This window comes from Methanoplanus limicola DSM 2279 (assembly GCF_000243255.1).
Taxonomy (GTDB): Archaea; Halobacteriota; Methanomicrobia; order Methanomicrobiales; family Methanomicrobiaceae; genus Methanoplanus; species Methanoplanus limicola.
The window spans coordinates 869,450-925,570 of the sequence record NZ_CM001436.1 but is presented as its reverse complement, the minus strand read 5'-3'; the positions used below and the strand labels follow the sequence as shown (position 1 = coordinate 925,570).

63 protein-coding genes and 1 tRNA gene (2 of these 64 only partly in view) are annotated in these 56,121 nt (G+C 42.9%); 30 read left to right on the top strand and 34 right to left on the bottom strand.

Features of this window, described 5'->3' with window-relative positions; genetic code table 11:
* The 4 genes from METLIM_RS04510 to METLIM_RS04495 all read right to left on the bottom strand — a co-directional run.
* A protein-coding gene (locus METLIM_RS04510; RefSeq protein ID WP_004076749.1) for an MBL fold metallo-hydrolase crosses the window boundary here: on the bottom strand, positions 1–69 show its beginning. The gene continues 651 nt to the left of window position 1, outside the view; 69 of the gene's 720 nt are visible here — the first part of the coding sequence; its start codon is at positions 67–69; its stop codon lies off the left edge, out of view.
* Positions 66–1,349: an ATP-binding protein gene (locus tag METLIM_RS04505; protein WP_004076748.1), complete on the bottom strand. Its 1,284-nt coding sequence runs from the start codon at positions 1,347–1,349 to the stop codon at positions 66–68. Before METLIM_RS04505 ends, METLIM_RS04510 begins: the two co-directional genes overlap by 4 nt.
* 280 nt (positions 1,350–1,629) lie before the next feature.
* Positions 1,630–2,523: a type II methionyl aminopeptidase gene (gene map, locus METLIM_RS04500; protein WP_004076747.1), complete on the bottom strand. Its 894-nt coding sequence runs from the start codon at positions 2,521–2,523 to the stop codon at positions 1,630–1,632.
* Positions 2,520–3,656, bottom strand: coding sequence for a M24 family metallopeptidase (locus METLIM_RS04495; RefSeq protein ID WP_004076746.1), 1,137 nt, complete (start codon positions 3,654–3,656; stop codon positions 2,520–2,522). Before METLIM_RS04495 ends, map begins: the two co-directional genes overlap by 4 nt.
* Positions 3,657–3,747: 91 nt before the next feature.
* On the opposite strand from METLIM_RS04495, the gene METLIM_RS04490 reads away from it, so the two are divergent.
* From METLIM_RS04490 to METLIM_RS04475, 4 genes are all read left to right on the top strand, one after another.
* Positions 3,748–3,945 carry a hypothetical protein gene (locus METLIM_RS04490; RefSeq protein WP_245543583.1) on the top strand — a complete coding sequence of 66 codons (198 nt, stop codon included), beginning with the start codon at positions 3,748–3,750 and terminating at the stop codon, positions 3,943–3,945.
* Between the two features lie 227 nt (positions 3,946–4,172).
* Positions 4,173–4,475 carry a hypothetical protein gene (locus METLIM_RS04485; RefSeq protein WP_004076744.1) on the top strand — a complete coding sequence of 101 codons (303 nt, stop codon included), beginning with the start codon at positions 4,173–4,175 and terminating at the stop codon, positions 4,473–4,475.
* A gap of 43 nt (positions 4,476–4,518) precedes the next feature.
* A tRNA-Asn gene (locus tag METLIM_RS04480) sits at positions 4,519–4,591 on the top strand.
* Positions 4,592–5,085: 494 nt separating this feature from the next.
* Positions 5,086–5,823, top strand: a complete 738-nt coding sequence (locus tag METLIM_RS04475) for a hypothetical protein (protein WP_004076743.1) — start codon at positions 5,086–5,088, stop codon at positions 5,821–5,823.
* A 386-nt stretch (positions 5,824–6,209) separates the two neighbouring features.
* On the opposite strand, the gene METLIM_RS04470 is transcribed toward METLIM_RS04475, so the two are convergent.
* The 4 genes from METLIM_RS04470 to METLIM_RS04455 are packed head-to-tail and all read right to left on the bottom strand — an operon-like array spanning position 6,210 to position 8,966.
* Positions 6,210–6,455, bottom strand: coding sequence for a 4Fe-4S binding protein (locus tag METLIM_RS04470; RefSeq protein WP_004076742.1), 246 nt, complete (start codon positions 6,453–6,455; stop codon positions 6,210–6,212).
* Positions 6,452–6,979 (bottom strand): 2-oxoacid:acceptor oxidoreductase family protein, encoded by a 528-nt coding sequence (locus tag METLIM_RS04465; RefSeq protein WP_004076741.1) that lies wholly within the window; start codon positions 6,977–6,979, stop codon positions 6,452–6,454. Before METLIM_RS04465 ends, METLIM_RS04470 begins: the two co-directional genes overlap by 4 nt.
* A complete protein-coding gene (gene porA / locus METLIM_RS04460) occupies positions 6,979–8,091 on the bottom strand; it encodes a 2-ketoisovalerate ferredoxin oxidoreductase subunit alpha (RefSeq protein ID WP_004076739.1) in 1,113 nt (370 codons plus the stop codon). Before porA ends, METLIM_RS04465 begins: the two co-directional genes overlap by 1 nt.
* Positions 8,085–8,966 carry a thiamine pyrophosphate-dependent enzyme gene (locus METLIM_RS04455; RefSeq protein ID WP_004076737.1) on the bottom strand — a complete coding sequence of 294 codons (882 nt, stop codon included), beginning with the start codon at positions 8,964–8,966 and terminating at the stop codon, positions 8,085–8,087. The genes porA and METLIM_RS04455 overlap by 7 nt, the downstream gene beginning before the upstream one ends.
* A gap of 169 nt (positions 8,967–9,135) precedes the next feature.
* On the opposite strand from METLIM_RS04455, the gene METLIM_RS04450 reads away from it, so the two are divergent.
* Positions 9,136–9,771, top strand: coding sequence for a J domain-containing protein (locus tag METLIM_RS04450; RefSeq protein WP_004076735.1), 636 nt, complete (start codon positions 9,136–9,138; stop codon positions 9,769–9,771).
* Between the two features lie 102 nt (positions 9,772–9,873).
* Positions 9,874–10,785 (top strand): hypothetical protein, encoded by a 912-nt coding sequence (locus METLIM_RS04445; RefSeq protein ID WP_004076732.1) that lies wholly within the window; start codon positions 9,874–9,876, stop codon positions 10,783–10,785.
* A gap of 106 nt (positions 10,786–10,891) precedes the next feature.
* On the opposite strand, the gene truA is transcribed toward METLIM_RS04445, so the two are convergent.
* Both truA and METLIM_RS04435 read right to left on the bottom strand, forming a co-directional pair.
* On the bottom strand, positions 10,892–11,674 hold the full coding sequence (truA, locus tag METLIM_RS04440) for a tRNA pseudouridine(38-40) synthase TruA (protein ID WP_004076730.1): 783 nt from the start codon (positions 11,672–11,674) through the stop codon (positions 10,892–10,894).
* Positions 11,671–12,405: a PHP domain-containing protein gene (locus tag METLIM_RS04435; protein ID WP_342633007.1), complete on the bottom strand. Its 735-nt coding sequence runs from the start codon at positions 12,403–12,405 to the stop codon at positions 11,671–11,673. Before METLIM_RS04435 ends, truA begins: the two co-directional genes overlap by 4 nt.
* Here METLIM_RS04435 and METLIM_RS04430 point away from each other — a divergent pair.
* Positions 12,398–13,834 carry a dihydropteroate synthase-like protein gene (locus tag METLIM_RS04430; RefSeq protein ID WP_004076726.1) on the top strand — a complete coding sequence of 479 codons (1,437 nt, stop codon included), beginning with the start codon at positions 12,398–12,400 and terminating at the stop codon, positions 13,832–13,834. The genes METLIM_RS04435 and METLIM_RS04430 overlap by 8 nt on opposite strands.
* Before the next feature lie 89 nt (positions 13,835–13,923).
* On the opposite strand, the gene METLIM_RS04425 is transcribed toward METLIM_RS04430, so the two are convergent.
* Positions 13,924–14,373: a universal stress protein gene (locus METLIM_RS04425; protein WP_004076724.1), complete on the bottom strand. Its 450-nt coding sequence runs from the start codon at positions 14,371–14,373 to the stop codon at positions 13,924–13,926.
* A gap of 203 nt (positions 14,374–14,576) precedes the next feature.
* Here METLIM_RS04425 and METLIM_RS04420 point away from each other — a divergent pair, with 203 nt between their 5' ends.
* Both METLIM_RS04420 and METLIM_RS04415 read left to right on the top strand, forming a co-directional pair.
* A complete protein-coding gene (locus METLIM_RS04420; RefSeq protein ID WP_004076723.1) occupies positions 14,577–14,948 on the top strand; it encodes a metalloprotein in 372 nt (123 codons plus the stop codon).
* Positions 14,945–15,376: an adenylyltransferase/cytidyltransferase family protein gene (locus METLIM_RS04415; protein WP_048145593.1), complete on the top strand. Its 432-nt coding sequence runs from the start codon at positions 14,945–14,947 to the stop codon at positions 15,374–15,376. The genes METLIM_RS04420 and METLIM_RS04415 overlap by 4 nt, the downstream gene beginning before the upstream one ends.
* A gap of 137 nt (positions 15,377–15,513) precedes the next feature.
* On the opposite strand, the gene METLIM_RS04410 is transcribed toward METLIM_RS04415, so the two are convergent.
* From METLIM_RS04410 to METLIM_RS04390, 5 genes are all read right to left on the bottom strand, one after another.
* Positions 15,514–16,665 carry a PAS domain-containing protein gene (locus tag METLIM_RS04410; protein ID WP_004076719.1) on the bottom strand — a complete coding sequence of 384 codons (1,152 nt, stop codon included), beginning with the start codon at positions 16,663–16,665 and terminating at the stop codon, positions 15,514–15,516.
* A gap of 332 nt (positions 16,666–16,997) precedes the next feature.
* Entirely contained in the window at positions 16,998–18,170 is a 1,173-nt protein-coding gene (locus METLIM_RS04405) for an iron-containing alcohol dehydrogenase (RefSeq protein WP_004076717.1), read from the bottom strand.
* Between the two features lie 189 nt (positions 18,171–18,359).
* The gene (locus METLIM_RS04400; RefSeq protein ID WP_004076711.1) at positions 18,360–19,529 is read right to left on the bottom strand and encodes a PAS domain-containing protein; all 1,170 of its coding nucleotides are present in this window, start codon (positions 19,527–19,529) and stop codon (positions 18,360–18,362) included.
* A 510-nt stretch (positions 19,530–20,039) separates the two neighbouring features.
* Complete coding sequence (ribB, locus tag METLIM_RS04395) at positions 20,040–20,714, bottom strand: 3,4-dihydroxy-2-butanone-4-phosphate synthase (protein WP_004076710.1); 675 nt, start codon at positions 20,712–20,714, stop codon at positions 20,040–20,042.
* Positions 20,704–21,378: a DUF120 domain-containing protein gene (locus METLIM_RS04390; RefSeq protein ID WP_004076709.1), complete on the bottom strand. Its 675-nt coding sequence runs from the start codon at positions 21,376–21,378 to the stop codon at positions 20,704–20,706. Before METLIM_RS04390 ends, ribB begins: the two co-directional genes overlap by 11 nt.
* A gap of 113 nt (positions 21,379–21,491) precedes the next feature.
* Here METLIM_RS04390 and METLIM_RS04385 point away from each other — a divergent pair, with 113 nt between their 5' ends.
* The 5 genes from METLIM_RS04385 to METLIM_RS04365 all read left to right on the top strand — a co-directional run bounded on the left by METLIM_RS04385 (position 21,492) and on the right by METLIM_RS04365 (position 25,509).
* Complete coding sequence (locus METLIM_RS04385; RefSeq protein ID WP_004076708.1) at positions 21,492–22,193, top strand: hypothetical protein; 702 nt, start codon at positions 21,492–21,494, stop codon at positions 22,191–22,193.
* 2 nt (positions 22,194–22,195) lie between these two features.
* Positions 22,196–23,245, top strand: coding sequence for a hydroxymethylglutaryl-CoA synthase (locus tag METLIM_RS04380; protein ID WP_004076707.1), 1,050 nt, complete (start codon positions 22,196–22,198; stop codon positions 23,243–23,245).
* Positions 23,242–24,411 (top strand): thiolase domain-containing protein, encoded by a 1,170-nt coding sequence (locus tag METLIM_RS04375; RefSeq protein ID WP_004076706.1) that lies wholly within the window; start codon positions 23,242–23,244, stop codon positions 24,409–24,411. Before METLIM_RS04380 ends, METLIM_RS04375 begins: the two co-directional genes overlap by 4 nt.
* A 3-nt stretch (positions 24,412–24,414) precedes the next feature.
* Positions 24,415–24,807: a Zn-ribbon domain-containing OB-fold protein gene (locus METLIM_RS04370; RefSeq protein ID WP_004076705.1), complete on the top strand. Its 393-nt coding sequence runs from the start codon at positions 24,415–24,417 to the stop codon at positions 24,805–24,807.
* Between the two features lie 189 nt (positions 24,808–24,996).
* Complete coding sequence (locus tag METLIM_RS04365; RefSeq protein ID WP_004076704.1) at positions 24,997–25,509, top strand: TspO/MBR family protein; 513 nt, start codon at positions 24,997–24,999, stop codon at positions 25,507–25,509.
* Between the two features lie 84 nt (positions 25,510–25,593).
* Here the strand turns inward: METLIM_RS04365 and METLIM_RS04360 are convergent, their stop codons facing one another.
* The 4 genes from METLIM_RS04360 to METLIM_RS04345 all read right to left on the bottom strand — a co-directional run bounded on the left by METLIM_RS04360 (position 25,594) and on the right by METLIM_RS04345 (position 29,312).
* Positions 25,594–26,247: a DUF47 domain-containing protein gene (locus tag METLIM_RS04360; protein ID WP_004076703.1), complete on the bottom strand. Its 654-nt coding sequence runs from the start codon at positions 26,245–26,247 to the stop codon at positions 25,594–25,596.
* Positions 26,247–27,281 carry an inorganic phosphate transporter gene (locus METLIM_RS04355; RefSeq protein WP_004076702.1) on the bottom strand — a complete coding sequence of 345 codons (1,035 nt, stop codon included), beginning with the start codon at positions 27,279–27,281 and terminating at the stop codon, positions 26,247–26,249. Before METLIM_RS04355 ends, METLIM_RS04360 begins: the two co-directional genes overlap by 1 nt.
* A gap of 62 nt (positions 27,282–27,343) precedes the next feature.
* A complete protein-coding gene (locus METLIM_RS04350) occupies positions 27,344–28,186 on the bottom strand; it encodes a mechanosensitive ion channel family protein (RefSeq protein WP_004076701.1) in 843 nt (280 codons plus the stop codon).
* 184 nt (positions 28,187–28,370) lie between these two features.
* Positions 28,371–29,312, bottom strand: coding sequence for a class I SAM-dependent methyltransferase (locus tag METLIM_RS04345; protein WP_245543582.1), 942 nt, complete (start codon positions 29,310–29,312; stop codon positions 28,371–28,373).
* Positions 29,313–29,330: 18 nt separating this feature from the next.
* Between METLIM_RS04345 and hmgA the strand changes: the two genes are divergently transcribed.
* Entirely contained in the window at positions 29,331–30,548 is a 1,218-nt protein-coding gene (gene hmgA / locus METLIM_RS04340) for a hydroxymethylglutaryl-CoA reductase (NADPH) (protein WP_004076699.1), read from the top strand.
* 48 nt (positions 30,549–30,596) lie between these two features.
* Here hmgA and METLIM_RS04335 read toward each other — a convergent pair whose 3' ends face one another.
* The 6 genes from METLIM_RS04335 to rimI all read right to left on the bottom strand — a co-directional run bounded on the left by METLIM_RS04335 (position 30,597) and on the right by rimI (position 34,895).
* A complete protein-coding gene (locus METLIM_RS04335) occupies positions 30,597–31,379 on the bottom strand; it encodes a 4Fe-4S binding protein (RefSeq protein ID WP_004076698.1) in 783 nt (260 codons plus the stop codon).
* A gap of 109 nt (positions 31,380–31,488) precedes the next feature.
* Complete coding sequence (locus tag METLIM_RS04330; protein WP_004076697.1) at positions 31,489–31,815, bottom strand: type II toxin-antitoxin system PemK/MazF family toxin; 327 nt, start codon at positions 31,813–31,815, stop codon at positions 31,489–31,491.
* A 63-nt stretch (positions 31,816–31,878) separates the two neighbouring features.
* Complete coding sequence (locus METLIM_RS04325; protein ID WP_004076696.1) at positions 31,879–32,154, bottom strand: hypothetical protein; 276 nt, start codon at positions 32,152–32,154, stop codon at positions 31,879–31,881.
* Positions 32,155–32,168: 14 nt separating this feature from the next.
* The gene (locus tag METLIM_RS04320; protein ID WP_004076695.1) at positions 32,169–32,561 is read right to left on the bottom strand and encodes a cupin domain-containing protein; all 393 of its coding nucleotides are present in this window, start codon (positions 32,559–32,561) and stop codon (positions 32,169–32,171) included.
* A gap of 223 nt (positions 32,562–32,784) precedes the next feature.
* Entirely contained in the window at positions 32,785–34,215 is a 1,431-nt protein-coding gene (locus tag METLIM_RS04315; RefSeq protein ID WP_004076694.1) for a cryptochrome/photolyase family protein, read from the bottom strand.
* A 218-nt stretch (positions 34,216–34,433) separates the two neighbouring features.
* Positions 34,434–34,895 carry a ribosomal protein S18-alanine N-acetyltransferase gene (gene rimI, locus METLIM_RS04310; protein WP_004076693.1) on the bottom strand — a complete coding sequence of 154 codons (462 nt, stop codon included), beginning with the start codon at positions 34,893–34,895 and terminating at the stop codon, positions 34,434–34,436.
* 197 nt (positions 34,896–35,092) lie between these two features.
* On the opposite strand from rimI, the gene METLIM_RS04305 reads away from it, so the two are divergent.
* The 7 genes from METLIM_RS04305 (at position 35,093) to METLIM_RS04275 (ending at position 40,544) form a co-directional block, all read left to right on the top strand.
* Positions 35,093–36,352, top strand: coding sequence for a DUF1015 domain-containing protein (locus METLIM_RS04305; RefSeq protein ID WP_004076692.1), 1,260 nt, complete (start codon positions 35,093–35,095; stop codon positions 36,350–36,352).
* 202 nt (positions 36,353–36,554) lie between these two features.
* Positions 36,555–37,190 carry a hypothetical protein gene (locus METLIM_RS04300; RefSeq protein ID WP_048145590.1) on the top strand — a complete coding sequence of 212 codons (636 nt, stop codon included), beginning with the start codon at positions 36,555–36,557 and terminating at the stop codon, positions 37,188–37,190.
* Positions 37,180–38,265: a DUF7287 family protein gene (locus METLIM_RS04295; protein WP_004076690.1), complete on the top strand. Its 1,086-nt coding sequence runs from the start codon at positions 37,180–37,182 to the stop codon at positions 38,263–38,265. Before METLIM_RS04300 ends, METLIM_RS04295 begins: the two co-directional genes overlap by 11 nt.
* Complete coding sequence (locus tag METLIM_RS04290) at positions 38,259–38,774, top strand: DUF7288 family protein (protein WP_004076689.1); 516 nt, start codon at positions 38,259–38,261, stop codon at positions 38,772–38,774. The genes METLIM_RS04295 and METLIM_RS04290 overlap by 7 nt, the downstream gene beginning before the upstream one ends.
* Positions 38,762–39,148, top strand: a complete 387-nt coding sequence (locus METLIM_RS04285) for a hypothetical protein (protein WP_004076688.1) — start codon at positions 38,762–38,764, stop codon at positions 39,146–39,148. Before METLIM_RS04290 ends, METLIM_RS04285 begins: the two co-directional genes overlap by 13 nt.
* A gap of 35 nt (positions 39,149–39,183) precedes the next feature.
* Entirely contained in the window at positions 39,184–39,717 is a 534-nt protein-coding gene (locus tag METLIM_RS04280; protein ID WP_004076687.1) for a hypothetical protein, read from the top strand.
* A complete protein-coding gene (locus METLIM_RS04275) occupies positions 39,714–40,544 on the top strand; it encodes a DUF7289 family protein (RefSeq protein ID WP_004076686.1) in 831 nt (276 codons plus the stop codon). Before METLIM_RS04280 ends, METLIM_RS04275 begins: the two co-directional genes overlap by 4 nt.
* Before the next feature lie 8 nt (positions 40,545–40,552).
* Here METLIM_RS04275 and eif1A read toward each other — a convergent pair whose 3' ends face one another.
* The gene (eif1A, locus tag METLIM_RS04270) at positions 40,553–40,870 is read right to left on the bottom strand and encodes a translation initiation factor eIF-1A (RefSeq protein ID WP_004076685.1); all 318 of its coding nucleotides are present in this window, start codon (positions 40,868–40,870) and stop codon (positions 40,553–40,555) included.
* A gap of 353 nt (positions 40,871–41,223) precedes the next feature.
* Between eif1A and METLIM_RS04265 the strand changes: the two genes are divergently transcribed.
* Positions 41,224–42,168, top strand: coding sequence for a magnesium transporter CorA family protein (locus METLIM_RS04265; RefSeq protein WP_004076684.1), 945 nt, complete (start codon positions 41,224–41,226; stop codon positions 42,166–42,168).
* 103 nt (positions 42,169–42,271) lie between these two features.
* Positions 42,272–42,916, top strand: coding sequence for a trimeric intracellular cation channel family protein (locus METLIM_RS04260; RefSeq protein WP_004076683.1), 645 nt, complete (start codon positions 42,272–42,274; stop codon positions 42,914–42,916).
* 96 nt (positions 42,917–43,012) lie between these two features.
* Here METLIM_RS04260 and METLIM_RS04255 read toward each other — a convergent pair whose 3' ends face one another.
* Entirely contained in the window at positions 43,013–44,152 is a 1,140-nt protein-coding gene (locus tag METLIM_RS04255; RefSeq protein ID WP_004076682.1) for an aminotransferase class I/II-fold pyridoxal phosphate-dependent enzyme, read from the bottom strand.
* 125 nt (positions 44,153–44,277) lie between these two features.
* Here METLIM_RS04255 and METLIM_RS04250 point away from each other — a divergent pair, with 125 nt between their 5' ends.
* The 4 genes from METLIM_RS04250 (at position 44,278) to METLIM_RS04235 (ending at position 50,184) form a co-directional block, all read left to right on the top strand.
* A complete protein-coding gene (locus METLIM_RS04250; protein ID WP_004076681.1) occupies positions 44,278–45,459 on the top strand; it encodes an aminotransferase-like domain-containing protein in 1,182 nt (393 codons plus the stop codon).
* A 214-nt stretch (positions 45,460–45,673) separates the two neighbouring features.
* Complete coding sequence (locus tag METLIM_RS04245) at positions 45,674–46,672, top strand: AI-2E family transporter (protein ID WP_245543622.1); 999 nt, start codon at positions 45,674–45,676, stop codon at positions 46,670–46,672.
* 172 nt (positions 46,673–46,844) lie between these two features.
* Positions 46,845–47,024, top strand: a complete 180-nt coding sequence (locus tag METLIM_RS04240; protein WP_004076679.1) for a hypothetical protein — start codon at positions 46,845–46,847, stop codon at positions 47,022–47,024.
* 205 nt (positions 47,025–47,229) lie between these two features.
* A complete protein-coding gene (locus METLIM_RS04235; RefSeq protein ID WP_004076678.1) occupies positions 47,230–50,184 on the top strand; it encodes a PAS domain S-box protein in 2,955 nt (984 codons plus the stop codon).
* Between the two features lie 180 nt (positions 50,185–50,364).
* Here METLIM_RS04235 and METLIM_RS04230 read toward each other — a convergent pair whose 3' ends face one another.
* Genes METLIM_RS04230 through METLIM_RS04210 form a run of 5 tightly spaced genes read right to left on the bottom strand, consistent with a single transcriptional unit; the run spans position 50,365 to position 53,168 of the window.
* On the bottom strand, positions 50,365–50,706 hold the full coding sequence (locus METLIM_RS04230; RefSeq protein WP_004076677.1) for a NifB/NifX family molybdenum-iron cluster-binding protein: 342 nt from the start codon (positions 50,704–50,706) through the stop codon (positions 50,365–50,367).
* Positions 50,706–51,116 carry a DUF134 domain-containing protein gene (locus METLIM_RS04225; protein ID WP_004076676.1) on the bottom strand — a complete coding sequence of 137 codons (411 nt, stop codon included), beginning with the start codon at positions 51,114–51,116 and terminating at the stop codon, positions 50,706–50,708. The genes METLIM_RS04230 and METLIM_RS04225 overlap by 1 nt, the downstream gene beginning before the upstream one ends.
* Positions 51,116–51,982, bottom strand: a complete 867-nt coding sequence (locus METLIM_RS04220; RefSeq protein WP_004076675.1) for an ATP-binding protein — start codon at positions 51,980–51,982, stop codon at positions 51,116–51,118. The genes METLIM_RS04225 and METLIM_RS04220 overlap by 1 nt, the downstream gene beginning before the upstream one ends.
* Complete coding sequence (locus METLIM_RS04215; protein ID WP_004076674.1) at positions 51,979–52,839, bottom strand: P-loop NTPase; 861 nt, start codon at positions 52,837–52,839, stop codon at positions 51,979–51,981. Before METLIM_RS04215 ends, METLIM_RS04220 begins: the two co-directional genes overlap by 4 nt.
* Positions 52,840–52,853: 14 nt before the next feature.
* A complete protein-coding gene (locus METLIM_RS04210; protein ID WP_004076673.1) occupies positions 52,854–53,168 on the bottom strand; it encodes a NifB/NifX family molybdenum-iron cluster-binding protein in 315 nt (104 codons plus the stop codon).
* A gap of 236 nt (positions 53,169–53,404) precedes the next feature.
* On the opposite strand from METLIM_RS04210, the gene METLIM_RS04205 reads away from it, so the two are divergent.
* Together METLIM_RS04205 and METLIM_RS15405 are read left to right on the top strand one after the other, a co-directional pair.
* Positions 53,405–53,965 (top strand): archaellin/type IV pilin N-terminal domain-containing protein, encoded by a 561-nt coding sequence (locus METLIM_RS04205; RefSeq protein ID WP_004076672.1) that lies wholly within the window; start codon positions 53,405–53,407, stop codon positions 53,963–53,965.
* Positions 53,966–54,014: 49 nt separating this feature from the next.
* On the top strand, positions 54,015–54,614 hold the full coding sequence (locus METLIM_RS15405) for an archaellin/type IV pilin N-terminal domain-containing protein (RefSeq protein ID WP_004076671.1): 600 nt from the start codon (positions 54,015–54,017) through the stop codon (positions 54,612–54,614).
* Between the two features lie 106 nt (positions 54,615–54,720).
* Here METLIM_RS15405 and METLIM_RS04195 read toward each other — a convergent pair whose 3' ends face one another.
* A protein-coding gene (locus tag METLIM_RS04195) for an elongation factor EF-2 (protein ID WP_004076670.1) crosses the window boundary here: on the bottom strand, positions 54,721–56,121 show its 3' portion. The gene runs 795 nt beyond the window's last position; 1,401 of the gene's 2,196 nt are visible here — the last part of the coding sequence; the start codon falls outside the window, past its right edge; its stop codon occupies positions 54,721–54,723.

Here is a 56,121-nt window from a genome sequence, read left to right as displayed (position 1 = left end):
GTTTTCACAGTCGCATCCCACTCTGGGTGTACCTACGGTATCACCGGTTCCAAGGATTTCTATCCTCATGTTGAGGCGCCCTGCCTTATTATGTCCCTGCCTTTTATGATCTCCATTCCCTGCTCAATGTCGTTCTCATTCATCTCGTAACTGTCACGCATAAGAGCGGCAATCAGGGACTCCTTTATCATGATTCTCAGGTCCGAACCGGAGAATCCTTCGGTCTCAGATGCGAGTTCATCATAATCACAGAGACAGGTGAGGTTCTGTGTTATCTTTTTGAGGATCTCCTTTCTTCTCTCGTAGTCAGGGAGGGGGAACTCAACGACATCGTCAAAACGTCTCCATGCCGCTTCGTCAAGAATTCCCGGATGGTTCGTTGCGCCTATTAACAGAACTCCGTTTCTGACAAAGCTTAGAGTGTCAATATTTTTAAGGAGCATATTGACTGCCCGTTTCATTGCGCCGTTATCATCTGTAACTCTGCTCTTTGCGACAAAGTCAAATTCATCTATGAAAAGTATGCAGGGTGAGAGCCTTCTTGCAAGGTCAAAGATGCGGTCGATATTCTTGGATGTCTCACCGAGATACTGTGAGGTCACCATTGCAAGCCTGACTTCCAGAAGCGGCATATCCAGTTTTTTTGCCATTGCAAGTGCAAGGGAGGTTTTTCCTGTGCCTGGAGGGCCGACAAAGAGAAGTTTTCCTATCTCGTAAATCTTTCTCTCTCTTAAAAATTCCCTGTTTTTTAAGGCTGTATTGATCTTTTTTATCGCCTCTGTCTGCCTCCAGGTGCAGACGAGATCATCAACTGTATTTTCAATCTCTTCAGGAGAACTGATTATTATCAGATTTCTTGCGGTTTTTAACTCTTCATCATCACCGATTAAATCTTCAATCTTCTTCTCAAGGTACTCCCTTGAGTTCAGGTAATCGGGTGATGCTGACTTTGATTCACTGTACGATATACCTTCAATTCCTTCTTTTTCCATCAGGTAGGATAATGCGGGGTTTAAGAGGGCGCGGTCATCTCCGGTAGTTTTGTAAAACCATTTTACTGCCGGAGATAATGAGGTTATATTCATCCTTTTTCCAAATTCATCACATTTTACGAAAGGATTTTTCTCTATAATCTCATATGAACCTTCAATATCAAGAATATTTTTTATCAGTGTTTCGCTTATTATCAGCGGTCTTTCAATATCCAGTGATAAACCGTTTTTATCTGCCATTTTCCAGTATTTTTTTGGCAGGTCTGTTTTATTCAGTTCTTCAAAGTTATTTACCGACTCCGCTGTCAGGAGAAGTTCTAGTATTTCTATTATTCTGGAATTTTTTTCTTCGGACATGCGTGTAACATATAATGTTATAGCCTTAATGCGATAATAGTATCTTTAATGGTTGATTGGCCGGAAATACGGTCTTTATTGGTTTTAATCGCTCTTTATTTCTTAAAATATGGGTTTTTTTCCGATGCCGGTCTATATCGTGATGTTCTGTGTGGCATTTTGTTTTCTCCGGATCTCTATTTCGGGGGCGGTTTTTCCGGAAGTATGCCTGAAAAAACAGATTTCTGTTATCTGTCTTTAACTATTGCAGGATCGTATGCAGTTACTCTCTTTATAACTGTTATATTCTGTTGTTCTCTGCTGTGGTTACCAGGCATCCGTCTCCTGTTACAATGAGGGTATGTTCAGCCTGTGAGACCAGTGATCCGCTGATGTCATGAAGAACGGGATACCCGCGTAGTACTCCGTTTCTGATCAGTTGTGCAAGTGCCATGTCGGATTTCTCACTGTAATAATGCCTGCGCGCAAAGGGCAGACTGTTCTTCTTCATTATCTCCTTGTAAAGCCTTTTAGCGGCGGGCATCCTGACGGGCCGTTTTGCGATCTGTGAAAAAATTTCAACCCTTGGTGACTCTGATACGTGACCTGTTCCTGTTGTTGCAAAAGGTTCTATTGCGAAGGTCATACCTTCCTCAAGTGTTGTACCGCCGTTTATTGCAACATTTGGGATCATCGGTATCCCGTGGAGCATATAGTGGTCAAGACCATGCCCTGTCAGGTTTGAAACCGGTTTAAAACCTCTCTTCTCTATCTCATTCTGGACCGCCGCACCGATCTCACCCGTTACAATTCCGGGTTTTATCATTCTTATTGCTGTGTTAAGCGCCTCTCTTGAGGCTTCTACGAGCAGTGCGTTGTCGCCGAGATCAACTGTTCTGGCAGTATCTGCAACATATCCGTCGATATGGACTCCGAGGTCCACCTTTACGAGATCTCCTTCTTCAAAGACCCTTTCATCTCCCGGTGATGGTGTGTCATGCGCTGCATCGGCATTTATTGATATATTCAGCGGGAATGCAATCTCACCGCCCATTTCAATGATCTGGTCTTCGCTTGCTTCAACCATCTCTGCGATTGAGACGCCCGGTTTTACTCTTGCTGCTGCATCTGTGAGGCATTTGTACGCTATTTTTCCGGCCAGCAGATATTTTTCCTTAATTTCTTCTTCTATCATAATATTAACTCCGCAGGATAGTCTGTAAAGCAGTCAAAAGAATTCTCACAGACCATCCCTATGTCTTCTATTCTGACTCCTCCGATGTCGTTGTAATATAATCCCGGCTCAATTGTTACCACATTTCCGGTTTTAAGAACTGCATCTGTTGGTGATACCGGGGGCATCTCATGGACTGCAAGCCCTACTCCGTGCCCCAGGCTGTGTGTAAATCCTTCATTTCCGGATTCATAGCCCTGGCTTTTAAAGTAAGTGACTATGGCATTGTGAATTTCACTTCCGGAAATTCCGGATCTGACTTTTTTCTTTCCAAGAATCCATGCCTCTTTTACGGCATTGTACATCCGGACGAGTTCTCTGTCAGGTTCGCCCCTGACAAATGTCCGTGACATATCGGCGTAATATCCGGTCTTTGTATCACGCGGGAAGAGATCAATTAATATTGGTTCGTTCTCAACCAATATGCTGCTTCCTGTATTGTGCGGCATTGAGGTCTCCTTTCCGCAGGCGACTATGGTCTCGCGTGCTTCAAATCCCCTTCTCATGAGATAGCAGTGAATCTCACCTCTCAGGTAATCTGAAGTGAGGGGATTGTCATTGTAATATAATTCTCCGTTGTCAGAGACTGCATTTCTGATTATGCCAGCTGCGTAATCTATTGCCTCTTCGGTTGTTTTCTGTGTGTGCCTGATATTTTTTATCTCGTCTTCTCTTTTTACTGCTCTCATCTCTGCCACTGCGGGCCTTCCCAGACTGACTTTGCAGTAATCTTCTAGTTTTCTGGCAAGTGAGAGGGGGAATTCGTCAGGAACGATGATTTCTCCGCCGGCAATTTCCGCAATCATTGCGGCATTTGCATCCTTTGGATCTTTTTTCTCTTCAAAGTGCCTGAAAAATCCAGCATCTCCTCTGCATATTACGGGGCATTTTGCCTCTTTTTTTCCTCTTTCAACTTCCATCTGCGGGAGTATTAACAGTCCTTCTTTTCCGGCTTTTCTGATATATAATACAGGATCAGTGACTGAAAATCCGGTCAGGTATCTCATATCCGGAGATTCGGATGAGGCGTAGATAACATATGCTGATGCGCCTGATTCAGCCAGAAGATTATCTAAAAGGTCTGGAGAGTTCACAGTTTAAGTTTTTGATCCAAAGCCGTAAGTACTTTTAGAATGGGCGGCATATTATTCTGAAATGGATGACTCTGCAAAACAGATTTTTAAGATGAAATTTGCCAAGCTGACAATTATGCTCAATGTGATTATTCTTCTTGCTGCTCTTTCGGTTATTGCACTTTTTGGTGTGATCCCTTTTTACAGCATGACCATTGCAGCAGTCTGCGCGATATCTGCCATTCTGCTCTCTCTGGTTTTTAAGAGGCATTATGAGAGGGATAAGAACTGGCTGATGAGCCAGGACTGAATAATCAGATCCTGACTCATTATTTCTCATTTATGTTATATTTTATGCCGGTTACCGGTTCTTTAAGGTCGGTTCCGGTGCGCAGGCATATGAATATAATTATCTTCTGAATATGACATATTATCAAAAAGTTACCGGACAATTATCAGAATGTCTGAATTGTTCCGGCAGTATCATTCCGGGTTTTTAAGCGTCCGGATGCGAATATTTCAGTTTAAGGTTGGATTATGCTTCAGAAACTTCAGTCAGAGATTGAGCTTATCGGCAGGCACCTTGAGGTGATACTTGTTGTTGAAAAGAATCAGCCGATAGGTATTATGAAACTATCCGATATTCTTGGGATTCCGATGCACAGGGTCAGATATTCGTTAAAAGTCCTTGAACAGCTTGGTTATATCAGGGCTTCGCCTTCAGGAGCTGTTGCAACCGAAAAGGCATCTGAGCTTGTGGAAAACCTTGATTCAGAGATTGATGCCCTGATATTCCGGCTTGAGGATCTCAAGGTCAGGCTTTCCGGGAACATTTCGTAATGTTTATATCTGTATAAGGTAACATTGTATGGCAACACTGAGTGCCTCCATAACTCAGTTGGTAGAGTGTCTGGCTGTTAACCAGAATGTCACAGGTTCGAGTCCTGTTGGGGGCGTACTGCCTTAAGTTCAAGGCCCTTTTTTGTTTATCCTATTGTTTGTTTTTATTCTGTTTCTTTTACTGCATTTTTAAAGAACGCTTCTTCTGCGGTAATTTATGTAGCGCTATGTGTTTTTTACAATGTAGATATTTATCTGAATTCAATGAGATACTGCATAATTGTGGTTGATTTTTTTATTCAATATCCATATTTACCTTTTTTTTAAATTATCCCTTATTCTGGTTCACTTCCCTGGCTGTGGTTATAACTAAAAATCCCTGATTTCCGAAGTGGGCATGTTTAAGTGGAGTATTTTTTATTTTTCTCCCTTCTTTCTTTCCTCTCTTCTGTAATCATTCATCTGAGGTTACAGGATAGCAGTTAGTTTCACCCGGATGACTCTCTTATTCAGATCGTTTAACTCTGAGCATCAGTAACAATTATATTACATATTGTAAAACATATTTTACGTGGGCTGTATGAGGCAGTCCCGCTTTAGGAGGTAATAAATGAAGAAAAAAGGAATTATTGCGGCAGGACTGACTTTTCTGTTTCTGTCGGCAGTTATTGTATTCCCTGTATCTGCGGATGAAGGATTTGCAGATAAGAGCATCAACAGGGGAGAGATGATAACAAAAGCACTTGAAAATATTGAAGAGCAGGGCTATGATGTCAGTGACATTCGTGCAGCTCTTGAGTCCGGTGACAATGAAACCGCCCGTGAACTTATGAAAGCGTTCATGGACGGACATAAGGGAGAACTGACACCGCCTGAAGGTGCCGGTGAGAGAGAAGGCAGATATTCAGCATCCGGTGAAGCCGGGGACCGCATGAACACACACCTTGACAGTCTTGAGGAGCAGGGCTGTGATGTCAGTGACATTCGTGCAGCTCTTGAGTCCGGTGACAATGAAACCGCCCGTGAACTTATGAAAGCGTTCATGGACGGACATAAGGGAGAACTGACACCGCCTGAAGGTGCCGGTGAGAGAGAAGGCAGATATTCAGCATCCGGTGAAGCCGGGGACCGCATGAACACACACCTTGACAGTCTTGAGGAACAGGGCTGTGATGTCAGTGACATTCGTGCAGCTCTTGAGTCCGGTGACAACGAAACCGCCCGTGAACTTATGAAAGCGTTCATGGACGGACATAAGGGAGAACTGACACCGCCTGAAGGTGCCGGTGAGAGAGGAAATGGCAGATTCCCTCATAGAGGTTCCTGTGAGGGCACAGTTTCAGAATAGGCAGACTAAAGAGCCGCCTGGGCTGACATAATGAAGATAAACCATAATAACAATAATACAAAGCCTTTCCGCAGATAAGTGTCTATAATATTGACAAAATGTCCAGTATCTCCGTATTATAAACTGAAAATAACTTAAAAATCCTGATCTCAGCTCTCTCAAAAATAATCCCGCCCCCAAAACCCGGAAATGAGAGCGTCTGGTGTATGATGCCGGAATTTTAAATATACTGGAGCAGTTCCGCTCCTTTATATTTTAGTTAATTCCCTTAAATTTCATCCGGCATTTACAGGATTTATTGCCCGGAAGGATTTTGAGGCATCATTGCGCCCTGCCTGAAATGTATCCGGAAGGTTATGCTGAAAACTGCTTAAAAATTATTTTTTTTATTTCGATTCCCTGACCATTTTAATGGCCTTTTTAGGGCAGACATCTGCACAGATCCCGCATCCCTTGCAGAAGTCAAGATCAATATTATATTCCCTGTCAATGACTCCGTCCGGGCAGAATTTCTCGCAGTTTCCGCATTTATTACAGAGTTCCTGGTCAATTTCCGGTCTGAAAGTCCTCCATGACCCTGTCTTTCCGACAGCACCGGTCTTTGGCCTCGAAATAGCAAGTTTTGCACTCATATCTTCATCTCCTCATATGCCTTCATAGCCGCCTCTGCATTTCTCTCATCCTTAAACGCCTCTTTTATTGCAGTTCTTGCAGATTCCCTTGATACAAGTCCTAATTTTGCAAGAGCGCCCAGAAGAGGGGTGTTGAGAATCGGGCTTCCGGATATGACCAGGTCAAGGGATAGTGCGATATTTGTGAGGTCCACGTTGTAGGTCTTATAACCTTCAAACTCAGCAGGATTCGGGCTGTTGATGAGAACTGATCCGCCTTCCTTCAGACCGTCAAGAACATTTACTGTATCCATGACTCCCATATCAAGAACAATCACCAGATCGGGTTTTCTTATCTGTGAATAGATCTTAATCGGTCTGTCGTCAATTCTGATGAATGAGACAACAGGGGCGCCGCGCCTCTCAGCACCATAGAACGGTGCTGCGGTTGCGTTTTTTCCGTCAAGGAATGCGGCATGTGCGAGGAGCTTTGCTGCTGTAACTCCGCCCTGTCCGCCCCTTGAATGAAGCCTTATCTCGTACATTATTCATTCACCCCGAACCAGAATTCTGAATCTGTCTTTCTGTCCCTGACAAATCCGGCGATGTCGTCATATGTCACTTCCTGTCCTCCGAGTCCGGCAATGACCGAGTAAGGCTTAACATTGCACTTTGCCCTTATCTCATTTGCAACGATTCCACCGTACCCGAATGAATAGTCACGGTCTATTACAACAATATCCCGGCCCTCAAGCCTGCTCTTCAGGTCAGGAAACGGCCTGTACCAGCGTATTCTTACTGAACCTGCTTTAATGCCTTCTTCCCTGAGGATGTCAACCGCAACTTCCATCTCTTTGCCAAGAGTGCCCATTGCAACAATGATAACCTCGGCATCTTCGGCGCGGTAGTCCTCGGTCATGCCGTACTTTCTGCCAAAGCGCTTCTCAAATTCGATTTCTGTCTCTTCTATGACCCTGACCGAGTCGCGTTGTGCCCGTTCAATATCCCATCTGAATTTAAAGTGCTCGTTTGGCGGGGTGAGCGTGCCGTATCCGCCCGGATTGTTGACGTCAATCCTGTGTGGCAGGTCATTTTCCGGGATGAAATCCCCTGCTTCGACGGTCTCAAAGCCCTGCATGATATGGGTCAGCAGGAATCCGTCGAGGTTTATCATAACAGGCAGCAGGACATCATTGTCCTCTGCTATCCGGAATGCCATAAGCGTTGCATCATATGCCTCCTGCACGGTCGATACATATACCTGAAGCCATCCTGAATCGCGCATTGAGAGTGAATCCGACTGCTCGGCCCAGACATTCCACCCGGGACCAAGTGCACGGTTTGCATTTGCCATAACTATGGGCAGTCTTGCTGCGGCGACCATATGCAGCATCTCGCACATATATACAAGTCCGTGTGATGATGTTGCGGTGAATGTTCTTACACCTGCAATTGACGATCCCATGCAGGCCGCCATTGAGGAATGCTCGGACTCAACAGGAATATATCTTGATTCAAGCTCTTTTGAAGAGACAAAATCCGCAATATTCTCTACAATCTCTGTCTGTGGTGTAATCGGGTATGCAGCGACAACCTTTGGCTTTGCATCCCTTACAGCAGTGGCAACTGCCTTATTTCCGGTTGCGATAGTCAGCATATTCCTTCAGCCTCCTTCTTCAGTTTTTCAATCCCAAGGTCAACACTCTTCTGCAATGCCTGAATGTCCTCTTCTGTGGCTGTTTTAAACCTGCCCTGGACTTTAATGTAGTCGAGGACCGGAATTCTCTTCACCATTGCGGCCTTTGATGCACCTGTGATGCTCAGTTTTCCGTTCTCTCTCTCGTATAAGAGCCACATTCCGGACTTAACGGCAAGTTTTCCCATATCAATCGTCTTGTCTGACGGATATCTCCAGCCGGGGGGGCATGGTGCAAGCACATGCATAAACTTGGGGCCGGGAATTGAGAGCGCTTTTTTTATCTTTTTATAGAGATCCTCAGGATAGGCGCTGCATGCGGTTGCCATATATACAGGATTGTGTGCGGCAATTATTGCGTCCAGGTCTTTCTTGAATTCGGTTTTTCCGACCGGAGTTGTGGTCGTTCTTGCACCGAGTGGTGTTGCCCCCGAACGCTGCATGCCTGTATTTGAATATGCTTCGTTGTCATAGCAGATGTAGAGGAAATCTGTGCCCCTCTCAAGCGCACCCGAGAGCGCCTGTATGCCTATATCCACTGTTCCTCCGTCACCGGCAAAACAGATCACATTTGTCTCTTTTCCCTCGGCACGGAATGCCTCGCTCATACCTGAAGCGACTGCTGCCGCTGAAGCGAATGCGACATTGTACACCGGGATGTTCATTGCGGTATCAGGGTAAATCCCCTGGATAACACTTGTACAGCACGCAGGGACTACAAGGACTGTATCAGGCCCTGCGGCTTTTGTGACATACCGGAGTATCAGAGATGCACTGCATCCGGCACATGCCGACGTTGTTTTAAGAATATATTCCTCTTCCGGAATTTCTGCCAATATTAAAACCTCTCTTTAAGATTTGTCATAATTTATAATGATATTTTGGCTTGGCTCTCTGATTAATTTTAGCAAAGTCATTTTTTACCTTCAAAAGCCTCTTTTGGATTCTGAATCGGTTATTTACTTATAATTTCTGTTTAATATGAAATAAGCGGAGTAATATCCTATGCCGCAGAACTATTATGATATTCTTGGTCTCACTCTGGATTCGTCTTCCGAAGAGATTGTAAGTGCATACCGGAGCCTTGCAAAGGCCTTTCATCCGGATATATCGACCCATCCCAATGCAGAATCTCTCTTTATGAAGATTACTACGGCCTATGAGGTTCTTTCAGATCCAAAGATGCGCCGTGAATATGATTATTCACTGGGCCGGAACGGGGGTGATGCAGATGCAGATGGCGCCTTCGGTGGTGGTGCCGGAGGTGGCAGCAGATTTAAGGAGGGGCATTCTGACAGTGGTGCTTCATATGATAAGAACGGTTCAGAAGACGGCAGGGATGAATACTCACTTATGGCTGATTATGAATATTACTCTGAAAAACCTGAAAAATTCCTGATTGACGGTGAGGAGGTTGAAATCCAGTCTGCCCGGCATATTATCACAGGTGAACATGATTATATTGTCTACAATGACCGTCTGATAGATTCCGGAGGAATTTTGAGGTTTAAGCATGACGGTCAGGAGCGTTTCATGATAGATGGTGCTGAAACTGTCGTTAAAGACGCAGAGCACTACATACAGGGCGGATGTGAGTATGTTGTCATAGATGGTGAGAGCTATCTCATCAGGAAGATGTGATATTTCAGGCAGCTCTGCTGCTGAACCGGAAAGATATATCCGGTATAAGACAATAAGCTTAAATAATCTTAAAGAAATCTGAATTTTCAGAGGTGAGGTATAGTGAAATTACCTGATAAAAAATCAATTGAAGGATTGACTAAAAAAGTTGGTGAGGCTGTAAAACTGCCTTCTGATGAGGATAAAGGCGTTGTACCTGTTCCTGAGAACAAAGAGAATATGACGGAGGAGGAGCTTGAAAAATTCCGTGAGGATGAGAGGAAACGCATTGAAAAAGAGAAGAATGATAATGATATAGCTGAAAAGGCCAGAAAATATGAAGCTATAGAAGCCGAGAAAAAGGCTGAGGAGGAGCGCCTGCTGGCTGAGAAGAAGAAGGAGCAGGAACTTGCAAGGCTTGAGGCTGAAAGGCAGGCTGAGGAAGCAAAAAAAGAGAAAGAGCGTGAAGAGTGGGCGCGTGAAGAGGAGAAGAAGAAAGCTGAGGAAGAGAAGAAGCGTAAAGAGATTGAGTCGGAGATCTTGAAGAAACAGAAAGAGGAAGGCAGAACGGTGAGTCATACCGGGAGAAATATTCTCATTGTGGTTGTGCTCATCGTTGCAGTTCTCGCTGCCGGATATATATCTCTGGTCACCGGAAATGATCACCTTGAAGCATACGGCTATCCTCTCTCGTACAGTGCGCAGTATGATGTCAGGCTTCCGGATAACACAAACCTGGACTTTGCAGGCGTTCCTGTAACAGCTATAAGCAGCGGCGATTCTGCAATTCTTATGATTGATAATGTCAGAAGAACAATGGCGCTTGGAGAGAGTGCAACGTATCCTGCGAAGCATATAACGATAGGTATGTTTGGAATGGCGCTCTTTGACAGCGATTATCAGATTACCGCAACATACCGTGGAGTCGTTACGAACAAGGATGATTTCCTGGTAATTGCAAAGACTTCAGCACCTGTGCCGTCATGGATGGTCGGGATATTTAAGCCAGGGTCTGTGGATATAACCCCGGTCTGATAATAATAGTTCCGGCTGACAGGGGCACAGTTCCCCTTCCGGTTCTCTTTTTTATATTTAATCCGGGCTGTAATCGTTGTTAAATAGTTATTCTCTTAATTTTGCTTTAGTTTATTACTTCAAGAATTTTTCTGCCCTGCGCCAGTTTTCTCTCCTCTTCCTTTTTGAATTCCAGTGATTTTTCACCCGGAATCATCGGCTTAAATTCAGCTTCTGTTTTAAGGTCCCACAGAAGGAGTCCTTCAGGTGGCATAGCCGGATATCTTGGCATTCCAGGGTTTTCAAGTGCAGATCTGATCTCCTCAGGACTTAACAGTCCCTTTCCGCAGAGATTAAGTGCATATGCGAGGCACCGTACCATATTCCACAGAAAACTGTGCCCCTCTATCTCAAAGACAGTATATTCGCCGTCAGTGAACACCTCAGACTCCAGAATTTTCCTCTCCGGATCTTTGCCTTTAATCTTTGCAAAGGATGTGAAATCATGCACACCTTTTATGTATTGTGAGGCTTTCTGCATACTCTCATGGTCGAGGCCTTCTTCATAGAAGTAATACCTGTATTTCCGGCTGAAAACATCGTACCTTGGGTTGTAGCTGTCATCCACCTCTGCATATGCAAAGCACCAGATGTCACCCGGAAGTTTCTCATTGATTGCAAAGACTGCCCTTTCGGGATGGTCAGTAAAAAAAGAGCAGATCTGGCATCTTGCATGCACTCCCCTGTCTGTTCTTCCGGATATCGAAAATCCTGAACTCTTCCGGTCTCTGATAAGCCCGAGATCTATGCAGGCTGTTATAAATTCCCCTTCTACTGTCCTTCTGTTGGACTGCTGCTGTGACCCGTGGAAATTATCCCCAAAATACCCCAGTTTAAAGGCTATTTTCATCTTCTGTAAACTCTTCTTGCAATTTTTTTCTTCGTATTTCTGAAAGACTGCCTTGTATAGCTCCTGATAGGCGTCATCTTCCCCATTATCTCCACATTTCCCTCTTTTATTGCGGAAAAAACTGATTCCTGATCTTTCTCTGCGTCAATTATTGTTCTCCCGTAGCCGACAAATTTTGCATTGTGGGCATCGCTCCCGCCGACACAGGTTTTATTGAAATACGCGGCTTTTCTCTCAGCTTTTTTATTGGCAGTACCGAATATGTAACGGCTGTTGAAGGATTCTACCGCATCAACTATTCTGATTGCATCCTTTACCTTCAGTGCGGCACCGTGGCGCCACTGGTGGAAGGGGTGCGGCAGTATCAGGAAGGCGCCTTTCTCCCTTGCGGCGGCGACCGTCTTTTCAAAATCAATCTTTGGAGGTATTGCTTCTGTTATCCCCAGTGCGATGAGGTGGCCCTGTTTTGTCGATATCTCTATTCCGGGAATTACCAGAAGTTCCGGATAATATTCTTCGGCATATTCAACCGCTTTTAAGGCACCTTCAATGGTGTCATGATCGGTTATTGCAATTACGTCAAGTCCTGTTTTTACAGCCCTTGCAATTATATCTTCAACACTGCTCTCACCATCCCGTGAATAGTCAGTGTGAATATGCAGATCACAATTAAGCATCAGATCAGTAGTATTTTTCTTCATTGGATTACTTAACTGAAGTGTTATGCGCATACTACTTCCAACCGGAGAAGCGGCATATGAGACTGTCAGGAAGGCTTCGGAAGGTTTTGACGTGGATGTAAGGATTACGGGGAAAATTGCCTCTTTTCTGACCCCTTCAAAGCTTGAGAAGCTGATCCTTGAAGGTGATTACAGTATGGTTATAGTATCCGGGATGTGCACTGCGGACTTTTCAGGCGTTTGTGAGAGAACCGGGGTGCCTGTATATCTTGGCCCACGGCATGCGGCCGATATCGGCATGGTCCTCTCAATGTCCGGTGATATTGAACTCTCTACTGATATTCCGGCAGACGACCTCATATCATCGTGCAGGAAGCAGGAGGCCCGTAATAAACTTGAAGAGCTTGAATCCGCGGCAGGTTGTGATTTTACAATAAAAAGCCTTAAAATTGGCGGAGATTCCAGGATAAAAGTACTTGCTGAGATTATGGATGCGCATAAAAGACCGGATATAATATCAGAGGTGTTAAGATTCAGGAATTCCGGTGCAGACATAATAGACTTAGGGTTTGGCTTTGATGCCACAACTGACGATGTAATAAGGACATTTGAGCTTGTGAGGGGCGGAGCTGATGATATCATCTGCGCGGCCGATACGCAGGACCCTGCGCTCATCCGTGCCGCTCTCCCTTATGCTGACATTATTCTCTCACTTCAGGAGAGAAATATCCCTCTGGTAGCAGAAGATATTGCAAAATCCGGTGCTGCGGTGGTTGTTGTCCCGGGGGAGAGGTCACTTCAGGAGAATATCCGGTCTGCACAAAAATACGGCATTGGCAGGATAATTGCCGACCCTCTCCTGCAGCCCGCAGGTTCAGGTCTTCTGGACTCACTGTGTGATATTGTGGCATATAGTAAGACTGAAGAGGGGAGATGCCCGGTATTCTTCGGTGCCGGAAATGTGACCGAGCTTATTGATGCTGATTCAATAGGGGTCAATGCACTTCTATCTTCACTTGCGATGGAAGCTAAGGCTTCGATAATCTTTACGAGCGAACATTCGGACAAGACTGCCGGTTCTGTCCGTGAGATGAGGCGTGCTGTGGATATGATGCACCTCGCATCAGAGAGGCCGTACCCCAAGGATGTCGGACTTTCCCTCTTTTGTATTAAGGAGAAGAGAAAGAGGCGTGAACCTGAACCTGAATTTGACAGTATCAAAGAAGCGGATAAAATGCCTGATGAAGTATCTTTTGACCCATGCGGCAACTTCAGAATAGGTGTTGTAAACGGCAGAATTATTGCGGTGAACAACGGCACGGCAGTGACCGGTGACCACTGGGAGGATATATTCCATGAAGTAATGAAATCCGGAAAGATCTCACTGCTGGATCATGCCGCATATCTTGGCAAAGAACTCTATAAGGCAGAACTTGCAGTCAGATTCGGGCGAAGTTTTGAGCAGGACGGTCCTTTCTGAAGAGTTCTCTGAAAAATTTGTTCTTTAGTTGTCCGGATAAATATTTTTCAGGATTTATGTCGCGGATCTATTTTTGTTCTGTCCTCTGTTCAACCCCTTACAATCAGGGTTGATATTTTACTGTGTGTGACAACATATGAGCTGACACTTCCAAGAAGAAGCCTCTTTGTAATCCCTTTCCCTGTAGAACCTATCACTATGAGGTCAGCTTTCATCTCTTCAGCAAGTTCTGTGATAATATCTCTTGCATCTCCGATTTTAATCTGATAATTCACTTCGAAACCGGCAGAATCTGAGATTTCATGGCATTTATCTATGACCTTTCTGCCCTCTTCATTGAGCATCTTATAAATTCTCTCTGAGGTTGGGTCCATCACTCCTACTGACGGGTCAACAACGGATGTGCCGTATATTCCCGGATCTATTGCATAAACCGCATTAACTTCTGCTTTCCAGCCTTCTGCAAGTTCTATCGCTTTTAAAAGAGCCTTCCCGGAAGTCTCTGAACCGTCAACCGCCACAAGGATTTTTGAATACATAGTCTTCTGTAATGAATTATTGTTAATAAATCTTTCATAAATCGTCTGTTATACTGTCTGGTTATTTTTTAATGCCGTTTTTGTGATTATTCCATGAACTATGAATAAATCCTGTTGTTTTCAGCTGCTGACACCATTCTCTGTTGTATTAGTACTTCTTCGGAACAGTAATTATTCAGCAGGTTTAATATTTGAGGGTACAGATGCCCGATATTAAAATAAAGATGGAGCTTATAAAGACGCTTCTTGCTCTTGGGAAAAGTCAGCATCCTGATGAGTTTCTGGCCCTGCTTAAGGTAAATAACGGAGTTATTGATGAATTTGAGCTTGCACCCGGAACTATTACAGGGCGGACAAGTGCCAGTTTTTCCCAGTATATGCTTCCGCTATCAACAAATAATGCCGGAAGTGCACATTCTCATCCTTCAGGCGCTTTAAGACCTTCAGATGCAGATTTGAGGTTTTTTCCTGCGTCAGGAAGGTGGCATATTATAGTCGGGCCACCTTATGATCTCACATCATGGAGATGTTTCAGGGCTGACGGGCGTATAGCAGAACCTGAGGTGATATCCTGAAGAAAGTCGTTGCAACCGGGACATTTGATATACTTCATCCCGGTCATCTCTTCTACCTTGAGGAGTCCGGAAATCTCGGTGACCATCTGAGTGTCATTATTGCACGTGATGTGAATATTAAACATAAGCCAAAGCCTGTAGTTCCTGAATATCAGAGGCTCAGGATGGTTTCGGCTTTAAAGCCGGTGGATTATGCAAGACTCGGTGACGATAAGGATATGTTTCTGCCTATTGAGGAGATTAATCCCGATATTATTACGATAGGATTTAACCAGTATTTTAATATCGAAAATCTGAAAAAATCTCTTATTGAGAGGGGTATAGAAGCAGACGTTGTCAGAGTCGGGGCTTATGAGGGTGAGGGTTTTTGCAGTTCCAGAAATATTATGGAAGAGATACTTATCAGAAGATGCAGCGGTTCTGATTAGGCTGACCTGTACTTCAGGCTCTTCCTTAAGCCTCTTAATGTCACATCATATCCGGGTAAAATGACGCTATGCAATGTGTTCATCTGCATGGTTACTTTTCACTCCGGTAAGGTTGCTGAATATCTATCTGCAGATATTCACTGATGAAGGTCGAGATAATTGATAACTTCCCTGATATCTTTTCTGTCAATTAATGACACAGCATAATGTTTTGCAATCATTTTCCGGACTTTTTCAGATTCGAGCCATCCGACATCAAGTTTTCTTACAATACTGTCAATCTCACATACATATGGCATGATCTTTTCAGACAGTTCAGGGTCTTTTAAATCAACAATTCCGGCTATCGCCTGGAGCGGGTTTCTGATATGATCGTTTAGGATTGCAAACTGCTCCATATTTCGGTCTATCTGCTCAAAAGCTTCCTTTTTAATCTGCTCTGTAAGCTGTTCTGCCGTGATGTCCTTAATTACAAGAACAGTCTGGCCAACTCTGCCGGAATCAATTATTGGGATTTTTTTGATGTCATATACGGCAGTTTCATCTCCGGAATTGACTTTTCTTGCAAAATTAAGAATATCGTCCGATAATAATAGTTCCTTGACATTGGATATGTCCTGCTCTGTGATCGGCTCTAAGAATAAATTCAGTCTGATGCCCGGTTTTAAATCCCCTGCGTCCCATTTGAGGTAAAGGTCTGCAAAACTGTCATTGAAGAGTACAATTTTTAAATCACGGTCCAGTACAACAACTGCATCCTGTATTGCATCTATTGTTGTTCTCAGCTGAAGTTCAGACTCAAGTATTGCCCTCTCCATCATTCTCTGTCTGGTAATATCCCTGCATACCACTGATGCAAATATATTACCTCCGAATTTTGATTTTCCAAGGCTTACTTCAACAGGTATTTTTTCCCTGTCTTCTGCCGGATGGGTTTTCAGGAAACCTCTTAATATTTCTGACTCTCTGCATTCAGTATTAAGTCTGATTTCAATCGGTATTTTATCCTCAAATTCAAGTATTTTACCAATCTTTTCAGGATTCAGATTTTCATGAGTGAGTCCTGTTGCAGCCAGTGCCATATGATTAGCGTCAATAATCTCTCCTCCGGGACATGATATTATAAAGACCATATCAGGGGTCTGTTCAATTACTGCCCTGAATCTCTCGAGTTCTCTCTGCTTGTCAAGAAGTGCCGGATAATAATTTTTCCTGATTGAAGCTTCACCAAGGCCGATAATTCCTTTTCTTACTTCTTCAAGGTTATTACCGTAATTATTTTCATCCATATTCTGAATTTCCTGAATTTTCTGGTTTTGCTTCTTCTAACACCGGCTATATAATCGGGTGAAAAGATTCTTTACGCCTGAATATTATGTGTTTAACGGATCATTTTTACTTTTTGTAATCCGGCATATATTAATTGTCAGATTGTGGACAGGTTTTAATTGTCTGTCTGCAATTCCATACTGATATTTTCATTGATACCGGAATTACTTCAGGTACAGATTCGGCGTAAATGAATTAAAATAGTTCTTTCATTTAAAAAAGGTATGTGTATCTGTTTTTAATTTTAAGATCTAAATAATAGCTGAATTTATTTGAACTGAGTTTAGTTATATTATGGGATTTGTATACCGGAGATTTCTCTCCATATTTTTCCAAGCTCATCTTCGTTTGGGATGCCGGGATTTGTAGCAATGCATGGATCATTGCTGGTTCTTTTAACAATTGTCTCTTCAAGATCTCTTTTTGGCCTGAACTCACCGATAATCTTTCCTGTATATTCTCCTGCGACATCGTATATGGCATTTATCAGAGTTTCTTTCAGTTCGGCATCTGTGAGGCGTGATTCATCTATTCCCATTGCAGCTGATATTTTTCTGTATTTTTCCGGGCAGAAAGCGTAATTATAATTAATTGCAGGACCTGCTACAAGCATTGAGCTGACTCCGTGGGAAATGTCAAGAAGCCCGCCTATCGAATGAGACATCGCGTGAATGAGGCCAAGACCTGCATTAGAGAAGGCAAGGCCGGCGTAGAGGCTTGCAAACATCGTCTTTTCCCTGAGTTCAATATTTAAGGGGTCTTCTGCAACTTCCACAAGTCCGGATGAAAGCTCCTCAATTGCTTTTAATGCAAAGATGTCAGTAACTCTTGAAGAACCGTTTGAGCAGAATGCCTCTACTGCGTGGAAGAGTGCATCAATTCCACTCCCGTATGTAACTTCTTCTGGTTGTGTTGTCAGGGTCTGCGGGTCAAGGAGTGATACGTCAGGCACCACTGATTTGGATATGATGAGTTTTTTATATTTATTGTCGCTTATGACTGCGTATTGCGACACATCTGCCGAACTTCCTGCTGTTGTGGGGATGCATATTAGCGGGGGCATTGGACTGGATACAAGATCTACTCCTATATATTCGGTGATGTCACCGCCATTTGCAGCGATAATTCCTATTCCTTTTGCACAGTCAAGGGTGCTTCCGCCTCCGACAGCAACAATTCCATCACATCTGTTTTCCCGGAATAGTTCTGCACCTTTCATGACCTCATATCTCTTGGGATTTTCGGTAACGCCGGAGAATTCAGTATATTCGACTCTTTCTTCATCAAGGCTGTGCAGTATTTCATCCATCCACCAGATATTGGATATATTTGGATCTACTGTAAGCAGCACTTTTCCGGCCCTGAAGTTTTTTGCATATCTGCCGGCAAAAATTCTGGAGTTAATTCCGGTGATAAATTCCGGGCTTACAAATTTTCTCAATTCCCCCATATTTTCGTCCTGCATGATATTCTCCTCTATTGACTCTGGTGTCTTTATACCGGATTAACCTTTTGGGATTGATTTATTCTCCTGTTCAGAATAGTCTATATTAAAACCGGTTTTGTCAGAATGCCGTGACTGGCGTATGGTAATTACAAATATTTGCTGTAATATGTGTAATCTGAATGTTCTCTTCGGGATTGGTCCGGTTTATTAATTTTCAGGATTCTCATCTTTATTCCTGGATATTTCCGGTGGAGAAAGATTCTGCCTTTTATGAACTTTTATTCCGTAATGCCTGATGAGCATCTCACGTACTTTGTCTGAGTCTATCCAGCCTGAGTCAAGCTTTTTTACGATATCATCAATCTCTCTTGCCTGTTCAATAATTTTATTTGAAAAGTCCGATCCTTCGAGATCTGCAAGCCCGACAATTGCCTGAAGCGGGTTTCTGATATGATCGTTTAATATTGCAAACTGTTCCATGTTTTTCTCTATCTGGAAGAATGCCTCTTTTTTGATATCTTCGAGTTCATGGTGTTTTGTTCTGTCCCTTAAAAGAGTGACTATCTTTCCAACACTGCCTTTTTCTTCCACCGGCGTTTTAATAACTTCATATATCTTTTTTTTGCTGCCGGTTTCAATTTTAAGGGTTGTATCCAGCCTTGCCCCGGATCTGAATATATATTTATATTCCAGTCCGTGCTTTCCTGTCAGGTATGGTGCTACTTCCATCAGTGAAGATCCAATTATCTCTCCATTATGGCCATTTTTTTCGGTTAATTTTTCAAATGCAGTGTTGCAGATTATTATATTTAAGTCACTGTCCACAACCACCATCTCATCCGGTATGGAATTTATTGTGACTCTGTAATGGTATTCTGATTCTCTGATTAATGAGTGCATTTTTTCATATTCTGTAATATCTCTGGCAATTATTATCAGGCAACGGGTTTTTCCAAAGGTAACTTCATCTATTGTGTATTCAGCAATGAGTGTACTGCCATCTTTCTTATACAGAAATGATTTTTCAGGCGCTATAGCCTTATACGAATTTATACTGTCAGTTTCTGTGTTTTTTTCCGGAATCTGTATGATGTCGTTAAGAGTGAGATTTAAATAATCTTCCCTGCTGTATCCAAGGTCTCTGAGGGCAGACTGATTCATATCAAGAACTCTCAGGTCATCTGTCCTGACTACTATTATGCATTCAGCAAACCTGTTCGCAAGAAGGTGGAATTTTTCAACTTCTGTCTGCGTCTCATGGCTCTGATGGCAGTTACTCTTTCTGAATGAATTTTTTCCGTGGCCGGTCAGCACCTGTCTTAATTCATCCAGTGGTAATCTATTGCTATTCTCCCCGGAATTATTATTATCATGCATGAAATTCTGACATATGTACTGGTATTTTTGGCTGTGGGTTATTTTCTTATTGTTCCTTATTTTTCTGCGAGAATATATTTTTGTTTTCTTAACCTTACTAATACTCTAATTAACTGTTTTTAATTATAATATATTTTAGTTTCTCTTTCTGACGGAAAGTGGATCAGTTACGACGATTTTTTTTACATCTGTTATCATTTTCTTAAACCGGAAAGATTTATAGTGCACTGCATAATGTCTGGGATGATCGGAGTGTAAAGGAGATTATTCCAGATCATGCCCTTATACCGCACTTCATAGTAATAAGCATACTTTCCTGACCATTCCGGAAAGTTCTGCAATATACTATACTGTCAGCGTTCAATCTTCATATTGCACTGAAAAACCGTTTTTCCGGATATTTTAAGAAATTCTAAGCATTATCTCTCCGGTTGGTCTGATCCGGGATTATTACTCTGTCTGCTGTTTATATTTAGTTAATCTGAGGGAAAAATAGAGTTTTTATAGTTATTAGTTGTTTTTGGTTCTGTTCCAGTATTCTACAATCTCTGATCCTTCAATAAATATGAGATTATGCTCTTCTGCATATTTTTTTGCATCCTCTTTTGTGAGCGCCCTTCCGGATTTGTCATCGAGCATCTCGCATATTGTGATGCACGGTGTGATTCCTGCAATGTTTGCAAGAGCAATTGACAGTTCGGTCTGACCTCTTCTCTGGTCAAGAAGTCTTTCGTTTGCCCTCAGTGTAGCCATATGGCCCGGTGTCCTGAACTCTTCAGCAAAAGTCGGACTCCCGCCGTTTGCAGCTTTTTTCACATGCTCTGCAAGCTTATTTGCAGTCAGGGTTCTGTCATTGTCGGTAATTCCGGTAAATGTATCGCGGTGGTTCAGAAAGAGGGAGAAGGATGAGTGGTTTGCAGAGTCATATGGTATATCTCCAATCTTTTCAACAAGGTTTGTGCCGGAGAGTGCATCACCTGCAAAGGGAAGTCCCAGTTTTTCTGCAATTCTGCCTTCGATGGCTGTGCAGATGAGACCACCTGCGTCATTTCTCATCCTTGCGATAATTTCAGGTGTTACTGCGTCTGCTCTTACTGCGAAATCTGTTTCGCCCTCACGATCATCAAAATCAAAAATAAGGACTATATCGCCGTCTTTTAGTGCTTTTACTGCTTTATCTATCATTGTATTCAACCTCTACTGTAATTATGTCTCCGTCTTTTAGCCCTTCTTTATCCCTGAGCCTGACTTCCGATATTATCTCCACGGTATCTTCGGGATAATGTGACCTTCCTGGCACGATTATTGCGCACATGTAGCCGCCTATGCTGCATTTCAGACATCCTGCACTTCCGAAGGTTCTGTCATTGGATGTAAATCCGGTTATCTCTGTCCATCTCAGGTTATCCAGTTTTCTTCTGGCTTCAATACCTGCGGGGTCGAGCTTAAGGTTGAGCGTGCCGGGATATGGCTCAAAACCAAGTTTTTCCTTAAACTGAACCAGGTATTCAGGAATACTGACGTAATATCTTCCTTCGCCAAGTCCGCTGACAACTTTTCCTTCAAATCTGAAATAGCCTTTTTCTCTCTCAAAAATACTTTTATAGTCGGCATATTCTTTTCTGAGAAGGTTCTCCCCGCTCTCTGTTATCATTATATACTGGCCGTCTGTCCTGCTGGATCTGGTAATTAATCCTTCATTTTCAAGTGAGATCAGTCTTCTTGAGGCAGTCTGTTTGCTTGTTCCAAGTTCCTCTGCAAGTTTCAGAGATGATATGGCTACAGAACTGTTTATTCCTCCCAAAAGTCCGATTTTTTTTAATGGTACAAGATCATCTGCCTGGGACATCAAATATCAGATCTGGCGTTCATCCCATATATGGATTGGCATTCGCATCATTTCGCGGAATGCCGAAGGGCCTTTCGCTAATTATATTAATCATGACTAACTCATACTTATGTATGAAATCCGCACTGCGGAACCGACTTGCCGAAAAGATGGCCGGAGAGATCACCATGTCCGATTCTCCCGGAGATGCACTCCGAAAATGGAGGCTTAACTTTAATATCCCTCCGGGTGTGCTGGCAGATAAACTTGAGGTTTCTCCGTCAGTCATCTCCGATTATGAAGGTGGACGGCGAAAAAGTCCCGGTACTGCTGTTGTCGGAAAGATTGTTGATTCAATTTTAAAAATTGATGAAGAGAATGGCGGCAGGTACATGAAGAAGTATGCCAAGATTCTCTACAGTGATTTTGACGATGAAGTAATTTATGATATGCATGACTACGATGCCTCGATCTCACTGCGGACTCTCAGTGACGCAATCGGGTGTCAGCTTCTTACCGGAAATACTTCGTCCAGGATTTACGGATATACTATTGTCAACAGTCTCAACGCAATTACCCAGTTATCTTCCGGCGAATTTAACAAAATTTACGGCTGGAGCACTGAGAGAGCGTTGATTTTCACAAACATTTCAACAGGCAAATCGCCTATGATAGCGATCCGCGTCACTCCTTTTAAGCCAAGGGCAGTGATCCTTCAGGGTATCACTACTGATAAAATCCATCCGCTTGTCTTTGAACTTGCAGCAAAGGATAAGATCACCCTGCTGAGCACTGAAATGGAAGTTGACAGGATCATAGAAATTCTGAGGGAATAAACATGGTAGGAATTATTACATACGGTGCATATATCCCAAGATTCAGGATAAAAACGGAGGAGATCGCACGTGTCTGGGGTGCAAACGGCAAAGAGATTGCCGCCGGACTCGGTGTGATGGAGAAATCCGTTCCTGATCTTGATGAGGATACTATTACTATATCGGTCAGTGCTGCAAGAAATGCCCTTTTAAAAAGGGATGTTAATCCGGATGATATCGGCGCCGTCTATGTCGGCAGTGAATCTCATCCTTATGCAGTCAAACCAACGGCAGTAACAGTCGGTGAAGCAATAGGTGCAACCCCTGTTATGACAGCTGCAGATTATGAATTTGCATGCAAGGCAGGAACTGCCGGAATTCAGACCTGTATGGGTCTTGTAAAAAGCGGTATGATAAAGTGCGGCCTTGCCATAGGAACTGACATCGCCCAGGGAGCACCCGGAGATGCTCTTGAATACACCGCCGCTGCCGGCGGCGCTGCATTTTTCATCGGTAATGATGATGTAATCGCCGAGATCAATCACACCTGTTCATTTACAACCGATACTCCGGACTTCTGGAGAAGAGAGGGACAGGCATACCCCAGACACGGCGGAAGGTTCTCAGGTGAACCTGCATACTTTAAGCACATTCAGGGCGCTGCAAAGATGATGCTTGAACATATGGGCACAAAACCTTCAGATTATGATTATGCAGTCTTTCACCAGCCCAATGCCAAATTCCCAAGAAGCGTAGCAGCTATGCTTGGTTTCACCTCTGAACAGATCAAACCGGGTCTTGCAGTTCCTACGCTTGGAAATACCTACTCCGGTGCTGTCCCTGTCGGACTATCAGCGACACTTGATGTTGCAAAACCGGGTGACAAAATATTTGTTACTTCATACGGTTCCGGTGCCGGCAGTGATGCTTTTGACATAACAGTAACCGATGCAATTGAGACAGAAATAGACCGAAAGGCCTCACCGTCTGTTGCAGATATGCTAAATGACAAGGTCTATCTGGACTATGCACAGTATGCCAAACATAAAGGAAAAATTGTGATGCAAAAATGAGAGATGTAGCAGTTATTGGAATTGGCCTCACCGAATTCGGTGAAAAGTGGGATACATCATTCAGGTCACTCTGCGTTGAGGCGGGGGCAAAGGCACTTGAGGATGCGAACCTTGACGGCGATCAGATAGATGAGATGTTTGTCGGAAATATGAGTGGGGGCCGTTTTGTTCTTCAGGAGCATATCGGTGCACTTATATCCGACTACTCCGGCCTTGCATCGACAAATCACATCCCTTCAACGAGGACTGAAGCCGCATGTGCATCCGGAGGACTTGCTTTCAGGCAGGCAGTAACCACAGTTGCATCAGGTATGCAGGATATTGTCATTGCAGCAGGTGTTGAAAAGATGACTGATGTCGGCGGCGGCGAGACGACTGACACACTTGCAGGTGCTGCTGACCGTGAGTGGGAAGGCATCTATGGGGTGACTTTCCCTGCACTTTATGCTATGATTGCACAGGATTATATGCACCGCTATGGCCTTACACGCGAGCAGCTTGCACAGGTTGCAGTCAAGAACCATTACAATGGTGCAAGAAACCCTATCGCACAGTTCAGAAAGGAGATCTCAATTGAAGCTGTGATGAGATCAACACTTGTTGCAGATCCGCTTAGGCTCCTTGACTGTTCACCTGTAACTGATGGTGCAGCAGCAGTAATCGTATGTCCTCTTGAGAGAGCAAAGGAATTTACTGACACCCCTATTCAGGTTCTTGCATCCACACAGGCGACAGATACACTTTCACTGCATGACAGGCGTGATATCAGCACACTTGATGCAACTGTCGCTGCCGGAAACCGTGCCTTTGATATGGCAAAGCTTGAGAGGAAGGATATAGACTTTGTTGAGGTTCACGACTGCTTCACAATTGCTGAACTCTGTGCAATAGAGGACCTTGGATTCTGTAAGAAGGGTGAGGCCGGAAAACTTACTGAAGAAGGTTACACTGCACTTGACGGAGATCTCCCGATAAACCCAAGCGGCGGTCTTAAGGCCTGCGGTCATCCTGTCGGTGCTACCGGTGTGAAACAGATATGTGAGATTGTTGAGCAGCTGAGAGGCGAGGCAAGCGGAAGACAGGTTGCCAATGCTGAGATTGGAATGTCGCACAATGTCGGCGGAACCGGTGCTACTGTTGTATGTAATATTTTAAGGAGGGCCTGAAGTATGTCAGTACCGCGATTCTGGCGTAAACAGCCACACAGATATAATCTGCTCGGAACAAAATGCGAGACCTGCGGGTCTTATTTCTTCCCGCCAAGGACACTCTGCCCGTCATGCAGAAGAAACGGCAAAATTGTAGATTATAAATTCAAAGGCACAGGAAAAGTTGTCACATTCTCTATTGTGAGGACCGCAAGTTCACCCTATGATCTTGAGGCACCTTTCCCCGTTGCAATCATTGAGCTTGATGAAGGCACAAGGATGACTGCACCTGTTGTATGTGGACTTGACGAGATCTACATCGGCATGCCTGTCAAGCAGACCTTCAGAAAGATTGTTGCAGACGGCGAGAGCGGAACAATTGTTTATGGTACAAAGTTTGTGCCTGATAAATAACTGTAAAGATTTCTGAATAACAATAAAAAAAGTAAGGATTAACTCCAACTCCGAAAGAATAAATCCCTGATTTTCCGGATAAGTTCTCCGGAAAACCTCAATATTTATTTAATTTCTATTTTTCCTGGTAATAATTAACTCTCTGCCGGGGTTAAGTCTATATATTGGTGTAGATTATACTCTGATGTTATGGCTAAGGGTAATTTTAGTATTTCATCCGTAAATATTCCGCTCCTTGCAGGTTCTGTCATTCTCTCTTATCTTGCAGGCTTTATCGGTTCATTATTCACTGAGACCGGGACCGGATCCTGGTATCAGACTGTTCTTGTAAAACCATGGTTCACTCCGCCCGGAATTGTATTTCCGGTTGTCTGGAATATTTTATACCTGCTTATGGGAATCTCGTTATATCTCCTCTTAAGCGGAAATCTGGCTGACAGAAGGGTACGCATTCTTACCGGCGTCTTTGGTATTCAGCTTGTTCTGAATGCACTCTGGAGTATTCTCTTCTTTGGACTTAAAAGTCCCGTATCCGGGCTGATATGTATTATTATCCTCTGGTCTGCAATACTGTACCTGATTGTTTATTCATGGAATTTTAACCGGAAAGTCTCGTATCTTCTCATTCCGTATATTGTGTGGGTGACAATTGCAACTGCAATAAATGCCGCTGTGGTGATACTGAATCCGGGATTGTTATAATCCGGATAATTGCCTGATTATTACTTTTTAATAAGTTGGATTTGTAGGGATATTCCGATATCCACTTTTATCTGCTGTATATTTTCAATTCAGACCCACAACAACGGTATGTAAAGTGTCGACAGTGCTTCTCAGTGCACGCCCTGCATCTCTGAGGTGATGGTAAACTTCACGTTTCCTGAGTGCGTTCATAGGATCGTCTGATTTAAAAAGTTCTGCTGTTCCTGTGACATATATGTCTTCAAGTTCGTGTATGGCACTTCTTGATCTCCGGATCATCTCTCTGATCTTGTCTCCATCATTATTGATCGAATTTACCCCTTCATATATACATTTTGTACCAAAAAGGAGTGCGTTTGACATATCGAGTATTGTAGGGTCAGGGTCCACCTTATAGGCATATATTTCCCTTGCAGTCTCTTTTGAGTAGTTGAGGATATAGTCCATATTCCTTGAAAGGCTGTAGATGTCCTGCCTGTCAAAAGGTGTTGAAAAAGCCTCAATTAATATTTCTTCCATATTGTAGCGCATTTTGTCAACATCTCCCGCTATAATTTCAAGCTCAATTGGATCTCTTAAGGGCTTTTCGTTAAGCCAGTTTACAAAAATCTGTACCCCTTCAAGAGTCTTGTCTGCCTGATCTGCAAGCATGAATCTGAAATCATGCTCCTTTGGGAATAATGATCCAAACAGGCCTTTATTTTTTTTGTACCTCTCTTCCCTGCTTTTTCCGGTCATTATAGTATCAGACCTCCGGGAGTGAATATTGCGTAATAAAGAATTCCTGATATTATCATTGTTATCGGAATTGTGACTGCCATAGCAATAATAATATCCTTCCCAACACCCCAGTTCACTTTTTTTCTGTTCTCTGCGGCACCGACACCAATCACTGATGATGTGATGATGTGCGTTGACGATATCGGTGCTCCGGCAATCGTTGACAGGGCTATTGAAAGTCCGGATGATACCTGTGAATCAAAGGAATGGATCGGTTTTACCTTAAATATCCTGTGGCCAAGAGTGTTCATTATTCTCCAGCCTCCTCCAACTGTACCGAGTGCAAGAAGCACTGCACACAATCCTCTTGCCCACAGCGGCATCTCAATTTCAGTTGTAATTCCGGCTGAGAGGAGGACAAGTGCAATTATTCCAAGCTGTTTCTGGCTGTCATTTGACCCGTTTGAGAATGCCATCAGGCCCACTGCAAGCCAGTTTGCTTTTATGATACTTTTATTGACGCTTCGTTTGGCATTCTGGAGAATTAGGGAAGTTGTTTTGCGCATGATATAGCTTGCAGTCAGTCCGATGAGTATTGATATTACAAAGAATAATATGACTTTTACCATACCTGTAATCTCATGTGGCGGAGTCAGGAGTTCATTTAAACCCCAGAATACGCTGCCTGTGCCTGCCGCAGCAATGCCTGCACCGAGAAGCCCTCCTATCAGTGCGTGGGTTGAGGATGAAGGAAGGGCATACTTCCATGTGAGGAAATTCCAGAATATTGCACTGATTAATGTAATAAAAAGGACATTGAGGGTTTCTGCACCGGAATCTATGGTGAGCAGTCCTGAAAGGGTGAATGCAACCGCACTGCCACCAAGCAGTGCACCTGAAAATGACATCAGGGCTACAAACAATATTCCCTTTCTTGGCGTTCCTGACCGTGATGCTATAAATGTGGCGGCTATCGAGCTTGCATCCTGAAATCCGTTTGTGAATGTGAAGGTAAATGCAAGAATAATTGTCAGCCAGGCAGTTATGAGCATATTTAATTCAGATAATCACTTATACCTGATTAATTTTGGGATGAATAATAAAAAATAATTTTTCAGGCAGTTTCATTATGCCCGTATAAGTGTACATCCCTCTGCGGGAATGGTATTGAGATGTCCCTTGCATTGAGTTCATCATAAAGCATATTCAATACATCTGATTTCACCTGATAGTAGTCGTCAGTATCGACCCAGACTCTTAACTGCAGGATTACTGCTGAATCTGCCATCTCCCTGAATCTTACAATTGGTTTTGGATCCCTGTGAAGTTTTGGATGCCTCTCGCAGACTGTAAGCGCTGCATCCATCGCATCTTTTATATCTGTATCATATGCAACCCCGTATTCGGCTGCTATTAACCTTGTAGGCATTCTTGTAACATTTACGATGCTGCCGTTCCAGATCTTTCCGTTTGGGATAAATACCCTTGTATTGTCAAGCCTTTTAATCTCGGTTGCCATAATGTTCATATCCTTGACAACTCCGGATTCACCGGCGAGTACAACTTCGTCATCAATATCATATGCCTTTGATGATGCAATCCAGACACCGGAAGCGATATTGTTGACAGTGTCCTGAAGACCAAAACCTAAAATTATACTTATAAATGCCATTACACTTAGGATAATCGTTGCCGACTGGACACCGATAAATCCAAGTGCGATGAGAATTACAATCAGATATAGGAATAATTTCACTGCTTTTATGAGGTGAATTGTCATTATCTTTGGCATTTTTGTGTTTTTGCCAATGATCTCCTCCATCCTGCAGGTTAGTATTCTTACAATTATATATCCAATTAATATTGATATTAGACAGGCAATAACATTTTCAGGGGTCAGGATGAGATTTCCTATGTTCACTGCCTCGTCAAGTTTTAAATCGCTTATTGATGCCATAATTTGAAATCCCTTCTGTTTAATGATTATGTTATATCTGGTTTATTACTGTTTCCTGCGGTGATTAATGCGATTTTGGTAGCTCTGTTCCTTTTAAAACCGTTGTAATTTCCGGAAAATCAGATCTCTTTTAAGATAGAACCGTATCTGTTCACGTTAAATTCAGTATTTTGTGCCCGGATTTTCACTCGCAGATTACATCATATACCGCATGGTGAAGTTTTGGCGCATATGATCTCACCTTTCTTTCGGTGATTTTTCCGGTGGTGAATTTTCTTAATTCCTCCATCATCCCGCCTTCCTCCTCCTGTATTGAGTAGAAGTGGATGACACCCCCTTTTCTGCAGAGCTGAAATGCCGTTTTCAGGAATGGGACAGAGTTCATCGGGAGGTTCATTATTATTCTGTCAAATGAGCCGTCCGGAAATATACCCGGCATATGGAGGGCATCGCCAAGCATTGGTGTTATATTTTTTATCCTGTTCAGCCGGATGTTCTCATCCATCAACCTGACTGCATCGGGGTTTATATCATTGGCAATTACAACTGACGCTTTCCTGCTGAGTGCAACTGCAAATGGTCCGACGCCTGCGAAGAGATCAAGTAATCTCTCACCTTCTTTCATGCTGTTCAGGATTCTCTGCCTTTCATTGGCAAGCCTTGCTGAGAAGTACGCCTTTGAGAGGTCAATTTTAAATCTCAGACCGTATTCAGTATAGTCTGTCTCCGTTGTATTCCCGCCTGCGAGAACCTGGTAGTCTTTCGTCCTGTATTCTCCTGTTACGGCAGATTCTGAATAGAGTACAGTATGGATGACCGGCCTTGATCTAAGAAGCATCTCTGCGTCTTTATTACTTTTCTCATGAATGACCGCAATTCCGCCTATAAGTTCGTGCCTCGGGAGTTCCTGCTTTACGCTTCTCGCCTCAAATTCAAAGGTCTCTGAATCCGGTATTTTCTCCTTTACCGGAAAATAGAGATGCTCGCTGTCTTTTTTTGGTTTGAAGTCCGGGTGGAGATTTCCGTCTGCGATAAGCCTCTGCCTTGTCTCCTCGCCAATTATTTTTTTTACCTTTATTCCCCAGCATTTTTCCGGCATAAGAACACTATAATATTGTATCTTCATTACCAATAACTGATCAATATGGATGAAAATTTCAGGCAGTATATTTCCGGGTTAAAAGAGGGAACCACAAAACTGCACGCACTTGAGTCGCTTCTTTCTCCTGATGATGCACTTTATGTGAGGAGAAGTTTCATAAGCGAAGAGACGGGTGTTTCGCTTGAAAAAGCGGGCAGCTATACAATGGACGTCAGCCGTGCATGCAGCAAGAACTGTGAAAATATGATCGGTGCAGTTCAGATCCCTCTTGGTGTGGCGGGGAAACTGAAGGTTAAGGGTGAGTATGCAGAAGGTGAATATTATCTTCCGCTTGCAACAACCGAAGGCGCCCTTATTGCATCGATTAACAGGGGCTGCAAGGCTATTACGAAGGCAGGGGGTGCCGAAGTAAGGATTTTCAGGGACGGGATGACGCGTGCACCGGTCTTTGCAGCAAAGTCTGTGCCCCATGCAAATGAAATTGTCGGGTGGATTGATGATAATACCGGCAGGCTGAGGGAAATTGCGGAGGCTACCACGAATCACGGCAAAATGAAGGATATTGTCTGTTTTGTTGTCGGAACAAGCGTCTATGCCAGAATTGAGTTCTCCACCGGAGATGCAATGGGCATGAATATGGTGACCATTGCAAGCGAAAAAATTGCCGGTGAGGTCGTAAAGGAGACTGGCGCTGTTTTGATCGCACTTTCGGGTAATATGTGCTCGGATAAAAAACCTGCGGCGATAAATGCGATACTTGGCCGGGGCAAGACTGTATCGGCCGGAATTTTCCTCTCTGATGATATGATAAAGGAGATTTTCAGGACCGATGCTCCAACCCTGATGGAGGTCAATACAAGGAAAAATCTTGTCGGTTCTGCAAAGGCTGGCGCAATAGGTTTCAATGCACATGCGGCAAATGTGATTGCAGCAGTATTTCTCGCATGTGGTCAGGACCCTGCACATGTTGTTGAGGGTGCAAACGCGATAACTACTGTCGATCCGGCAGAGGGGGGCGTTTATGTCTCTGTCACACTCCCGTCACTTCAGGTTGGAACTGTCGGTGGCGGAACCGGACTTGACACTCAGCGTGAATGCCTCAGTATGCTTGGCTGTGCCGGCGGAGGGGAATCCTCAGGTTCAAACAGTTCTAAGTTTGCAGAGATTGTAGCCTCAGCGGTTTTAGCCGGTGAACTGTCACTGCTTGGTGCCCTTGGTGCAGGTCATCTTGCACGGGCACATAAGCAGCTTGGCAGATAAAACTCTTTTAAAATAGCATTTATTTTATTTTTTATGCAGCTTTTGTGACTATTTCTCCTTCTCCTCCGGGCGGCCGTACCAGATTGCTCCGGATTTCGGGCAGACTTCCAGACATCTGCCGCACATATAGCATTCTGCCCTCATATCACCGAATTTGGCTTCGTCAACCGGACATACCTTTTCACATTTTCCACAGTTTATACACTCACTGCCCCTCTGTATTCCAAGTACGCTGTAAGCTGAGAGTATGGCAAGAAGTGTTCCGTAAGGACATATGAGGCGGCAGAACGGTCTGTAGAAGAATACTGATGCAATAATTATCAGAAGGAATACTATGAAGAGAACCCCCAGTGTAAGGTGGAAGAACTCATATATCCCGAACAGGTCAACTACAGCGTAGGAGTAAAAGTATGCCGCTGTGATTATGACTATGAAGATTATCGCCCGGAATGATATCGTCTCTCTCTTCAGTTTACGTCCGAATTTAGGTGCGGGTATCAGGGATGCAAGTTCCTGTACTGTTCCAACCGGACAGATATGTCCACAGAAGATCCTGCCGAAAATAAGTGTCACAGCAAGCATCACAGACATTCCTATCGTTGCGACAAGCAGCGGGCCGCCAAGCCTTGTGGTATCCTTCAGTATAAGGCTCTGAAAATTATGCGGTGCAATGGGTGCAAAGATAAGGAATCCAAGTGCTGTTGAGATGATTAATATCGGAATTGCTTTTTTTCTGGTTATTATTTTCTTATTCCAGAGATATGCAAGAAGAAATATTACAATAAATGCATATGCAAATCCTATTTCTTTTGGTAAGATGTTCGCCGGCATGATGTCATCCTGAACTGTTAATGTTCTGTAGATATCTCTTTAATCCGGCAGTGTTTAAATATCTTTAGCTGATTTTAGAGACATTATAATTATGACTCTTCTCCAATTTTCAGGAGCTGAATGCTGCTGTAATCTCCAATATAAATTCTTTCGAGAGTCTGCCTTTTCTGCATACTATCTCTCTTTTTTTGATGGTTCTCTTCTCCGAGAGCAGAATGTAGCTCTCGCTGAACATATCAAGCCCGCCGGATTCAAAGTCATACAGTTCAACCGGGATGAAATTTCCACTATTTGGTATTCTGCTTGTTACCGGGCATAGTTCCACATCTTTTCCGCCGGAATCCCTGATAATTACTGCGGGGCGAACTTTGTCCGGCCATCTTCCATTCATCCCGACTGTAGCAAGCACTACGTCTCCTTTCCTGTATGCCGGCATCTGAAAAAATTTTGGTTTTTGTAAAGGTTAAATTATACGAATAATACACTGTGAATATCCAGGTCAGTCGCTGAAGTTTTTATACTCGTTAAGCAGTGCCCTGCCGTATGACTCTCTCTTTTTTGAGGGAATATAATTGTATTTTTCAGTTCTTTTAAGCAGTTCTTCCGTAACTGCTACATCGGTTGCCGGTGATTCTTTTCTGACATCCTGAATAATATGGCTGAGCATGTTTATTCCGGTAATTATGCCGTCAATCTCGATCTTTTTGATATTATCTCCTTCGGGCACCATTCCGCCGCATATGGTGCAGTACACACCGTCTTTATCATCATTCAATGTCTCACCTCAATTCATTCAAATTTCATATCGTCTTTTGGATCTTTTGAATCACTCTCTTTTTCTGATTCATTACCACGTATCATTGTAAGGGCCATCTTAAATTTTGTTATCGCCGAGAGAGCATGAGGGACATCTGCCGGAAATATGATTGTATCTCCCTCTTTCATAATGTTTGTCTCTCCGGCGACCCAGACTTCACATTCACCGTCAAGAATAGTGACCACTGCATCAAAAGGTGCTGTATGCTCTGAAAGACCCTCGTCCTCATCAAATGAAAATACTGTAATGCTCCCGCAGGAGTTTTTTATTACCATCCTGCTTGCAACACTTCCGGTCTGGTATTCCACAAGGTCCTTCAAATTCAGTACCTTTCCCTTAAGCTGAGTCCTGTTTTCGGTGCTCATAATTATCACTAATGTCTGATTATGTCCTGACTATATATATATCTTTATTATGTGGTGTGCCGGATTTCAAATGAAGCTGATTAGTTCCGGTGATAATATTGATCTGCCTTTTACAGCAATATGGTATAATGCAGAACTTCCCGTAATGGTCCGGGAAGTTTGCTTATTACTATGAATTGCATCATAATACGGGCATATATTGTATTTTTGTCATTCAGACAGTCTATTTTCTGTTGGTCTCCGAAAATATTTTTCTGCTGAGCTGTGATTCTTCCCTGTGGTCAGCAACCGGATGAGGGTATCCTTTAATTTCATGTTTATTCATGAGGTCAGGATTATGGATCCGGGACGGTGGTATATCTGACAGTTCCGTAACCCATCTTTTAATGTATATGCAGTCAGGATCATATTTTTTCTGCTGAAGCCATGGGTTGAATATCCGAAACCACGGCTGCGAGTCAGATCCTGTTGATGCTGACCACTGCCAGTTCCCGTTGTTGATGCAGGGGTCATAGTCGAGAAGTTTTGATGCGAAATATCTCTCACCCCGCATCCAGTTTATGTGCAGGTCCTTAACCAGAAATGATGCAGTTATCATTCTGACCCTGTTGTGCATATATCCGGTTGAGTTCAGTTCGCGCATGCCTGCGTCAACAATCGGAAATCCGGTATTTCCTGTGCACCATTTTTCAAAGAGTTTCTCATCGTTATTCCATGGGAGTTTCTCATATTTCCTGTGGAATGGTCCGGTGAATATATGTGGGTTGTGAAAAGCTGTATATATATAAAAATCCCGCCAGTAAAGCTGCCTCAACAGTTCAGAGTCATAGCCCAATGTGCCGGCTATTGCATTGTAAACCTCACGGACAGAGACTGTGCCGAATTTTAAATGGGCTGAGAGATATGTTGTGCCTTTTACAGACGGAATGTTTCTTGTATTGCTATAGTCTTTCAGTTCTGCAAGTTTACCGAGGAGATTAAGTGCCTCAGCCCTTCCTCCCTTCAGGTGATTTCTTTCAGAACCGGTTTTGAGTCCCTCTGTGCCGTATTTAACTTCTATTTTGGTATTGCTGCCGCCCGGAATAATATTTTTGTCTGGATTTATATCATAACTCCTGTAAAAATTGTCATATCTGCATTTCAGGGGCACTCTTACCTTATGCTCCTCTGCACGTCTGAAGTATGGGGTGAATACGCTGTATGTACCACCGTCTTTTCTGAGTACCCTGCCGGGTTCATTCAGCATAAGATCGGGTGTCAGGCAGTAATCAGTAATTCCTGCAGAGTTCAGAATTTCAGCTGCTTTTATATCTCTTTTTTGTGCATATGGTGAATAATCGCGGTTTGCAAAAAATGCTTCAGCACCGGTCTCTTTTATCAGGTATTCCAGTGCTTTTTCTGTTCCGTCACTGAAATAATAAAGCCGGCTTTCTTTCTCTTTCAGTTCCAGGTCAAGTTCATTCAGAGATCTGATGATGAAGGAATGCCTGACCTCCGGAATATTTTGGTTATTTATACTGAATTCCGGTTCGGCGATATAAACCGGAATTACCCTTTCTGATCTTTCAAGTGCATTCAGCAGCGCAGTATTGTCATCAAGGCGGAGATCACGCCTGAAGATGTGAACCGAGATTCCGTATTCTTTACTCCCCATTATTCTATGAGAGTTTTTGTAAGGGATATAGTTTTTTTCAGAAAAGTATGGTCTAATACAAGACTTTCAGAAATTATCCGGAAAGTTTGCTTAAAGACTATGTAGTGAGATTAGAATGCACGCTTAGAAATAATCTCCATTTCGTTCCGGTTATTCCTGAATATATGTTTATAATCTATAATTTACAATCCGGATGTGCTTCTTCTATGTGCTTCTTCTCAGTCGAACCAGAATCCCATGAGCAGGGCATCTTCCCCGTCACTGTAATATTCGGATATTACAAAGACATCACTAAATCCAAGTTTTCTGTAAAAGTCCTGTGCGCCGGTATTTGAGACCCTTACTTCAAGCTGAATGCCTGAAACTCCAAGGAGAATCAGTTCATATTCAAGTCTTTTTATCAGGAGGCTGCCAATGCCCTCTCCCTGACGGCTTTTTTTAGTGCCTATATTCATTATATGGCCATATTTCTCCTCGCCGGTATCTTCTATTCCTCCGGTCAGAAAGCCTGTAATTTCCGAGTCATCTGTGGCAACAAAGAAAAGTCCGGGGAAGAGGAATATTGCTTCATAAAAGGAGTCTTTATGCCAGGGGTCATCAAATATTTCCTTCTCTATTTCGATTATTCCGGGTATGTCCTCAGTTTTTGCCCTTCTGATAATTATTTTGTCATCATCCATTTTGTAATATCTCCGCTATTATTGTGAATTTCTCTGACTGCCGGCTATATATCAATTGGAGTTACAGCCATTTACAGCTTTTTTCATATCCGGAATTTTCTTTAATCATTTCATCAGTAATTTCTGCATGATAATTCGGACAATTATAAACATTGTGAAATACCAAATAATAGGCATCTGAAAGAGGCACTAATAAAATGGTAAAAATATATCCTTTCAAAGCAGTAAGGCCTGTTAAAGAAGAAGCAGGAAATATAGCTTCAGTTCCGTATGACGTTGTGAGCACAGAGGAGGCAAAGGAGATTATTGAAAATCAGCCCCGGAGTTTTATGCGTGTTATCAGGTCTGAAGCAACCCTTCCGGGGGTGGATCCCGCATCGCCTGAGGTCTATGAGGCTGCGGACAGAAATCTCAAAATTCTGATGGAAAAAGGTCTTTTAGTGCAGGATGAGGAGCCTGGTATATACCTGTACAGAATTAAGCAGGGTGAGAGTATTTACCTTGGATTTGTATCCAATGTATCAGTTGATGACTACAGGGCAGACCGGATTAAGAAGCATGAGCATACCCGCTATGACAAGGAAGAGGACAGGACAAAGCACATCGATACCACAAATGCAAACACCGGCCTTGTTGTGCTTCTGTACCGTGATTCCGGAGATATTTATTCATATATAGATTCCCTTGTGCCTGAGGGTAATCCTGATGCAGTTGCCAGAGAAGGCAGCGGTGTGGTGCATGAAGTATTCAGAATATCTGACCCGCGAATTTTAACAGATCTTGAAGATATGTTTGCCGGAGTTGATTCCTTCTATATCGCCGACGGGCATCACCGTGCTAAGTCATCCGTAAATGTGGCAGAGAAGAGGGAATCAGAAGGAAGGATGACTCCTGAGTCTGATCGCTTTATGGCGGTCATATTTGCGGAGAACAGGGTTAAGATCCACGGTTATTCAAGACTTGTAACCGATCTTGGAAGTTACAGTCCTGAAACATTTATGGCTGAGATTAAATCCCGTTTTGATGTCAGGGTATACGGGGAGATTAATGACCGGGTATTCAGAATTCCGCCACTAAAGGATTCAAAGACACCCATTCATACAATTCATATGTACCTGGCAGGAAAGTGGTATGAGTTGTCCGCACCTGTCAGAAATCCGGAAGATGTGATTGGATCACTTGATGTATCTGTGCTTCAGAAGGAAGTTATGGAAGATATGCTTGGTATAACCGATCCCAGAAAAGATCCAAGGCTTCAGTATCTCGGCGGCGCAAGACCGCTTGCTGATCTTAAAGGAAGGGTTGACAGCGGTGCCTTTAAAGTTGCATTCTCACTTCAGCCGGTAAAAGTGGAGACTGTTCTCTCTGTTGCCGATGAGGGTAATGTAATGCCTCCTAAGTCCACATGGTTTGAACCGAAACTTCTGTCTGGTCTGGTTATTCACACCCTTGAATAAGGGTATTTTTTGCCTGAATTGCACCTTAATTGCCTCTATGGCGTTTTTTAAGGTGTTTTTTCAGCGATTCTTTTTTATTTTCCGGAAATATATTCATGCCTCTGTTGCTGTTCTGTATCATTACTGACAGTTATCTGTCATCAGTGAATATTATTTCCTGGCGGATTATCCGGCAAAGATTAATTAATGTTTCATCTTAAATATGGAATCTGTAAATATGACCGGTGTTGCTGTTGTGAAATATCTCTCTTTTTCAGTTCTGCTCATCATTACATCACTTGTTTTTTTATCCGGATGTCTGGGTGAAGTGCCTGCCGGCCAGGTGTCCGGAGAAAATACATATTCTGCTGGTGATTCAGAGCCCCCCGGAATATTTAATGATACTTCCGGAGATTCTCTTTCTGATAATGACAGAATGGATCTCAGGTATGCGTTTATGCAGTTAAACCTCTCTGTCTCTGACGGTTATCTCACCGGGGACAATTATTCTGTGCGGATAATCCGCGGGACCAACGCAGATATATATGGAAATTGTGACTCCTGGATTGTTGGTGCTGTCAGTGATGGTAAAAATGTTTTATTAAAATACACTTTGCCGGGATGGCAGGAGGAGGAATGGCCCGGAGTCCTGTATGGCGGGGAGATTAATACTGATGAGATTATCCCGTCTGCTGAGTTATTTGAGAAGAATTATGATCTTATAACAGGAATAACTGATAATTCTGAGAGTTCTCATATGGATATTGAGATTACTTCCGGTTATTACAGGATTTTTATCAATGACAGAGGAAATCTGACGGCCTTAAAGTTTGATTCCATGACCGGGGATGTGGTCTGAACTGAGAGATTACTGTAGCGATGACGGATTTCTTACCATTGATTTTCTGGTCGGTTTTGGGATCTTTATTGTGGCTTTTATAATGGTGGTCAGTATCGTTCCGGGACTCTTTGTCGGTATAAATGGAGCAGGAATTGATTATGATGCTGTTGCGTACCGGACATCTGTGATACTGATGGAAGACCCGGGTTCTCCTTCAGACCCTGGCTGGGAATACCTGGCTGTACCGGATAAGGATGAGATCGAGAGATTCGGGCTTTCATTATCCTCTGAATCTCCGGCAGTTTTATCTGAAAAAAAGGTCATTGAATTCTTTAATCAGGGTAATTTTGAGTTTACGGATGATGATTACCGTGACCTTGCGGTATTCGGTGAGATTGAGTACAACTATAACATCTCCCTGAAGATTAAGGACGGTCCTGCCTATTATGCAGGCTCTCCTGTTCCGGATATGGGTTATGGATATATGAGAAGACTCGGTCTTATCAGAATTGATCCTGTGGCTGAGATTAACTGCGAAGAATACAATACAAATATTGCTGAAAGAAATCTCACCTCTGTTGATACAGATATTACACTCAGTTTAAATTACAGTGAACTCATCAATGCTGAAATTCCGGTGGAGTACAGAATAAATCCACTATCTGATTCTGTATTATTTGAGATCTCAAATTTCTCAGCATCCCTGAATAAGAGCTATATCTCATCAGTAAAGATTACAAAGATACGTTACTACAAGTCCGGGGCATATGTTCCGAGGAATTATGACCGTTTTGAGAATACCACATACAGGTTCGATGTTGACGGGGTTTATTATACTATGGGAAGTGATGCTTCAGCAGATGACATTAATGTGACAGATTCTGATACTGTCAGATTTATGCTGCTCCCTCCGACTATGTTCTCCTCCCAGGCAGATGCGGTATTTCAGGTTGTCATGAATCTGACATATGAATTTGATAATAATTTATATGATCATAACTACACATCCGGAGATTTCGATTATGGTTACGGCCGGGATTATATGGCCGAACCTTATCTGGTTCCGGTTGTGATGGAGGTTGCAGTATGGTGATTCCCGGTGATGAAGCGCAGCTTTTTACCATTGAAGGCCTTGTTGCCGGACTCATCATGCTTACAACCGCTTTTTTTATAGTGGGCACTGCTTCGGTTTACACCCCGGCAGATGTCCATATCAGCGATATGCAGACTGAGCAGCTTGGCTTTGATGCCTTAAGGGTTATGTCAACACCTTATATTTACGGTGATGAGAGTGAGCTTGAGGATATAGTCTCCGGAATTGACGCCGGAGGAGTATCTGAGTCTGCTGCTGCCCTGCAGTTCAGAGAGAGTTTTAGCGAACTCATCTCATCCGGAACCGGTGCTACCACTATAGTAGATTCACTCAGTTTCAGTTCTGCTATATATTATGTGGATGCCGGGGCGGTTGAGAATCAGTCCCTGCCTGACAATCCGGAAAATTACGCAAAAAGACCTTCTGTAAGTACAGGGAGGTATCTTTTGACTGAATGGGACGGAAGTGAGAGTATTGTCCGCTTTGAGGTGATATTATGGAGAGAATAAATGATGAAGGGCAGTGGATTGTCCTTATGGGATTTGTAGTAAGTGTTTCAATATTTTTCCTGGCTTTTCTGATTAATCAGTCGATCCTTGTCGGGCAGACCACTTCAGAAGCTGTGCTTGAATTTCCCAAGACTGAAATTCAGGATGTAAGGGATCTCTCAGCCGGAATTTTCAGAATTGAGGATAACGGCACAAAGAATGATCTTATTGATGAACTGTCTCTTCTCTCTCTTACAAGGAGCAATTCCGTATCTGAACTATCAGAGGGCACTCCCGGCAGCAATGCACTTTATGATTACACTGAGGTTTTAATCCATTTCAATAATGGAATTACGACATATGATGAATCCTATAATTTATTCACAAAAAAATGAGGTATTCTGAATGAAAAATAAATACTATACGGGGGATGATATTGTCATCTGAGTTATTATTCTGGTCAAAATTACCTTGTTACGGGGTGGATATCTCCGACAGGGTGATAAATAACTGCAAAAGGATGCTCAGAAGGCCTGATGACTCAGCAGTGAGCACTATGGTTGAGTATTTAAACATTACAACAGTCATGGTTGTGATGCTTGTAGTTGTCTTTTTTGCGGCGAACACAATATTCATCGAAAAACCCTCGAATACTATAAAATACAACTCTTTTGTGGATATTGGCAATGGTATGAGTGTAAGGGTTGTGGATCTTTATGCGGTTGCACCTGAGACCGGCAGGGTTGTGACATCTTTTAATATTCCTGATGATGTTGCCGGGAAAGAGTATTATCTGAGGCTTGATCCACTGGCGACCGGGGCCGGACAGACTATAATTGTCACTGACGGTTATATTACAACAAGAATCTCCCTCTCAGGTATAGGTGCAACAAGGGGTGTTACAGGAAATACCACAGGTACAGGTGAAAATGTGATAACATATGACTCCGGAGGTTTCAGATGACTATAAGCTCTAAGACCATATGTGGATTTATACATAGTCTGAGGGCTTTAAGGGATGATAATGCAGTTTCAGAATCTATAGGGTTTATAATAATGTTCTCCATTGTCATAACCGGAATTGCGATGGTTACATTTTATGGTTATCCGGTTTTGATTGAAACTCAGGTTGGTTCTGATGAGAAGAGTATGGAGCAGACGATGATAACCATTCAGAATGATATGAAAATTCTGACATTCAGCAATGTTCCGTATCGCGATCTCTCTGTTATGGTATCCGGGGGTAATCTTGAGACTATCAACGTATCTGAGAGTGTGCAGTATTTTGAAATTGAATATACTCTCTCTGACGGTTCACCCGGAAGTAAGATATTTTACCCGGGGGAGCTGAGATACACCTCTTCTGAAGGTGAGGCAGTGATGTCAATTGAGAACGGCGCATTTGTCAGAAGGCAGAAGTTTAATGCCGGTTCGGTTATGGCTGCGGATCCCCGGTGGTTTATGGATGATGATACCGGCACTCTGGTGATAAGTCTGCTCTCTGTAGAATCTCCGGTTAAACAGTATCTGAGTGGTATAGGTGCTCTCCAGATGAGTATGTTAAATCCGCCTGATACTACAATAGATGACTGTGACCCAACAGCAGATGTTACGATAAAATATGTTCCTGACTCCGGCAATGATTATTCTGTTGCCTGGGACAATTATTTCAGCGGAGATTCAATTATATCCGGAGGATTGACTCCTTCGGGAACTCCTGCCGAGTATACTCTTCAGGACGTCAGTAAAATAGTAATTAAGGAATATATAATTAAAATTGAAAATATGTGATATAAATATTAAATATATTTATTCTTCCTTAACCATTCCACCTGTGGTCTGGTGTACCTGTAGATGATGTCGCACTTTTCGTCCTGGAATGACCACGGAACTACAATCAGAACATCACCCTCTCTGATCCAGACTCTCTTCTTGATTTTTCCTTTAATTCTGCCTGTCCTTGTTATGCCGTCATAGCATCTTACTCTTATGTGATTTGCACCGAGCATCAGATCTGCGGTAGCAAAAATCTCGTCTTTCTTCTTATTAGGCAGCTTAACTCTGATTATTGCTTCGCCCGGATCACTGTTCCCTTTATAACTTGCCAGAAATTCCAACTCCAGTTATTATAATATTGTTTTAATCGGTTATATCTGTTCTTGTTATTATAACTCTATGCCTTACTGTATTATTGATCTCTTCACTCTTCCGGCTGCTTATTTTTCCGGGTGTGCTGTCACTGGTAATGTTACTGTATTTTCAGTATATGTTTTACAGGTTTTAATATCTTCGATATTTAATCCATAATCAGTACAGATTAGTTATTTATATACCTGGTATATCAGATATTAGGAATGAAAGGGATTTGTGCTGCCTTTGTTATGGAATCTGCAAAATCTGATCCCTTATATCTGAACCTGGGATGCCTTTATGTTCTGGCTGAATGCTGTAATGTTTCCGGAAGAGAAGTATGATTGAAATTATTAAAACCAGAAAATCGGGAGAGTCTGTTATACAGGAGAGGATAACGGATATTGAGGAAGACTGCTGGATTCATCTCACCGGACCATCCTCAGATGAGATTTCCTCTGTCTCAGAAATTACAGGTATTCCTGAAGAATATCTCTACGCGGCACTTGATGAGGAGGAGAGAAGCCGCCTTGAATTTGAGGGAGAAGTTACGCTGATCGTGGTGGATATCCCTGAGGAGACTTCGGAGACTACACCATATGAATACAGCACTCTGCCGCTTGGTATAATGATCACCGAAAAGTACCTTGTTACTGTCTGTCTGAGGGAAAATCCTCTTATCTCCGGGTACTTAAATGATGAATTCCTGAAATTCAGCACATTTAAAAGGACAAGGCTGCTCTTTTTAGTTCTGTATAAAAACTCCCTTATGTACTTACGTTACCTGAGAATTCTTGACCGGAAATCCGGGGCAATTGAGATTAATCTACAGAAGTCTATGAAAAACAGGGAGCTTATTCAGCTCTTAAATATTGAGAAGAGTCTTGTATTCTTCTCCACATCGCTGAAGGGAAATGAGGGCGTCCTCGAGAAAATACTGAAATTCAGGCCGCTTAGAATGTATGAGGAGGATACAGATCTTTTGGAGGATGTTATCATAGAGAACACGCAGGCTATTGAGATGGCAAATATCTACTCCAGCATTCTCTCCGGGATGATGGATGCGTTTGCGTCTGTAATTAACAATAATATGAACCAGGTGATGAAGCTGCTGGCATCAGTTACAATTGTTATCGCAATTCCAAATATCATTGCAAGTCTCTTCGGAATGAATGTTCCTCTGCCGATGTCAGATTATCCTGCTGCTTTTCCCATACTCCTCCTCCTCTCTTTCCTTTTATCTTCTCTTCTTGTAATATTCATGTGGAGGAAAAATTTTCTGTGATGCAGTTATATGTCTTAATGATAAATGAGGGATATATTCCGATTTTATATATTGGTGGGAACTTCCGGCGGTTTCTGAAATATCATATATGGTGCATTAACAAATGGCATTTGATTACATAACATCCAATATTATTCTGAATGTCGCAGGGATTGCTGTTTTTGCAATTACCGGCGTATTAGCCGGTTCGAAAAGGGGAATGGATATTTTTGGGGTTGTTGTAGTCGGCGTGATTACAGCACTTGGCGGCGGAACACTCAGGGATATTATTATTGATGCACCGGTTTTCTGGCTTGATAATGTAATTTATGTCTGGATTGCAGTTTTTGCAGCAGTTGTGGCCTTCTTCCTGAAAGATCTCTTATGGAGGACGCATAAACCGCTTCTTCATCTTGATGCAGTCGGAATTGCGGTATTCAATATCCAGGCGATAGATAAAACCCTTCTTCTCGGGTACGGCCCTACTATCGCTGTCATTATGGGTATCCTGACCGGAATTACGGGTGGTATTGTCAGAGATATCCTTACTGACCGGAAAAATCTGATTTTAAGGCCTGAATTGTACGCAACACCGATTTTTGCAGGAGGTATCATCTATGTACTGCTTATGACATATACCCCTGAGACATTTGCATTAAATACAATTATCGGAACCCTGACTGTAATTGTCATCAGATTTGCTGCAATACGGTGGAATCTCTGCTATCCCGGATTTCTTCGTGTTGCATCAGAAGAGTGTGAAAAATAGCCGGAAATTTTTCCGGCAGGGGTTTTTTCTGTCTGTTAAAGACGGAGGTCTTCCCATTATTATATAAATGCCTTTACTTTACAATAGCCCTCTACCTTAATTCCCGTTTTGAAATGAGTGAGTATATCTGCCCTCCAGAAAATCCTCAAATTTTTCAAGCGAAATTTTCATATCCTCCCGTCCGAATCCGATCCTGATATTCCGGGTGCCAAAATCGTAGATCTCAGAAGGCAGAAGCAGGACTCCTGAATTATCTATGGTTCTCACTGCAAATTCCATGCTGTCTTCTCCGGTAAGGATGCAGGGAAATGCAATCGGCCCTGCTCCCGGCTTTACCCACGAGAAGGTATCCCTCTGTTTTTCAAAAAAACGGTCCAGATATGGGAGGTTTTCCTGTATTATGGCAACATTTTTCCGGAAGATTTCCTCCGATACAGTCAGGGCTGCGGTGGAGAGGAATTCACTGGGTGCTGATGAGCATATTGTTGTATAGTCCTTAAAGCCCATTATCTTCTTTAAGAGTTCTCTGTCTTTTGATATTAGCCACCCGATTCTGAGACCGGCAAGGCCGAAAGCCTTTGACATGACTCCAATGGAGACACCTTTCCCGTATATCTCTGCCATAGCCGGAAGTCTGTCACTTCTGTCGTATTCAAGCCCCCTGTAGACCTCATCTGAGAGAATGGTTATCCCTTTTTCTGCTGCAATTTCCCTGATCTCTTTAAATTCTGCCTCTGTAAAATGATAACCGGTCGGGTTGTGCGGTGTGTTTATGACAATAGCTCCTGTATTGCCCTGAATCATATTCTTTAGTTCTTCAATATCAGGTTTCCAGCCGTCTTCTTCCTTCATCATCCATCTGCTGACACTGCACCCGGCTGCCTCTGCTATCTGATATAATGACTGGTATGCCGGATACTGGACAATGACATGATCGCCGGTGCTGAGAAATACATTCATAAAGACAAATATCGCCTCTTCAGCGCCTGCAAATACTACGATTTCGTCCGGACTGATATCTGTGTATAATTCTGAGATCTTTTCACGCAGCAGGGGTGACCCTTTTGATTCCGTATATCCGAGGTGAAGTTTTCCAAGGTCTGAGAGCGAATATTCTGTCATGCCGAGAAGATCACTGACTGAAACCGACTGACAGTCTGAGGTGCACAGAAGATGCGGTGCACTGAATTCATATTCCGCGAGAAATCTCTCAAGTCTGAATTCATCAATTTTCATCTGTTATGAATATCTGTTTTATCTTTCATATAGTCTGCCGGAAGTACTTCCGGATTGATTATTTTGCAATCCTAATAAATTTTCGGGTGTAAAATATATTGTCCTGAACCGCAAATATTACCCTGATGAATTACCAGTTTGCCGCAAGAATGTCAAATATGCCCGAATCTTTTATTGAAAGACTATTCTCACTCTCCTCAAAACCGGGTGTGATCTCTTTTGCCGGCGGTCTTCCGTCGGCAGATCTTTTGGATGTTGAGGGCTTAAAATCAGCAGCAGTTTCTGTATTTGAAGATGAAGGTTCTGAGGCACTCCAGTACACAACCACTGACGGATACCTGCCCCTCCGTGAGTATATTGCAGACCGGTACAACAAAAGGCTTGGCCTGAATGCAGGTTCTGATGAGATAAGAATTGTCAATGGTTCACAGCAGTGCCTTGATCTTGTTGCCAAGATATTCACCGATCCCGGCGACTGCATTGGTATGGAAAGGCCCGGATATCTTGGGGCGATTGAGGCTTTCTCATTGTACGAGCCTGAATTTGCAACGGTCGGATTGTCTGATGACGGAATTGATACAGTGGAGTTTGAAGATCTTGTCTGTAAGAAAAATCCTGCATTCTTCTATGGTATTCCAAACTTTCAGAACCCTTCAGGGAGAACATATTCACAGGAAACCAGAAAGAAAATCGGTGAGATTCTTGAAGGTTCTTCAACCGTATTTTATGAGGACGATGCCTTTGGCGAACTTGCCTTTGACAGAAAGCCAAGAATTCCTGTAAAGGCATTTGCCGGTGAAAACGGAATCATGAGCGGTTCATTCTCAAAGATCATAGCTCCGGGGATGAGAATTGGCTGGATATATGCTCCGGCAGAGATAATTAGTCAGTTTGACAGTGCGAAGCAGGCAGCAGATCTCCATTCCAACTTCCTCTGCCAGAAGATTATGGCAAGGTATCTTTGGGACAATGACCTTGACTCCCATATCAGAAAAATTACATCTGTCTATTCTGCAAGATGCCGGGTAATGCTGGACATTATGGACGATCTCTTCATGGATCGCCTGACTCATACAAATCCTGAAGGCGGGATGTTTATGCTCGCCGGACTTCCGGCAGGGATTTCATCACTCACTCTTTTTGAGAGGGCACTTGCAGAAAATGTGGCCGTTCTTCCGGGAGTGCCTTTTTATGCCGGTTCCGGAGGGCTTGATAATATCAGGTTCAACTTCTCAAATGCAGATGAGGAGATGATAAAGACAGGGATGGAGAGACTTGATGCTGCACTGAGGTCCCTTGGTGTCTGAGCTTCACAATTATTTTGTATGAATATTTTTTAAATAATGATGATAATGATGATAATATTGATTTTTTTAAATAATGATGATGATAATGACAAATAATATAGATTTTGTAGTTTTTATTCGCGGATAACTTCTCGGCAAAAAAGATATTTATCAAAGTAAAACCATTATCTCTGTTATGCCCGGAGATATTAGCAGTGGGGACAGATTGACATATGTGATAATCGGGATTATCATAATTGCTGCAATCCTGGCATTCTGGGATTTTGCCGGTGTAATCATCATAGCCGGTTCATTTTCGGTATTTCTCCTTCCGGCACACAGGTATCTCTGCCGGTATATGAGAGGCGGGTTTTCGTCTGCAATTCTGACTACTGCTGTCGCTGTGGGGATTGTTGTTGCGGTGTATGTCGCAGCCATCGTACTATATGATAATATAGACTATCTGATGTACCTTATAAATTCCATTCTCTGGTGGCTCAATAATGAGCTGTTCTCAGGGGTTTCGGGTTTTGGTGAAAAGGTCAATCCGCTCCCATGGATCTCGGATTTCTTCCGGTCTTCGCTTGATGATATGAGAAATTATCTGATAAGTCTCCTTGTAATGGCGCCAATGGTTCTGATAAAGGTAATGATACTGTTTCTCTCGATATTTCTCTTCCTTTTATTCGGTGAGAAGATTTATGCCGAGATTGAGGGCATTTTACCGGAAGAGAGCCTCAGCACGATTTCAATCATGCGTGATTCGGTTGTGGACATGCTCTATGCACTCTTCAATGTCCATATTGCAGTTGGACTGGCGGTATTTTTCATCGCATTTCCGGTATTTTATATTCTGGGGTATGAGCATATTATGTTTTATGCGGTAATATCCGGAATTCTGGCTTTAATTCCGATTTTTGGCCCTGTTATACTCATTGCCTTCCTTGTTCTGTACGCAGTTTCGGTATCTGACTGGTATGGTCTGGCAATTATTATTGTAGTTGCCTGGCCCCTTTTATGTGCTATTCCCGACTGGTGGATGAGACCGGTTCTTATGGGAAAAAGGACGAGTATAAATTCTGTAATTATGTTTATTGCATTTTTTGGAGGTATTGCCGCAATGGGCATTCTGGGTTTTATAATGGGGCCTATATTTATTGCACTCCTGATTGGGTGCTACAGGATTCTTCTCCATAAATTCGGGGATAAACAGGATGTGAGTTCTGCTCTATGATTACAGGATGTGATTTATTTCTATGAAAAGTTATTTAGGATAATTAATTGACAAAGTTAATATCTGATTGTTGTCTCTATTGTATATAACTGAGTATAGCAGAATTTCCGGGATTAAAGGTTGATAATTTTACTTTCCCGTTTTTTGCTATGCTGTATTATGAGGTGTTAAAATGGACTGGTTAGGTGCAATTTCGGTTTTGCTTGGAATAATGCTTGTTATTCTTGGTGTTGGTATGACTTTTTCAATTGATGTTATCACAGTTATTGTTGAGAAATTCCTTGGAGTTATAGCTATAATATTCGGAGTTATTCTGCTCTCCGGCGGATATATGATTGTTAAACAGAATTAATTATTTTTACTTCTTTTTGCTGTGCAGGCATTGCTTTGCTTACTGTGAAACCTTATTCAGGATATATCTGATTGGCATTTTTTCTGTTGAAATGCAATAGAGAATACTGAAATAGTTGCAAAATTTAATATTAATTATCCTGTCGGGGAAGGTAATTTAAGACTGAATTTTTATCATTTCCGGCAAATATTTCCGGTGATCTCTGTTGATACGAATACTTCATGTCGATGATGAAAAGTCTCTCATTGACCTAACAAAAATATATCTGGAAAAGAAGGGTGAATTCCGGGTAACTTCTGCTTCGTCTGTGAGTGAGGCTTTAAAAATTCTTGAATCTGACTGCTTTGATGTAATTCTTTCTGATTATGAGATGCCACATATAGACGGGATTGAATTTTTAAAAACCCTGAAAGCCGGAGGTGATCCTACACCGTTTATCATATTTTCGGGAAGGGGGCGTGAAGATGTCCTCATTGAAGCAATAAATAACGGTGCTGATTTTTATCTTCAGAAAGGGGGCAAACCTACAGCACAGTTTGCAGAACTGAAAAATATGATTTTTCAGGCTTATTCGAGAAAAAAGGCTGAAATAGAACTTAAAAAAAGTGAAGAGAGATATCGTGCTGTTGTTGAAAGTCAGACCGAACTGATATGCAGGTTTTTGCCGGACGGGACAATTGGCTTTGTAAATGATGCTTTCTGCCGGTATTACGGGCTTGACAGCCAAAAGATTGTCGGTGAAATATTTGTTCCAAATATACCTGATTCTGAGCAGAATGCAATCAGAAGTCACCTGAAATCCCTTACGCCCGAAAATCCTTTTGACAGCATAGAGCACAGAATTATACTTCCTGACGGCTCGGTACGGTGGCAGCAGTGGAATGACACCGCGATATTTGATGAAAGAGGCAATATATCTGAATACCAGTCTGTCGGAAGGGATATGACTGATCAGAAACTCATGGAGGAGTGGCTTCAGGAGAAGGTCAATTATGTCCAGGCACTGATGTACACAATTCCTGCACCTGTATTTTACCGTGATGTGAATGGCGTCTACCATGACTGTAATAAGGCTTTTGAAGAACTTGTAGGTCTTCCACGCAGTGAAATAGTTGGTAAAAATATTCATGATTTCTTCAATAAAGACCTGGCTGAATGGTATGCAAAGATGGATCGGGAGATTATTGACAGCCCGCATCTTCAGCAGTATGAATACCAGATAAACAACTCCATGGGTGAAATTTTAGATGTTCTCTTCTCAAAAACTGCCCGTTACAGGGCTGACGGGACAGTTGATGGTATTGTGGGCGTTATAGTTGACATCAGTGACCGGAAGAAGATGGAAAAAAGTATCAATGAAGAGATTAATTTCATTCAGGCCCTGAAAGATACCATTCCGGCTCCTTTCTTCTTCCGTGATGAATACGGCATCTATCATGACTGCAATAAGGCTTTTGAAGAACTTGTAGGACTTTCGCGTGATGAGATCATCGGAAAGGATATTCACCATTTCTTCAATAAGGATTTTGCTGATTTCTATGCAGAAAGGGACCGTGAGATCTTAAATAATCCTCATCTTCAGCAGTATGAGTACAGGATAAATAACTCAGACGGTGAGATTTTTGATGTAATGTTCTCCAAGACTGCCAAGTTAAGGGCAGACGGCACTGTTGACGGAATCGTAGGGGTTATTCTTGATATAAGCCAGAGAAAAAATGTTGAGAGGGACCTTAAGCGTGAAATCAACTTCATTCAGGCCCTGAAGGATACCATTCCGGCCCCTGTATTTTACCGTGATATTAATGGCATTTATCATGACTGCAATAAGGCCTTTGAAGAACTTGTAGGTCTTTCAAAAGAGGAGATCTTAGGCAGGAATATCCATGATTTCTTCAATGATGACCTTGCAGACCTATATTCGGTCAGAGATAAAGAGATCATTGACAACCCTCATCTTCAGCAGTATGAGCATAAGATCAATAATTCAGAGGGGGAGATCATTGATGTGATGTTCTCAAAGACTGCACTTCATAATCCTGACGGTTCTGTAGCCGGGATTGTTGGTGTAATTCTGGATATAAGCAGACGTACAAGAATGGAGGAGGCACTCAGGGGGAATGAGGAGATGATGAGAACGCTTGCAGATTACACCTATGACTGGGAGTCATGGGTTGGGCCTGACAGCAGCTACATCTATATCTCCCCTTCATGTGAGAGAATTACCGGGTATAAACCGGAAGAATTCATGGCTGACCCTATGGCGATTATGAATGATATTGTCCATCCGGATGATCTTGAGATGCTGATTGATCATTATTCCGGCATTGACGAGAACAATACGGATGTGGCTCATTTTGATTTCAGGATTATCCTCCCTGACGGAGGGCTTAAATGGATATCACATTACTGTCAGCCGGTATATCATGAAGACGGCACCTGGGCTGGGCGGCGTGAGACGAAGAGAGATATTACTCAGAGGAAACTTGCTGAAGAGCAGTTGTCCATTGCAAATTCAAAGCTTAATCTCCTGAGCAATGTAACAAGACATGATGTGCTCAATCAGGTAACGGCTGTTCTTGGTTATCTTGAACTTATAAGGGAGTTTTCAGGAAGAGATGATGATGTCAGTGAGATGGTGAGCAAGATTGAGATTCTGATGAACACAATTCAGCATCAGCTTTTATTTACAAAAGATTATCAGGAGATTGGAATTACAACCCCTGTCTGGCAGGATCTCGATTCATGCATCTGGGATGTCTCATATCTGCTTGATTTAAATGATTCTGAGGTCTTTGTGGATGTTGGGAGCTATGAAATTCTGGCTGACAATCTCTTAAAAAAGGTATTTTACAATTTTGCTGAAAACTCTCTGCGCCATGGCGGAGGAAAACTGACAGAAATCCGTTTCACCACTGAAGAAGAGAATGGTTTCTTAAAGATTATCTATGAGGATAATGGTGGTGGTATCTTATATGCTGATAAGGATAAGATTATGCTGAAGGGATTTGGTAAAAATACCGGCTATGGACTATTCCTCAGCCACAATGTTTTATCCATGACAGGTATGTCGCTTAGGGAGTGCGGTGTTCCCGGTGAAGGTGTCAGGTTTGAGATTACTGTGCCTGCCGGGAATTACAGGGTTAAATCCTCCGGTACCTAAGATTCTGACAGTCCTGATCCCTTTAGTTATGGATTTGGAACTGTCTCAGCTATTTTTTGCTGCCGGTGTTTTTATGGGGTTTTTTGGGTTTATGAGCAGCTTTCAGGCATTTATGAACGGCAGTTATTCTTTCCGGCCGCTTTCTTAAAAAAAGTGTTAATTATGGTTATAATCTGGGATTTAGTGGCTGTGGGTGTGGCTGCATATGCTGCCCGAACTTTCAATATTGCCTTTTGCAAACTCTTCAGCAACTGCCCGGATTGGACCTGAAATCCCGGTGAATACATTAATTCCTTTGCTGTTAAAGATATTTACAGCGCCTCCGCCCATGCCTCCGGCAATGACATCCGTTACACCGACTGATGCAAGGAATTCAGGAATCACTCCTGGTTTGTGCTCCGGACTCTCCACAAATTCCTCTGATTTAATCTCTCCGCCTTCGATCACAAAGAGCATAAAGCCTTCGCACTGTCCGAAATGTTCGGATACAGTTTCTCCCTGTTTTGCTATAGCAAGTTTCATTATTTATCACTCTCAGGTTTATTATCTTCATCATAGTAGGGGCATTCATCAAATCTTCTTCTGCATCTGCCCCTGCCGGGATAATTGTCCTTATGGATATTTTCATTACTGATTATTATCAGTTTTCTGTTTACGAGTGCATCTGCAACTTTTTGTCTGCCCTCATGAAGATCTCTCCAGAGTGTTCTCCTTGAAACTCCCATCCTGGATGCTGCTGTTTCCTGGTTATCTCCTTCAAGATCAACGAGCCTTATTGATTCAAGCTCTTCGGGAAGGATCCGCACGAATTCATTCTCCCCTCTGCCGGGGGATGTGGGTTCAAAATACTCACTGGAACCTGTATTATCCATATATCGCATTTTTCTGGGTCTGCCTCTGCCCCTTCCCCTGAATTCGTTTTCATCTCCCATCAGAGTATCTTCTCCGATAAATTATTGCAGATATCTTTTACTGCATCTGATGCCGGTGAATCTGTTTTTGTAACCGGAATTCCGTTTCTTACCGATTCAATTACATTTTTGTCGAATGGAATTGTTCCAAGCATAGGAACCTCTGAATCAGTGAGATAAGATGTAATCTCTTCTGTTATTTCAGGATTAAGATCGGCCTTGTTTATACAGGCGAATATCTCAACCGGAAGTTTTTCCAGAACTTTCACAAGCCTCTTTAAGTCATGCAGTCCGGACTGGCTTGGCTCAGTTACAATAAGTGCGTAATCAGTACCGCTCATTGTGGACTGAAGAGGGCATCCTATACCGGGAGGGCCGTCTATGAGCATTAATTCTTCATCTGTGACCTCTTCAAGGGCATATTTCTTAATCTCATGAACCAGGAGTCCTGTTGCGCCGGAACCTGCTTTCAGTTCTGAATGAACAACTGTTCCGTATGGAGATCTGGATATGAACACCTCGCCGCAGATATTCTCCTTTAATTCAATGCATTCTGCCGGGCATACAAGTCCGCAGACTCCGCATCCCTCACATTTCAGGCTGTCTATAAGGTAAGTTCCGTCTTTTCTGTCAATTACAGAGTCAAAGCGGCAGAATTCGTAGCATTCTCCACATCCTATGCACTTGTCCTGGTCAATCTCTGCAATTTTCAGACCGGCATGTGGAATTCTCCTGAGAATTTCCGGTTTTAGGATCAGGTCAAGGTTGGAGGCATCTGCATCTGCATCACAGATTATCATTTTTGCATTGAGCTGATCAGCAAGTGCACCGGTTACGATCGTTTTGCCTGTTCCGCCCTTGCCGCTTATGACCGCAATTTTTTTCATGCAGTACCTCCGGTGTTCTCTTTAATTCTCTCAAAGAGGTCCAGAAATTCTCTTCGGTATTTCTCAGAATGTGCAGAAAGTATCTCTCCGTTACCCTGTATTCTGGCAATCTCCTTTTCAAACGGAATTCTCATAAGGATTGGTATGCCCATCTCTTCAGAGAGTTTTTCAATTGCCCCGTCCTGACCGTCACTCCGGTTGATAACTATACATGCCGGGATGTTTCTCTCCTTTACAACCTCTGCGGCGAGTTTTATGTCATGCATACCGAACGGGGTTGATTCTGCAACCAGGATACTGAAGTCGATGCTGTCAACCGTTTCAACCATTGAGCATGCTGTACCCGGCGGGGAATCAAGGATGGTTATCTGCGAATCAGGTATTTTTTCTGCTGTTATTTTGACATCCTTTATTACTTCAGGCGCTTTTATCTCACCAATATTAAGTATGCCTGTAATAAGGGTCAGATTTTCAGTTGGTTTTGATGTGAGAATTCTGCCTATAGTCACTTCTGTTTCGCTTACTGCACTGGCAGGGCAGAGTATTCTGCATCCTCCGCAGGAATGGCACATCTCTTTTAAGAATAAAAGTTTTTCCTTTCCGACAATTAAAGCACCGTAATTGCAGAACCTTGCACAGTCCCCACAGAGTGTACACTTTTCCATATCAAAGGCCGGCAGGGGCACTCTGACTTCTTTTTCAGTCTCCTCTGCATTAAAGAAGAGATGAAGGTTTGGTTCCTCAACATCACAGTCTGCAAGTACTACTTTTTCTTTTAATGCAAGTGTGTATGCAAGGTTTACAGATACTGTGGATTTTCCTGTTCCGCCTTTGCCGCTTGCAACCGCTATCTTCATCAGGTTCTCCTGAATCAGGCCTTATTTCTGTTGTATACCTCTCCGGCACTTCCGCCGTCACGGTCGAGAACAACTTCAATTCCTGCCATCTGAAGGGCTGATGCTGCGTTTCCACCTACATTTCCGGTTATTACTTTGTTAATACTGTTATCAACAAGAAGCTGTGCAGCCCTTGGACCGACACCTGAAGCCTCTTCAGAGTACGGATTTTTAACTGCCTTACATTCATCGGATTCAGTATCAAATATTAGGAAATAAGGTGTTCTTCCAAATCTTCCTTCAAAAACCGAATCTTTATCTTCTCCTTTTGATGTTACTGCTACTTTCATAATTCACCTATGTTATTTATGCCCATATGTGCATAAATAGTTTGGTTATAGTGCACTCCTGGCTGTCAGGTGGGTTATCTGACTCTGTCTGCGGGTGAACTGTCCTGTTCCTGGCAGATTCTTTTGTTATAGCCGGAATGATCTACTTTATGTTACTATCTTATGTTGTCTGCATATAATCATATGTGTGGCTGTAAACCGGAATCTTTAATTTCATAAATAATATATTGACTATTGTGCCATCCGGACCTGGAAGTTCAGAGGCCTTTACAGGTCTTGAGGCTGCAATAGTTTTAACCGCTTTTGTTGTAGTTGCAGCAGTATTTGCCTTTGTTGTACTTGGAGCAGGTTTTTTTGTGACAGACAAAAGTGAGGATGTCATAAATTCAGGCCTTAAGGAGACTTCAAACTCTCTGAATTTAGCCGGAACCGTTGTTGGCAGAGTAAAATTGTCCGGTTCTGAACTGAGATATATTATGTTTTATCTTGAGCACTGTGGAGGCGGAACCGGTATTGACATCAGTAAAATTTCTTATCATATCTCAACAGATGAATTTATTGAGGATTATTTACCCGGGGATTCATCTGTTGAATATGAATGGAAGATAAGTCCGGATGATGACAGCATTCTTGAGGATGGTGAAATCCTGAAGGTCAGGATCAATCTGGATTCAGTCCTGCTTTCCGGAGGAGATTCTTTTAAGGTAACTGTCACTCCGTCTGAAGGGCATGGCATCTCTTTTAGCCGTGATATTCCTGATTATCTGGTTAAGAATGATTATTATGAACTTGTATGAGATATGATGTTCTCTCTTTGATTTCAGTTAATTTATAATGTGAATAAATATGTCATGGAGGGTTTATCCTGCAACCGGGGATGATGAGGCATTTACAGGGCTTGAAGCTGCGATAGTCCTCATTGCATTTGTGGTTGTAGCGGCAGTATTTTCGTATATGGTTCTTGGCGCCGGTTTCAATGCAGCTGCACAGGATGTAAAGTCTGTTCATGACGGTATTGGCATGTCATCGACTTTTCTGAACCTTAACGGAGATATGTATGCCGGGGTAAACAGTCTTTTTTCTCCGGTAAGGGCAGACTCGATATTTATTCCGGTTTCAATAAATCCAACCGGAGATCCGGTTGATTTCACCAAAGTCAATGTCATTTGCATGACCAGAGATCACTATGATGAATTAATACCCTGTGATCCCATAATGAATGAAAATCCGGCAGTTAATCACTGGGGCATAAAATCGGTCCGCAATGGAAACGGCAATAACTTTCTTGAACCCGGCGAGATATTTGTCCTGAATCTGAAATTGCTTAATTCACTGCGGGTGTACGAAGATTTTACCGTTGAAATTCAGCCTTCTGAATGTTCTGTTATGACTCTTAGAAAGGAAATTCCGCCGGGACTTGAATCAAAGAGCTTTGTCATTCTTTAGAATTCAGCTATTATCCGGGGCTTAATAGTCTGAAATCCGGGATAATCCCGGATTATGACTGTACCATGCGGGTAAGTTTCAGGGTCTTAAAAAATTAAAATTAGTATTATGCCAGGTAATCAGCAGGCTCAGGTATCTGTTCCTTAAGACCCTTGCGCTGTCTGATTGCTTTGACAATCTCTTTGAGCATTCCCTGCGGAACGGTCTCAAATCCTGCAAATTCTGTAGACCACATTGCACGGCCTTCAGTTGCTGAACGGACATCGCCTGCAAAACCAAAGAGTTCTGCAACCGGTGCTTTTCCGGTTACGATCATGGTGTCACCTTCTGACTGCATATCGTATACCTGTCCACGGCGCCCCTGGAGAAGTCCTGTTGCACTGCCCATGTGGTCCTGTGGTACTGTGATCTGAATCTTCTGCATAGGCTCAAGGAGTGAATCTCCTGCCATGAGAAGTCCTGCCTTTACAGCTGAACGGACTGCCGGAATTACCTGTGCAGGGCCACGGTGGATTGCATCCTCGTGAAGCTTAACATCCATAAGGCTGATCTTGACATTCTGGACAAGTTCGTCTGCAAGAGGTCCGCCCTCAAGTGCCTCACGCCATCCGTCAAGGACGAGTTCCATTGTCTCATTGAGGTACTGGATACCCTTTGTCATATCGATGAACATATTTGTTCCTTCGATTGCCTTGACACTCTTTGCCTCATCCTTGCCAAATCCTGCTTCGACAAGAACGTCACGGCGTTCAAGCTGTGGCATGTCCATTGAAACCTCACCGTCTTTGATGAGTTTGACAATATTTTCGGGCATTGGTTCGATATTAATATAGAACCTGTTGTGGCGGTTGGGTGACTTTCCTTCAACCGGGCCTGCTGTTCCTGTGACGGTTTCACGGTAAACAACAATCGGCGGTGAGGTTACGATCTCGACACCCTTGTCACGTGCAATACGGCCTGTGATGATCTCAAGGTGAAGTTCTCCCATACCTGAGATAAGGTGCTCTCCGGTTTCTTCATCTATTGTAACACGGACTGTCGGGTCTTCCTTTGCAACCTGCCTTAAGACAGTGACGAGCTTTGGAAGATCCTTCATGTTCTTTGCCTCGACAGCGACTGTCATGACAGGCTCTGAGTAGTGCTTGAGTGATTCAAACGGAGTCATATCCATAAGGGTGCTGACCGTTGATCCGACTATTGCATCTTTAAGACCTGTTACAGCTGCAATGTTTCCTGCCGGAAGTGCCTCCACTTCGATCCTCTCCGCACCCATGAAGATACCTACCTGTGTTAAGCGGTTGACCTTCATAGCAGTGCCCATGACATAAAGTTCAGTGCCGCGTCTGAGTGTACCTGAGAAGAGACGTCCTGTTGCAACTTCTCCTGCGTGCTGATCAAATGAGATATCAGTTACCATCAGGCATGCAGCTCCGTTTGGATCACAGTTGAGCATTGATTTGCCTTCAGGTGTGTTTGGATCTCCGTGCTGCCAGATGATAGGTACACG

Excerpts from the sequence above, each read along its gene's own strand:
- METLIM_RS04505 (WP_004076748.1), bottom strand. The coding sequence starts at position 1,349 with ATGTCCGAAGAAAAAAATTCCAGAATAATAGAAATACTAGAACTTCTC.
- map (WP_004076747.1), bottom strand. The coding sequence starts at position 2,523 with ATGATAGAAGAAGAAATTAAGGAAAAATATCTGCTGGCCGGAAAAATA.
- METLIM_RS04490 (WP_245543583.1), top strand. The coding sequence starts at position 3,748 with ATGAAATTTGCCAAGCTGACAATTATGCTCAATGTGATTATTCTTCTT.
- METLIM_RS04485 (WP_004076744.1), top strand. The coding sequence starts at position 4,173 with ATGCTTCAGAAACTTCAGTCAGAGATTGAGCTTATCGGCAGGCACCTT.
- METLIM_RS04475 (WP_004076743.1), top strand. The coding sequence starts at position 5,086 with ATGAAGAAAAAAGGAATTATTGCGGCAGGACTGACTTTTCTGTTTCTG.
- METLIM_RS04470 (WP_004076742.1), bottom strand. The coding sequence starts at position 6,455 with ATGAGTGCAAAACTTGCTATTTCGAGGCCAAAGACCGGTGCTGTCGGA.
- METLIM_RS04465 (WP_004076741.1), bottom strand. The coding sequence starts at position 6,979 with ATGTACGAGATAAGGCTTCATTCAAGGGGCGGACAGGGCGGAGTTACA.
- porA (WP_004076739.1), bottom strand. The coding sequence starts at position 8,091 with ATGCTGACTATCGCAACCGGAAATAAGGCAGTTGCCACTGCTGTAAGG.
- METLIM_RS04450 (WP_004076735.1), top strand. The coding sequence starts at position 9,136 with ATGCCGCAGAACTATTATGATATTCTTGGTCTCACTCTGGATTCGTCT.
- truA (WP_004076730.1), bottom strand. The coding sequence starts at position 11,674 with ATGAAAATAGCCTTTAAACTGGGGTATTTTGGGGATAATTTCCACGGG.
- METLIM_RS04430 (WP_004076726.1), top strand. The coding sequence starts at position 12,398 with ATGCGCATACTACTTCCAACCGGAGAAGCGGCATATGAGACTGTCAGG.
- METLIM_RS04435 (WP_342633007.1), bottom strand. The coding sequence starts at position 12,405 with ATGCGCATAACACTTCAGTTAAGTAATCCAATGAAGAAAAATACTACT.
- METLIM_RS04425 (WP_004076724.1), bottom strand. The coding sequence starts at position 14,373 with ATGTATTCAAAAATCCTTGTGGCGGTTGACGGTTCAGAGACTTCCGGG.
- METLIM_RS04420 (WP_004076723.1), top strand. The coding sequence starts at position 14,577 with ATGCCCGATATTAAAATAAAGATGGAGCTTATAAAGACGCTTCTTGCT.
- METLIM_RS04410 (WP_004076719.1), bottom strand. The coding sequence starts at position 16,665 with ATGGATGAAAATAATTACGGTAATAACCTTGAAGAAGTAAGAAAAGGA.
- METLIM_RS04405 (WP_004076717.1), bottom strand. The coding sequence starts at position 18,170 with ATGCAGGACGAAAATATGGGGGAATTGAGAAAATTTGTAAGCCCGGAA.
- METLIM_RS04400 (WP_004076711.1), bottom strand. The coding sequence starts at position 19,529 with ATGCATGATAATAATAATTCCGGGGAGAATAGCAATAGATTACCACTG.
- ribB (WP_004076710.1), bottom strand. The coding sequence starts at position 20,714 with ATGATAGATAAAGCAGTAAAAGCACTAAAAGACGGCGATATAGTCCTT.
- METLIM_RS04390 (WP_004076709.1), bottom strand. The coding sequence starts at position 21,378 with ATGTCCCAGGCAGATGATCTTGTACCATTAAAAAAAATCGGACTTTTG.
- METLIM_RS04385 (WP_004076708.1), top strand. The coding sequence starts at position 21,492 with ATGAAATCCGCACTGCGGAACCGACTTGCCGAAAAGATGGCCGGAGAG.
- METLIM_RS04380 (WP_004076707.1), top strand. The coding sequence starts at position 22,196 with ATGGTAGGAATTATTACATACGGTGCATATATCCCAAGATTCAGGATA.
- METLIM_RS04375 (WP_004076706.1), top strand. The coding sequence starts at position 23,242 with ATGAGAGATGTAGCAGTTATTGGAATTGGCCTCACCGAATTCGGTGAA.
- METLIM_RS04370 (WP_004076705.1), top strand. The coding sequence starts at position 24,415 with ATGTCAGTACCGCGATTCTGGCGTAAACAGCCACACAGATATAATCTG.
- METLIM_RS04365 (WP_004076704.1), top strand. The coding sequence starts at position 24,997 with ATGGCTAAGGGTAATTTTAGTATTTCATCCGTAAATATTCCGCTCCTT.
- METLIM_RS04360 (WP_004076703.1), bottom strand. The coding sequence starts at position 26,247 with ATGACCGGAAAAAGCAGGGAAGAGAGGTACAAAAAAAATAAAGGCCTG.
- METLIM_RS04355 (WP_004076702.1), bottom strand. The coding sequence starts at position 27,281 with ATGCTCATAACTGCCTGGCTGACAATTATTCTTGCATTTACCTTCACA.
- METLIM_RS04350 (WP_004076701.1), bottom strand. The coding sequence starts at position 28,186 with ATGGCATCAATAAGCGATTTAAAACTTGACGAGGCAGTGAACATAGGA.
- METLIM_RS04345 (WP_245543582.1), bottom strand. The coding sequence starts at position 29,312 with ATGAAGATACAATATTATAGTGTTCTTATGCCGGAAAAATGCTGGGGA.
- hmgA (WP_004076699.1), top strand. The coding sequence starts at position 29,331 with ATGGATGAAAATTTCAGGCAGTATATTTCCGGGTTAAAAGAGGGAACC.
- METLIM_RS04335 (WP_004076698.1), bottom strand. The coding sequence starts at position 31,379 with ATGCCGGCGAACATCTTACCAAAAGAAATAGGATTTGCATATGCATTT.
- METLIM_RS04330 (WP_004076697.1), bottom strand. The coding sequence starts at position 31,815 with ATGCCGGCATACAGGAAAGGAGACGTAGTGCTTGCTACAGTCGGGATG.
- METLIM_RS04320 (WP_004076695.1), bottom strand. The coding sequence starts at position 32,561 with ATGAGCACCGAAAACAGGACTCAGCTTAAGGGAAAGGTACTGAATTTG.
- METLIM_RS04315 (WP_004076694.1), bottom strand. The coding sequence starts at position 34,215 with ATGGGGAGTAAAGAATACGGAATCTCGGTTCACATCTTCAGGCGTGAT.
- rimI (WP_004076693.1), bottom strand. The coding sequence starts at position 34,895 with ATGGATGATGACAAAATAATTATCAGAAGGGCAAAAACTGAGGACATA.
- METLIM_RS04305 (WP_004076692.1), top strand. The coding sequence starts at position 35,093 with ATGGTAAAAATATATCCTTTCAAAGCAGTAAGGCCTGTTAAAGAAGAA.
- METLIM_RS04300 (WP_048145590.1), top strand. The coding sequence starts at position 36,555 with ATGGAATCTGTAAATATGACCGGTGTTGCTGTTGTGAAATATCTCTCT.
- METLIM_RS04295 (WP_004076690.1), top strand. The coding sequence starts at position 37,180 with ATGTGGTCTGAACTGAGAGATTACTGTAGCGATGACGGATTTCTTACC.
- METLIM_RS04290 (WP_004076689.1), top strand. The coding sequence starts at position 38,259 with ATGGTGATTCCCGGTGATGAAGCGCAGCTTTTTACCATTGAAGGCCTT.
- METLIM_RS04285 (WP_004076688.1), top strand. The coding sequence starts at position 38,762 with ATGGAGAGAATAAATGATGAAGGGCAGTGGATTGTCCTTATGGGATTT.
- METLIM_RS04280 (WP_004076687.1), top strand. The coding sequence starts at position 39,184 with ATGATATTGTCATCTGAGTTATTATTCTGGTCAAAATTACCTTGTTAC.
- METLIM_RS04275 (WP_004076686.1), top strand. The coding sequence starts at position 39,714 with ATGACTATAAGCTCTAAGACCATATGTGGATTTATACATAGTCTGAGG.
- METLIM_RS04265 (WP_004076684.1), top strand. The coding sequence starts at position 41,224 with ATGATTGAAATTATTAAAACCAGAAAATCGGGAGAGTCTGTTATACAG.
- METLIM_RS04260 (WP_004076683.1), top strand. The coding sequence starts at position 42,272 with ATGGCATTTGATTACATAACATCCAATATTATTCTGAATGTCGCAGGG.
- METLIM_RS04255 (WP_004076682.1), bottom strand. The coding sequence starts at position 44,152 with ATGAAAATTGATGAATTCAGACTTGAGAGATTTCTCGCGGAATATGAA.
- METLIM_RS04250 (WP_004076681.1), top strand. The coding sequence starts at position 44,278 with ATGAATTACCAGTTTGCCGCAAGAATGTCAAATATGCCCGAATCTTTT.
- METLIM_RS04240 (WP_004076679.1), top strand. The coding sequence starts at position 46,845 with ATGGACTGGTTAGGTGCAATTTCGGTTTTGCTTGGAATAATGCTTGTT.
- METLIM_RS04230 (WP_004076677.1), bottom strand. The coding sequence starts at position 50,706 with ATGAAACTTGCTATAGCAAAACAGGGAGAAACTGTATCCGAACATTTC.
- METLIM_RS04225 (WP_004076676.1), bottom strand. The coding sequence starts at position 51,116 with ATGGGAGATGAAAACGAATTCAGGGGAAGGGGCAGAGGCAGACCCAGA.
- METLIM_RS04220 (WP_004076675.1), bottom strand. The coding sequence starts at position 51,982 with ATGAAAAAAATTGCGGTCATAAGCGGCAAGGGCGGAACAGGCAAAACG.
- METLIM_RS04215 (WP_004076674.1), bottom strand. The coding sequence starts at position 52,839 with ATGAAGATAGCGGTTGCAAGCGGCAAAGGCGGAACAGGAAAATCCACA.
- METLIM_RS04210 (WP_004076673.1), bottom strand. The coding sequence starts at position 53,168 with ATGAAAGTAGCAGTAACATCAAAAGGAGAAGATAAAGATTCGGTTTTT.
- METLIM_RS15405 (WP_004076671.1), top strand. The coding sequence starts at position 54,015 with ATGTCATGGAGGGTTTATCCTGCAACCGGGGATGATGAGGCATTTACA.